Below are 55696 nucleotides of genomic sequence, written 5' to 3' on the forward strand. Positions count from 1 at the left end.
TCCCACCACCCCGCGAACCGCCACCGCTTTGTAGCGGTTCACCGCCTGCATGAACTTCGTGAGGATCGTCAGCACACCGGTCACGAAACCCACGGCTGACTGAAGCACCCGCGCACCGTACTTGACCAGGCGCATACTCAAATACGCCACGCCCGCCGCCGGCAGCGCGATGGTCAACACCACGCCTATCACCAGGTCAATCAGCAGCGACACCATAAAACCGGCGGCTGCTTGCGCGACTTCACTGGGCGGTAAGGCCTCCAGCCAGATCATGGCAGTGCGCAGTAACAGGTACAGCGCGGCCTCATCACTGGCCAGCAACATCGCCTGTTCCATGACCTTGGGCGCATCGGTGGCGATTTGCGCCAACTTCGCCGCCTCGCTACCCAGTTGCTCGACGTACTTGAGCGGGTCTTCAAGAATCGCCTGCACCTGCTTGATGCTGTCCCACACCTCCGTGATCGCTGCCCAACTGCCGGCGAGCACGCCGTTGCCTATTGCGCTGGCCGGGGATTGCTGCCAATGCGGCTTGAAGCCTTGCCACTGCTCGCGCAGCCATTGCTCCAGATCCGCAGTCAGCCCGGCATAGGAAGCAAACAAGGCATCGACTTGCTGCGCTGAAACGCCGCCCTGAACCCTTACCTGATAGCGCCCGCCGGCGGCGCATTCGTGGAAACCGTCGCCGTGCTCGTCGAGCAGGATGACCCTGGAACTGCCGTCATCCAGCCCGATCACCTCAACCGGGATATTGCCGATCGGCACGTCGTACGCTGACTCGAACCTGCTCTGGATCTTCAGCACACCACCCGCAGGACAGCGGGTCACGGTGGAAAAATCCGTATCGCCAAGACTCACCGACTGCTGTGCATCCCCAGCCCGCAACACCCGATCCATACCCAGCAACGACGGCATGTCCGCTGCATGACCGACCGTATCCAGCGCGCGCGAATACCAGGCGCCCATCTGCTGGCGGTACTCCGCCAGGATCTGATGGAAACCATTTAGCTCGTGTTCGATAAAGTTGATGTGGGCAGGTTGGGTCATCCATGACGTCTCGTCGCAAGGCAAGGCGTCGGAGTCTGCCGCAGTAAAAAACGGCTGGATGAACGGTTGGAAAAATCAGATTGCGGCTACAACGGACGGGTAAAAGTCGGCGTTAACCCATACATAAAGGCCACTTCAAATCGCGAAGCTACTGATTGACGAGCAGTCCCCTTGAGCGCCTTTGAGTTGGGTTTCGAACGCAATCAGCCCAGCCTGCATCCGTCGCAATACGGCGATTTGCGCGGCCAGCGTGCGCTTCTTGTCGGCGATGGCTTGCTCAGCCCGGTCCCAAGGAAGCGCATCACCCTCGTACCCCAGCAAAATCTCCTGCAATTCCTTGAGCTTGAACCCCAGCTGTTGCGCGCACTTTATAAACATCAGCCGCTCGACATTCTGCTCGGTATAAACGCGATAACCGCCCTGACGCGCAGGCGCGGGCATCAGCCCGATCGCCTCATAGTGACGAATCGCCTTGATGGTTGTGCCGGACAACTGCGCGGCTTTGCCGATGTACATGAAAACTCCCTTTTTCGAATAGTGCGCTGGCCTGTTTCAGCCACTTGGCCCGCTGCGTCAGCGTTGAGCCCAGTACCGGCCCCAACAGCAGTGTCTTGCTCGTCGTGATGCCACAGAGCGCCAGTGTGGTACGACGCATCTGGTAGATGGCCGGCATGCGATAAACCCAGCGGTAATACCACGACGGCGTGTCCAGGGTCACTAACAAGTGCGCGGTTCTGCCCTTTAATAACTTGTCTGGGAATGCCTTGCCTGCGCGGTATTTGAAGGCAAAGCCGGGTAGGAAAACGCGGTCGATAAAGCCCTTCATCAGTGCCGGGACACCGCCCCACCAGACAGGGAACACCCACGCCAGGTGCTCGGCCCAAAGGATGTCGGACTGGGCGCTGAGCAAGTCGGGCTCCAGCGTCTGTGCCTGGGTATAGCCATGATTAAGGATGGGGTCGAACCTGAGATCACCCAGGCGCAGGACGCGGACTTCGTGGCCGGCCGTTTTCGCAGCGTGGATATAGGTGCGCGCGAGGGCGGAACAAAAGCTATCGGAGGACGGGTGGCCGAGAATGACCAGAATGCGCTGACTCATGGTGATAAGTTCTGAGAAAAGGGCATTCAGGGTAGGGGGTGCCGTATAGGGGAGAGTCAAGTGCCAGCAGGACCTTTCTGTGAGGTACGCGGGACCCTTCCTGAACTGTTCTCGAATGCTTGTGACGGTACTGTGGGCTGGCTAGCCTGCCTTCCCTGACATCAGGGTTCTTCGCCGCGCGATTTCAAGTACAGGCGTGCTTTTGCTAAGGCGTGGTCGGATTCGGAAAATTGTGCAACAGGCTGCTGCACAATTGTCTTGGTGCCATCAAGTCGCGCTTTTGGACAAACTTCCCGGCAGACGAGCAAATCGAGCGAGAGTTGGCGGGGTAGCCAGGGGCTTTTCGGTGGTTGAAAAATGTAAGGAAAAATCTCACGCGTGAGCTATTGAGTACCTTGCGGATTGCCTGTAGATTTTCTCACGCGTGAGTTTTTCGCAGCGAGGTCAGTACCATGAACAGCAGCTCTCCATCGAGCCCATCAACTGGGCCCGATACCGATTCAACAAGCCTCAAGGGAGAGCGCTTGAAGCCGTCCGCAAAAAAGCCGTCGAGCTTTTACATGAAGCAGATGCGTGCGGGGCTGGCGGCGGCCGGTTATGTGAAACACGAGACTTGGGTGCTTCCCGAAAACCGAAGCCTGCTCAAGCAAATGGAGAAACAGCTACGCCAACCGATCCTGGCTGGCTCATTCATGTCGGAGAATTTCATGAGCGCAGGTACCAACTGGAATATCGATCGCCTCTTCAGTGCTCTTCAGGCGCTGGATGACGTGACGTCCAATGACATTACGCTTTCTCTCGTCCAAGGCTCCGAGTCCAGCATCAAGCTGGAGATGAACGACTTTGGTGGCTTGCCGATTTACATCGCGGTGGTGGGCGAGCAAATCATCGTGGATACCGTCCTGGTTGACGCTGAGTCCATCAACGACGTGCCGGCCTTCAACGACGCCGTGCTGCGCAGCCGGGAGATGTTTCCGTTGTCGTCCATCGGTATCGAGTCCATGCCGAATGGGCAGGTGGTTTACAACATGTTCGGTGCGCTCAGCTCCGACTCCAGCCTGACCAACATCGTGACCGAGGTGAAAACCCTGGTTGATAACGTGCAGCGCGCCAGCGAAGCCTTCGAACGTTTCTTCATTTAATTATTCGGGAAAACCCAATGACTCAGTCCATCTGGAGCAAATTGTTCACCGCGTTGCGTGGCGGTGCCAGCGAAGTCGGCGAATCGATCGTCGACCAACAGGCCCTGCGCATCCTCGACCAGGAAATTCGCGATGCCGACAGCGCCTTGGCCAACGCCAAGCGTGAATTGGTAAGCATCATGGCCAAGCACAAACTGGCGGCTGATCGCGTTGGCGAGTACGACGCCAAGATCAAAGACCTGGAATCCAAGGCGATGGCCGCTATCCAGGCCAACCGTGAAGACCTCGCCCTGGAAGTGGCCGAAGCCATTTCGACCCTGACCAACGAGCGGGACGTGGAGCAAAAGCAGACCACTGAGTTCGGTGGGTACGCTGAAAGCATGCGCAAAGACATCACCAAAGCCGAGAGCCGCATCAAAAGCCTGCGCCAGCAAGTGGACATGGCCAAGGCTCGCGACAGCGTGCAAAAGGCCCAGGTCAGTGCCTCCATTGCCAGCGGTGGTGCCAACGGCAAGCTGGAAACCGCGGTCGGTACGCTCAACCGCTTGCAGGCCAAGCAGCAGCAACGTGCCGCTGAGCTGCAAGCCCAGGATGAGCTGGCTGATGCGTCAACGGGCACGGACCTGGAGCGCAAACTGCGCGATGCCGGCATCACGCCGAACGAAGGCAGTGCCAATGCGATTCTGGAGCGTCTGAAGCAAAAGTCGGCGGAGTAATCAACGCAGGTCAGTTAAGCCTGCAACTCTGTGGGGAGGGAGCTTGTTCCCGCTGGGCTGCGCAGCAGTCCTGTTTTTGGGGCCGCTTTGCGCCCCAGCGGGAGCAAGCTCCCTCGCCACAGTCGCAGTGCCTTTCTTTTGTATGTTGAGGTCAGGATGAACGCCTTGAAGGGTTTCAAGACAATCGCAGGCCTGGCCCTCTTCATGGTCGCGCTGCAACTGCTCAATGTGGCGACCGGTTACAGCCTCATGGCATTCGGGCTAATCCCAAGAACGGTGCAGGGTCTGTTCGGCATCCTCTCCTCGCCGTTTTTGCACGCCTCCTTCGCCCACCTGAGCGCCAACCTGATTGCCTTTGTGATCCTGGGTTCTCTGGTCATCATCGAAGGGGTCAACCGGTTCATCGCCGTCAGCGCCATCATCATTCTGCTGGGCGGCTTGTTGGTCTGGCTGTTTGGTTTTTCAGGCGTACACGTCGGCGCCAGCGGCTGGGTGTTCGGGCTATGGGCTTATCTGCTGTCTCGCGCCTGGTTCCATAGAAGCTGGGGCAACCTGCTAACAGCCGCTGTCGTGGCTTTGCTGTATGGCGGACTGGTCGTGGGCTTCCTTCCGCGGCAGGGCGTTTCCTTCGAAGGGCATCTGTTTGGTGCGCTCGCCGGATTTATTGCAGCCAAGGTACTTCTATCCACGTCGCGCAGCGGGTTTAATGCCGGGTGACCGCACTTGAGCATCCAGACGCCGAGGCGATGCTGTCGTCAGGATTCAAGTACCCAGGGAGCCAGGGGCCAAATGTCGATTTTCCTACTGTTACGCATGTACGCCTCGTCCCTCTTTCACCGCTTCGGTTGGGCAGGGCTGATCGTTGCCTTGGGTGTCCACCTGAGCACGGCTTATCTGGGCCTGGTGTTGCTGGGCGAACAACACCTCACCGCTCCCGCCACGTTTATCTACTTCTACCTCACCACCACACTCACCGTCGGCTATGGCGACCTCGCGCCGCAGACCTCGGCGGGACGAATTTTCGTGGCGACCTGGGTCATGCTCGGGGGCATTGCGCTGCTCACGGCCGCCATCGGCAAAACCACCAGCAGTGTTATCGATGCATGGAGAAAAGGCATGAAGGGCAAAGGTGATTTCACCGGCAAGGTCGGCCATACCGTGCTGATCGGCTGGGAGGGCGCGTCCAGCGAGCGGGTGATTGAGTTGTTGCTGCAAGACGAAACCTCGAACGACAACTTGATCGTGATCTGCGATTGCAGCCTTGAAGAAAACCCGATGCCGGGCAAAGCGGCGTTCATCCGCGGCGAAAGCCTGTCTTCCACCGCACTGTTGCTGCGTGCCGGTGTGCCTGGTGCCGAGCGTGTGCTGGTGCGAACCCCGTCGGATGACCTGACGCTGGCCACCGTGCTGGCGGTGAATCAACTGAGTCCCGTCGGGCATGTGGTCGCCCACTTCAACGAAAGTGAAATCGCTGCACTGGCCAGTTCCTACGCCCCGCGCCTGGAATGCACGTCCAGCATGGCGATCGAGATGCTGGTGCGCGCCTCTCAGGATCCGGGCTCGTCGGTGGTCATCAATGAGTTGCTGTGTGTGGGGCAGGGCGCCACCCAGTACCTGATGAAATTGCCCGAAGCCTTTGAGGCAACATTCGGCGAGCTGTACACGCAGATGAAGGAGCGCCACAACGCCACCCTCATTGGCTATCGCGCCAAAGGTGTTCAGCAGCCGTCGATCAATCCGCCCAGCGCCACAGAGGTCAAAGGCGGCGAACTCTTCTACATCGCTTCCACTCGCCTTAAGGAAATCTCCCATGGGATGGCTTAAACAGTTGATGGGGCTTGAGGCCCCAAAAGCCACTACCGACTCGAGCCGAACCGCCAGCCCAAGCCTGCCTGCTACCGGTCCTTTGGACCTGGCGCCGGGCAAGGGCGTGATGTTCGACACCACCCTGAAATTGCTGCTCGATGAAAAAACCAACGTGGTGATCCCCGGCTCCCAGGAAATCTGGAGCAATGGCACCATCGATCTTGGCCAGTCCACCTGGCTGTCGCGCTATTACATGAACGACGAAGATTATTGGTTGCAGGTGCACACCACCGGCCAGATAGCGGGCCAGGTCGAGTCAGTGATTCTGTTCAACTACCTCAGCTACGTCACCATCAGCAGTGAAGCGGAACTGCGCAGGCTCGCGGGCCCACAGAGCCTGATCGGGCTGCCGACCTACACCCACGACGGCGTTGAGTACTTCCGGGAGTGGGGCAGCGAGGACGGCCAGACCGAATTGGTGGCGATGAGCGAACAGGTCACCAGCCCAGAAGCCACCTACAGCGTCGAGCACCGTTCGATGCTATACGCCCGCGACACCGGCCTGACCGACCGTCGAGAATTCCTGCTGTTCTCCGTCGAAGAAGATGCCGAAGGCACCATCAGCCTGAGCATATCCCTGGGCATTTCGCTGTACACCACCGACCTGACTACGCTCTAAAAAAGGAAGCCGTCCATGCTAGAAGCACTCTCCATCTCCCTCAACAAAGCTGCGGTGCTCGGCTTTGTCCTCTACATCCTGGGGGCTGCGGTACTGTTCGCGCTGTTCCAGTTCATCTACACCCGCATCACCCCGCACAAGGAGTTCGAACTGATCCGTGCGGGCAACACCTCCGCAGCGGTCGCCCTGGGCGGTGCCATCGTCGGTTTCGCCATTCCAGCCAGCAACGTGATCGCCTACTCGATCAACGTTCTCGACTTCATCGTCTGGGCCGTGATCGCCGCCGTCGTCCAGCTGCTGGCGTTCCTGCTGACCAGCCTGGTGCTCAAAGGCACGTCCGAGCGCATCAAGAAGGGCGAACTGGCGGCCGGTATCTACGTGGCCGCGGTGGCCATCAGCGTCGGCATGCTGAATGCCGCGTGCATGACGCCCACCTCGAACTGATTGCGCACGGAGCTCCCGATGAAACGAAGCAAGTACGTCCAGCTGTCGCTGGCAGCGTCGGTCGCCATGGCGATATCCGGCTGCGGCCCAACGGAAAAAACCTACGATCTGCAAAAGAAGTACAACTTCCAGTCGGTACAGCAATGCGCCGATGAAAAGCTTCCGGTGGACGTCTGCTCGGACGCCTACATGACGGCCATGGCCGAGCATCGCCGCATTGCGCCGGTGTATGACAGCCAGGCCGATTGCGACGCCGACTTTGTCGCTGATTGGTGCCAGCAAGACTCCACCGGCAAATTCATCCCGCGCTTGGGCGGTTTCGAACTGACCGCCGAAGGCCAGGTGACCCAATCCCAGGTCGACGCTGCCAATGCGCAAGCGGCCAACGCTCAGGCCAGCGGCGGCGGCTCGGGCTTCTCCACCAGCAGCCTGCTGACCGGCTTGCTGATCGGCAACATGCTGAGCAACAACCGCAACAGCTACCGTTCGGAACCGGTGTACCGCTATCGCGATGATCGCGGCAACTACGGTAATTCGACGCTCAACCAGCGCGTGTCCAATGGCGCGACCTTTGGCCGTTCCAACCAGGCCCGCTACGGCAGCAGCAATTACACCAGCACGCTGCGCTCTTCACCTAAGTCGAGCTCGGTTTCATCGGCCACCTCTCGCGGCGGCTTCGGCAGCAAAGCCAGCGCACGCAGCGGCTGGGGCGGCGGGTCGAGCAGCTAAGGAAACCGGCCATGAAGAAGATCCAATGCGCAGAGCGTCATGACTGGAAACATACAGCCGAGAGTCTTGGCTTCCTGTTCCATACCATTGACGGCGAACCTTACTGGGACGAAAGCGCGTACTACCAGTTCACGCTCAAGCAAATCGAGCGCGACCTCGAAGACCCGACCGCCGAGCTCCATGACATGTGCATGGACCTCGTCGCCCGCGTGGTCCACAGCGAAGAACTGCTTGAACGCCTGAGCATCCCCGCGCCTTTCTACGACATGATCCGAACCTCATGGCTCGAAGGTCACCCGCACCTGTACGGGCGCATGGACTTCTCCTACAACGGCAGCGGGCCCGCCAAGTTGCTGGAGCTCAACTACGACACCCCCACCAGCCTCTACGAAGCAGCCGCGTTTCAGTGGGGCTGGCTGGAACAATGCATCGAGCGTGGCCTGCTGCCCAAGCACGCCGACCAGTTCAATAGCATCGACACCAAACTGCACCAGGCCTTCGCCCAACTGCAGGTCAACCAGCCGTTCTACTTCGCCTCGATGAAAGACTCCATCGAAGACAAAGGCACCACCGACTACCTGCGTCTGGTTGCCGAAAAGGTCGGCATCGAATCGCGCCACATCGACGTCGAAGACATCGGCCTGACCAGCGAAGGCCGCTTCGTCGACCTTGAAGATCGCTGGATCCCCCACCTGTTCAAACTGCACGCCTGGGAGTTCATCTTCCACGAGCCCTTTGGTGCCGCGATTGCCCAGAGCGACACGCAGTTCTTCGAACCCGCGTGGAAATCCGTCCTCTCCAACAAAGGCATCCTGCCGCTGCTGTGGGAATTCAACAAAGGCCACCCCAACCTGCTCGCGTGCCACCTGGACACCGACCCAGGCAAGGCCGTACCAAAAGGTTGGGTGCGCAAACCGTTCTTCTCCCGGGAAGGCGCCAACATCGAACTACAAACCGCCGACGGCCTGATCGTAAAAGAAGACGGTCCCTACACGGATGCGCCCTTCATCCTTCAAGAGTTCGCACCGCTGCCGAAATTTGGTGACAGCTACACGCTGATCGGCTCCTGGGTCATTGGCGACCAGGCGGCGGGGATTGGGGTGCGAGAGGACAATAGCTTGATCACCAAGGACTCAAGCCGGTTTCTGCCGCACTTGATCCTGGATTAAGGAAGTTGATCGTTCCCACGCTCCGCGTGGTAATGCATCCAGTGACGCTCCGCGTCACCCACACGCATCTCAATCTACGCCCATAAAAAAGCCTGCCTTTTCAGGCAGGCTCAATACGGAGCATGGCAGTCTTAGCTCTGGCGAGCAGACAGGGCCGAGTAGCTGTTCATCAAATTGCGATAGTTAGGAATCCGCTGGGACAACAAATTCCCCAGCCCTTCGATATCGTTGCGCCAGTCGCGGTGCAACTCACACGCCACCGAGAACCAGTTCATCAACTGTGCACCGGCCTGTGTCATCCGGCTCCACGCCGCCTGCTGCACCGTGGTGTTGAACGTGCCCGACGCATCCGTCACCACAAACACCTCAAACCCTTCCGCCAGCGCCGACAACGTCGGGAACGCCACACACACATCCGTCACCACACCGGCAATGATGATTTGCTTACGCCCCGTGGCCTTGATCGCCTTGACGAAATCCTCGTTGTCCCAGGCATTGATCTGACCAGGGCGAGCGATATACGGCGCGTCCGGGAACATCTCCTTCAACTCCGGCACCAGCGGGCCGTTAGGGCCTTGCTCGAAACTGGTGGTGAGGATGGTCGGCAAGTTGAAGAACTTGGCCAGGTCAGCCAGGGCCAGCACGTTGTTCTTGAACTCGTTGGGGGTGAAGTCCTGCACTAGGGAGATCAGGCCGGTCTGGTGGTCGACCAGCAGAACAATGGCGTCGTCTTTGTTCAAGCGGTTGTAGGTTGCAGTGCTCATGGTTGAATCCTTTTTTTGTTTAGGTTGGTTGGGCGTTGCGTTCAACATGGGCACAGATTAATGGGTGGGTGACGGGGGATAAATCGGGTGGGAGGAGTCTTACTGTCAACTCAAGGTGGACAATGGTTAAGGCGCGATTTCAGGCCTCAGGTCGCTGCGCAGAACAGGAATGAATTGTCTGCCTCAATGACATTGATTGAAGGGTGGGCCAGCAGCTGTTGGGTAATTGAACTGTGTTTTACGGGCATTAAAAAGCCGGCTTGTGGCCGGCTTCTCGGGGACTGCCTCAGCTTGTTTTTGACAAACCTCACCAGCCTTCAAATCGCTCAGCCCACATTGCGTCAGGCTGAATAGTAGGGGCATCCGCGGGAACTCCTCCGCTTCGCCGGCAGGAAATCAGCTAAAAGCGACCCCTGCCAAATGTGCGGCGCATGATACCCACATTCACCTCAGTTGCCCACCTCCGGTTCCGATTTAGAGCCTTCCCAGCCCAGCAGGTGTTCATCCAGTGGCACCGGTGGGCGGCGGTTGTTGAGGGTGGACCACCAGAATACCCAGCCGACGATCTTGAAGCTTTGTTCGAAGCGCTCCTCATGGTTGAGGTATTCGTCCGGGTGTTCGCTGGCGTTGTGGCTGCGCATGCGCAGGCCGCCGCCAGGACGGTTGTAGAGGTATTTGATGCGCAGCATGCCGTCGTGTTCAACGGCGTAGATTTCACCGTCGATGATTTGGGTGCGGCCTCGGTCGATGGCGAGGGTGGCGCCTTGTTGGATGATGTCGATCATGCTGTTGTCGACCATGTAGGCGCCTATCGCGCGGTCGGGGTTGACGTTGAGGGTTTCCAAATTGTGCAGGGAGACGCGGATGCGTTCGGTTGAGGTGAAGGTGGGGTGGAGAGGGATCTCCACGTCGGTTTTTTCCGGGCGGCAGGCGGGGCCTGTGAGGTATTTGCCTGTGTCTTCGCGGGTGGTTGCAATCCTTGCGATGGGGCCTTCCAACAGGTAGTTGGCAGGCGGGTGCTTGGGGCCTTTACCGTCGCTTAACCAGCGACTTGAGACGCACAGCAATTCTGCGATCTCGTTGAGTCGACCCATGGGGACGCCGCGTTTGAACCAGTTGTTCACGTGCTGAGGCGTGACGCCGCGGTTCTTGGCGAAGTCGGAGGCGGAAAGATGAACTTCCCGTAGTAGTGCTTTTAAACGATCACCTGATGTATTCATAAACGCAGAGTTTACTGGCCGGAAAGTCCCATCAAATAAACCATGCGTTGATTTGCCGTTGTAGGATCTGGCTTAGTTATGGCTTGATCTTTCATGTATGCAACTTGATTAAACGCCGCAACTAAAAATTGAACTTGATGTTTAGTCTGGCCCATAAAAAAGCCCCGAATTAACGGGGCTTTTTATTTGCCGTGGCAATGAGGTGCGGGTGTCAGCCTTTGTAGGCAGCAACCGACTTCATGATCTCGGCGCGGGCGGCGTCTGCGTTGCCCCAACCGTCGATCTTCACCCATTTGCCTTTTTCGAGGTCTTTGTAGTTCTCGAAGAAGTGCTTGATCTGTTCCAGCAGCAGTGGCGGCAGGTCGGTGTATTCCTTCACGTCCACATACAGCTGGGACAGCTTGTCGTGTGGCACTGCGATGACTTTGGCATCGCCGCCGCCGTCGTCGGTCATGTTCAGGATGCCGACTGGGCGGGCGCGGATAACCGAGCCTGGGGTGACCGGGTAAGGGGTCACGACCAGCACGTCGAGGGGGTCACCGTCGTCAGCCAGGGTGTTGGGGATGAAACCGTAGTTGGCCGGGTAGAACATCGGGGTGGCCATGAAACGGTCAACGAACAGGCAGTCGCTGTCTTTGTCGATTTCGTATTTGATCGGCGCGTGGTTGGCCGGAATTTCGATGGCGACGTAGATGTCGTTCGGCAGGTCTTTGCCAGCCGGAATCTTGCTGTAGCTCATTGGGCGTTGCCCCCGTTAGTTGGCCATATGACATGGCCGGATTGGCCTAAAAGTGGCGGCGATTATAGGCATATTCTGACGCCGATGCCATGCGCCAAGCGTCGTACGGTCATTCGCCCTGTGGCGAGTAGCGCGGGTCGCTGGCTTGCAGTTGGGTCAGGCGGGCCAGGGGATCCTGGCGATAAAAGCGGCTGAGTTGGGCGTACACCTGTGGATAACAATTGACCAGTAAATCCGGGGCGCTGAAGAAATATTCACTGGTGACGGCAAAGAATTCCGCCGGGTTTTCCGCAGCGTAAGGGTCTATCTCGGTCTCGGCGTCCGGGTTGGCGTCCAACTGGCGGTTGAGGTCATCGAAGGCGCCTTGCATGACGCTGGCCCAGTCCTGCACGCGCATGTCATGGTGCAGAGGCGGCAGGCCGTTGGCGTCGCCGTTGAGCATGTCCAGCTTGTGCGCCAGTTCGTGGATGACCAGGTTGTAGCCTTCCCATTGGCCGCTGGCGAGCACACCAGGCCAGGCGAGGATCACCGGGCCTTGTTGCCAGGCTTCGCCGCTGTGTTCGCCGTCCCATTCGTGCTCCACGCCACTGGCATCGCGATGGCGTTGTGGGCTGAGGAAGTCGTCGGGGTACAGCACGATCTCATGGAAACCCAGGTACCAGTCGAGGTCGCCCAGGTTCATCAGCGGCAATTGCGCCTGGGCGGCGAGCAGCAGGCGTTGTTCCTGGTGCAGTTCGACGCCGGGCAGGGCGGTGAGGTGTTTTTCGCTGAGAAACACCACGCAGGCTTCGCGCAGCCACTGGTCTTGCTCCGGCGTGATGCCGTCGAGGAAGGTCAGGTGGTGGCGCACCCGTTGCCAGGTGTCATCGGCAATCGGGTGCTTGGCCAGCAGGCGCCGGCGACGCCAGGCGCTGAGGGACCACACGGGCGGTCAGTGCGGATTGGCTTCGGAGGACGTGCGGCCAAAGCGGCTGCGCACTACGCCAATAATCATCGGCACCAGTGACAGCAGGATGATGAACACCACCAGCAGCGACAGGTTCTTCTTGATAAAAGGCACGTTGCCGAAGAAGTAACCCAAGGTCACCAAGCCACCGACCCACAGGATGGTGCCCAGTACGCTGAAGCCGAAGAAGCGCGGATACGGCATCTTGGCCACGCCCGCGACGAACGGCGCGAAGGTGCGCAGGATCGGCAGGAAGCGCGCCAGGGTCACGGTCTTGCCGCCGTGCTTGTCGTAGAAGTCGTGGGTTTTTTGCAGGTAGTCGCGGCGGAAGATCTTGGAGTTCGGGTTGCTGAACAAGCGCTCGCCCGCCGTTCGTCCGATCACGTAGTTGGTGCTATCGCCGAGGATGGCCGCCAGCATCAGCAGGCCGGCCAGCAGGACTGGGTCCATACCGCCGCCAGCCGCTACAGCACCGGCGATGAACAGCAAGGAGTCGCCCGGCAGGAAGGGCATGACCACCAGGCCGGTTTCGCAAAAAATCACCAGGAACAGAATGGCGTAGATCCACGGACCGTAATTGGTTACCAGCATGTCGAGGTAGACGTCGAGATGCAGGATAAGGTCGAGCGGGTTGAAATCCATGGATGGCACCTGTGTGAATAGCCCGACTCAGCGGGCTTGTGCGGAAGCTCAGGCAATAAGGCTACAAGTAATTGTCGCGGTTCTTACAACCCTGAAAGGTCGGCATTATACGGATTGAGAGGTGAAAAGCGTGTGGCTTTTGTAGCGGGGAGTGTCGCGAAATTGTGAAGGGGTGAGGCTTCAAGCCCGTCGCCGGATCCAATGTGGGAGCTGGCTTGCCTGCGATAGCGGTGGGTCATTATGAGAAATGCTCGCTGACACTCCACTATCGCAGGCAAGCCAGCTCCCACAAGGATATTGCGGTGTCTGGCTGACTGGTTTTCAGTCTTCGTTGATCGGCAACACGTAGTTTTTGAATTCGGTGTCTTCGCGAAACCCAATCGATTCATAGGTCTTCTGCGCCACGTCGTTATCGCTGCTGGTCGATACCCGCAGGCGCACCGCGTGGGTGTCCTTGGCCATTTTCTTGGCCGTGCGCATCAGGTTGTCAGCCACCAGTTGCCGGCGTGCGTCCTCGGCCACATAGATGTCGTTGAGGATCCACACCCGCTTGAGCGACAGCGAAGAAAAACTCGGATACAGCTGGCAAAACCCCAGCAGCCGCTTGTCGTCATCGTCGGCCAGGGCCAGGTAGATCACCGACTCCTTGCGCCGCAGGCGCTTTTCCAGGAAGGCCCGTGACGAGTCCGGGAACGGCAAGGCCCCGTAGAACTCGCGGTATTTGACGAACAACGGGGTCAACAGGTCCAGGTGTTCCAGGGTCGCTTGAGTAATCCGCATGCCAGGCCTCAACTTCCAAATGGGGTATGACCACACGAGCGGCCGTGACTCGATGCTGCCTAATGACGCCAAAAAGCGCAATCGTGCCGCTAGCGGTCATCCGGCGGGCTGAGCAGGAAATTGCCTTTCATCAGGTCCGGGTTGTCGGATTCGAGGGTCTGAACCTGCGCCTCATCCTTGAGATTGACCCCCGACAACTGTCGGCGACACGCCTCTCGCATCAAGTACAGCAGGCGATGGGCCGCCATGCCGTAGCTCAAGCCTTCGAGCCGCACATTGGAGATGCAGTTGCGATAGGCATCGGTGAGGCCGACCTTGGGGTTGTAGGTGAAATACAGGCCCAGGCTGTCCGGCGAGCTGAGCCCCGGCCGTTCGCCGATCAGGATCACCACCATCTTGGCGCCCAGTAGCTGCCCGATTTCATCGGCCACCGCCACGCGGCCTTGCTCCACCAGGATCACCGGTGACAAGGACCAGCCTTCGACGTGGGTCTGTTCTTCCAGGCGCGCCAGAAACGGCGCTGTATGTTTATGCACGGCCAGTGCCGACAGGCCATCGGCCACCACGATGGCCAAGTCCACGCCACCGGGCTGGGCCAGGGCGTAGTCGCGCAGCGTTTGCGCCGACTCATCGCTCAGGCGTCGCCCAAGGTCCGGGCGTTGCAGGTAGATGTGCCGGTCCGTGGCGGCGCTGTGCAACAACAGGCTGTCTCGGCCACGTTCGGCCAGTTGGTGGCTGAGCCCGGCGTGATCGAAGGGCAGGTGCACCGCGTCCCGCGCCTGGGCGTGGGCAAACTGGAAGTCCAGTTGGGCGCTGGTGGGAAGGCTGGTGCCGGTGCGGCCCAGGGCAATACGCGCCGGGGTCAGGCGGCGCAGTTCCAGCCACGGGTTGTCAGGCAATTCTGGTTCCACAGTCGGCTCCTTCATCCCAATTGCGCCAAGGCGTGACGAAAGGCCGGTGGCAGGCTGTTGCCAAAGTGCACCTTGCCATCGGCCTGCGTGAAGATGCCCATTTTCGCCAGCCACTGCTCGAACTCCGGCGCCGGTTTTAAACCCAATGTTTGCCGGGCGTACAGAGCGTCGTGGAACGAGGTGGTCTGGTAGTTGAGCATGATGTCGTCGGAGCCGGGGATGCCCATGATGAAGTTGATGCCGGCCACACCGAGCAGGGTCAGCAGGGTGTCCATGTCGTCCTGGTCGGCTTCGGCGTGGTTGGTGTAGCAGATATCGCAACCCATGGGCACGCCGAGCAGTTTGCCGCAGAAGTGGTCTTCCAGGCCGGCGCGGATAATCTGCTTGCCGTTGTACAGGTACTCCGGGCCGATAAAACCGACCACGGTGTTCACCAGAAACGGCTTGAAGTGCCGCGCCACGGCGTAGGCACGGGTTTCACAGGTTTGCTGGTCGACGCCAAAGTGCGCATTGGCCGACAAGGCGCTGCCCTGGCCGGTTTCGAAGTACATCAGGTTCTGGCCCAGGGTGCCGCGCTTGAGGCTCAAGCCGGCGTCGTAACCTTCCTGCAGCACGTTCAGGTTGATCCCGAAACTGGCATTGGCCGCTTCGGTACCGGCAATTGACTGAAACACCAGGTCCAGCGGTACGCCGCGGTTGATCGCTTCGATGGAGGTGGTGACGTGGGTGAGCACGCAGGCCTGGGTGGGGATTTCGTAGCGCTGGATGATCGCGTCCAGCATCTCGAGCATGGCGCAGATCGAGGCGATGCTGTCGGTGGCCGGGTTGATGCCGATCATGGCGTCGCCGTTGCCGTACAGCAGGCCGTCGAGAATGCTCGCGGCGATGCCGGCCGGTTCGTCGGTGGGGTGGTTGGGCTGCAAGCGCGTGGACAAGCGCCCGCGCAGGCCCAGGGTGCCGCGAAACTGGGTGACCACGCGGATCTTCTGCGCCACCAGCACTAGGTCTTGCACGCGCATGATCTTGGACACGGCCGCGGCCATTTCCGGTGTCAGCCCTGGCGCCAATGCGCGTAGGGTATGTTCATCAGCCGCATCGCTGAGCAGCCAGTCGCGCAGGCCGCCGACGGTGAGGTGGCTGACCGCTGCAAACGCCTGTTTATCGTGGGTGTCGATGATCAGCCGGGTGACTTCATCGCTTTCATAAGGAATTAGTGCTTCTTGCAGGAAGTGCTTGAGCGGGATATTCGCCAGCGCCATCTGCGCCGCCACACGCTCACCGTCATTCTGGGCGGCGACACCGGCGAGGAAGTCCCCGGAGCGTGCGGGGCTGGCCTTGGCCATCACGTCCTTGAGGCTGTCGAAGCGGTAGGTTTGAGCACCCACCGCGTGGGAAAAACTTGCCATACAGTGTCTCCTTGATGACGCGGGCCTGCTGTGGGCAAGGCACCGCGTCGAGGTTTTCGGCAGTTAGTGCAGAGCGGCCTCTGCGGCCTGGATCGCCGCGAATTCCTCTTCCGGCGTGCCTGCTACCAAGTGATGCCGGCTGTAGAAAGCAAAGTAAGCAATTAATACTCCATAGATGATCGCCGCGCCAATCACCACACGCGGGTCCACCAGAAAGCCAGCCACCACGGCCACGCAAGCCAGCACCAGCGCCACGCCCGAAGTGAAGATGCCACCCGGCGTGCGGTATGGCCGCTCCATTTTAGGGCGACGGATGCGCAGGGTGATGTGGGCGGCCATCATCAATACGTAGGAAATGGTGGCGCCAAACACCGCCACCAGGATCAGCAAGTCACCCTGGCCGGTCAGCGACAGGCCAAAGCCGATAATCCCGGGGATCACCAGTGCCAATACTGGCGCCTTGCTCTTGTTGGTCTCGGACAATTTGCGCGGCAGGTAACCGGCACGGGACAAGGCAAAGATCTGCCGCGAATAGGCGTAGATAATCGAGAAAAAGCTCGCGATCAAACCGGCCAGGCCGACCAGGTTGACGAAGCTCCCCATCCAGGTGGAACCGCCGTATGACAACGCCAAGGCTTCAACCAGCGGGTTGCCGGATTTGATCAGCGCGTACGTCCCCGCACCGCCCGGCGCGATCACCAGGATCAACAGGGCAAAACTGGTCAGCACCACAATCGCGCCGATCAGCCCGCGCGGCAGGTCGCGCTTGGGGTTCTTGGTTTCTTCAGCGGCCAGCGGCACGCCTTCTACCGCCAGGAAAAACCAGATGGCATAAGGGATCGCGGCCCACACGCCGACGTAGCCGAACGGCAGGAAGCTGCTGGCGCCCTTGGCCTCGGTCACGGGTATATCCAGCAGGTTGGCGACGTTGAAGTGCGGCACCATCGACACCAGGAACACGCCCAGGGCAATCGCGGCGATAGCGGTGATCACGAACATCAGCTTCAAGGCTTCGCCCACACCAAAGATGTGGATGCCGATAAAGATGATGTAGAACGCCAGGTAGATCATCCAGCCGCCAATGCCGAACAACGACTCGCAATAGGCGCCGATAAACACTGCGATGGCGGCGGGGGCGATGGCGTATTCGATAAGGATGGCAGTACCCGTGAGGAACCCGCCCCAAGGGCCGAATGCGCTGCGGGCAAAACCGTAGCCACCGCCGGCAGTGGGGATCATGGAGGACAGCTCGGCCAGGGAAAAGCACATGCACAGGTACATGGTGGCCATCAGCAAAGTGGCGAGGAACATGCCGCCCCAGCCGCCTTGGGCCAGGCCGAAGTTCCAGCCGGCGTAATCGCCGGAAATAACATAGGCGACGCCAAGGCCAACCAGTAGTACCCAGCCGGCGGCGCCTTTTTTCAGTTCGCGTTGTTGAAAATAATCGGTGCCGACTTTTTCGAAGTCGACAGAAGAACCAGTGGGTTCGCTAGGCATGGGAAGTACCTTCCATTCTTATTGTTTTTGACTCGGCGTCTGTGTGCCGAACGAGGTAGCAATTGCGTGTGATATCAAATGTGGGAGCTGGCTTGCCTGCGATAGCGGCCTGTCAGCTACCCCTTATTTGGCTGATACACGCCGCTAATGTAGGAGCGAGCTTGCTCGCGAAAAACTTGCGAGCGCCTCGGGGAGTCAGGCTGCTCGCGTTATCGTTAACGTTCTTCGCGAGCAAGCTCGCTCCTACAGTGACGGTTGTTGCTTCAGTGGGGTTAGAAAAAGCCCAACGGATTAATGTCGTAGCTCACCAGCAAGTTCTTGGTCTGCTGGTAGTGATCCAACATCATCTTGTGGGTTTCACGGCCCACGCCAGACTTCTTGTAACCACCAAACGCGGCATGCGCCGGGTACAGGTGGTAGCAGTTGGTCCACACGCGGCCGGCCTTGATCGCCCGGCCCATGCGGTAGGCGCGGTTGATGTCGCGGGTCCACAGGCCAGCGCCCAGGCCGAACTCGGTGTCGTTGGCAATCGCCAGGGCTTCGGCTTCATCCTTGAAAGTGGTGATGCTCACCACCGGGCCGAAGATTTCTTCCTGGAACACGCGCATGTCGTTGGTGCCCTTGAGCAGGGTCGGCTGGATGTAATAGCCGGTGGCCAGGTCGCCCGTGAGCTTCTCGACCTTGCCGCCGGTGAGCAATTGCGCGCCTTCGCCCTTGGCGATTTCCAGGTAGGACAGGATCTTGTCGAACTGCTGCTCGGACGCTTGGGCGCCGACCATGGTGTCGGTGTCCAGCGGGTCACCACGCTTGATCGACTCGACCTTCTTCATCACCACTTTCATGAAGTCGTCGTAGATCGACTCTTCCACCAGAGCGCGGGAAGGGCAGGTGCACACTTCGCCCTGGTTGAAGAACGCCAGCACCAGGCCTTCGGCGGCTTTTTCGATAAATGCAGGTTCCGCTTTCATGATGTCGGCGAAGAAGATGTTCGGCGACTTGCCGCCCAGCTCGACCGTGGACGGAATGATGTTCTCGGCCGCGGCATGCATGATGTGCGAGCCCACAGGCGTTGAACCGGTAAAGGCGATCTTGGCGATGCGCTTGCTGGTGGCAAGGGCTTCGCCAGCTTCCTTGCCGAAACCGTGCACCACGTTCAGCACGCCCGGTGGCAGCAGGTCGCCGATCAGCTCCATCAGCACGCTGATGCCCAACGGTGTTTGCTCGGCTGGCTTGAGCACCACGCAGTTACCGGCGGCCAGAGCCGGTGCGAGTTTCCACGCGGCCATCAGCAGTGGGAAGTTCCACGGGATGATCTGGCCAACCACACCCAGCGGTTCGTGGAAGTGGTAGGCGGCGGTGAGTTCGTTGATTTCCGCGCTGCTGCCTTCCTGGGCGCGGATGCAGCCAGCGAAGTAGCGGAAGTGGTCGGCGGCCAGGGGGATGTCGGCGTTGAGGGTTTCGCGCACGGCCTTGCCGTTGTCCCAGGTTTCGGTGATGGCCAGCAGTTCGAGGTTTTGCTCGATGCGGTCGGCGATTTTCAGCAGTACCAGCGAGCGGTCCTGGGCGCTGGTTTTGCCCCAGGCGTCTGCGGCTGCGTGGGCGGCGTCCAGTGCTTTGTCGATGTCTTTGGCAGTGGAGCGCGGGAAGTCGGCGATGGGCTTGCCGTTGACCGGCGAGGTGTTGGAGAAGTAGTTGCCATCGACCGGCGCCACGAATTCGCCGCCGATGTAGTTGCCGTATTTGGCCTTGAACGAAACGATGGCGCCTTCGGTACCGGGGTGTGCATAACGCATGGTGGGCATCTCCTGCTTTTATGTTTATCGGAGTACAGCGCTGCGAGCGCGTTATAAAGCGTAGAGCAAAGGTCGGGCCATCGCCGTGCGGGCCAGCAGAATCAAGAGGTTGGGCTTTGTTGCAAGGCTTTGCCGTGACGGGAGTGATACAGGCAAGGTGACAGTTTGTGCCATAAACGATACAGCCTGTGACCGGTGGGTCGGGCCGGGATTGCAATGGCCGGATGGCTGGGGGATGCTGGGCGTTCTCACGCAGGGAGAATAATAAGAACATGCATAACGATCATTTCAGTCGCCATGCCCAGCAAGTCTTGACCGTCACCCGTGGCCAAGAGCTTTCCCAAGGGCCTGGCAGCGACCCGTCCATCGCCCGTTCCTGGCTGCGCTGCGTGGAGGATTACCACCTCGACCCGACGCTGACCATCGCGCCCACCGTGCTCGAGCACGGGCGCCTGCTGGAAAGTCGCGAACGCCTGCGCCAAGTGCTGCACATCGCCGGCAGCGAAATGAACAGCCTGCACCAGCAACTCTCCGGCGCCGGTCATGCGGTGCTGCTCACCGATGCGCGTGGGGTGATCCTCAACTGTGTCACCGCGCCGTCCGAGCGCAAGATCTTCGAGCGCGCCGGCTTATGGCTGGGCGCTGACTGGAGCGAAGCCTGCGAAGGCACCAACGGTATCGGCACCTGCCTGGTGGAACGGCAGTCGTTGACGATCCACCGTGACGAGCATTTTCGCGGCCGTCATACCGGGCTGACCTGTTCGGCCAGCCCGGTGTTCGACCCTCATGGTGAATTGCTGGCGGTGCTGGATGTGTCCTCGGCCCGCGAAGCCGTGTCGCGCCAGAGCCAGTTCCACACCATGGCGCTGGTGAACCTGTCGGGCAAGATGATCGAAAGTTGCTATTTCCTGCGCCACTTCGAACACCACTGGCTGTTGCGTTTCCACCTGCAGGCCGAGTCGGTCGGGTTGTTCAGCGAAGGCTTGCTGGCGTTTGATGGCGAAGGGCGCATTTGTGCGGTCAACCAGAGCGCTCTGAACCTGTTGGGGCAGCTACGCGGCGGCTTGGTAGGCCAGCCGGTGGAGGCATTTTTCGACTGCTCCCTGGATCAGTTGCTGGGGCGGGCCAGCGCGAATGCCACGGCCAGTTGGCCGCTGCGCACCCGCGATGGCCGGCTTTTGTTTGCAGCGCTGCGAGGCCAGCCGCGCAGTGTGCCGGTACCCATCATCAAGCCGCAGGCGCCACGGCCTTTGGGTATCTGCGTGGGCGACCCGGCGTTGCAAAATGAGCTACGCAAGGCCTCGCGAGTGTTCGAGCGCGACGTGCCCTTGCTGATCAACGGCGAAACCGGCTGCGGTAAAGAAGCCTTCGCCAAGGCTGTGCACCAGGGCAGCCAGCGGGGCGATAAGGCCTTTGTTGCGCTGAACTGTGCGGCGATTCCAGAAAACCTGATCGAGAGCGAATTGTTTGGCTATCGCGCCGGCAGTTTCACCGGCGCCCTTAAAGAAGGCATGCGCGGCAAACTGCAACAGGCCGACGGCGGCACGCTGTTTCTCGACGAAATCGGCGACATGCCCCTGGCGTTGCAAACCCGCCTGTTACGGGTGCTGGAGGATCGCCTGGTGGTGCCTATCGGCGGCGAACCTCAAGCGGTGAACGTGCGCATCATCAGCGCCACGCACCGAAATTTGCTGGAGCGCGTGGCCGATGGCAGCTTTCGCGAAGACCTGTATTACCGCTTGAACGGCTTGGAAGTGGCCCTGCCGCCGTTGCGCGAACGCAGTGACAAGTCGCAACTGTTGGACTTCCTCCTGGCCCAGGAAGCGGGCCCCGAGCAAGTGATGCTGGACGAACCTGCGCGCCAGGCCTTGTTAGCATTCCAATGGCCCGGCAACCTGCGGCAGTTGCGTACGGTGTTGCGCACGGTAGTGGCGCTCTGTGAGGGCGGGCGAGTCGGTCTTGAAGACTTGCCGGCACTGATTCGCCAAGCGCAGCCGCAAGGGGCGAGGGTGGATGCGCCGTGCGTCTCGCCGCTGGAGAACGCCGAGCGCCAGGCATTGCTCAACGCGCTGGCGCAGCAGCGCTGGCATATGAGCCATGTGGCTGAACAGTTGGGGGTCAGTCGCAATACGCTGTACCGCAAGTTACGCAAGCATGGCATTTCACGGGGCGCCATGCAGTAAGTGGCGCTGTCGGAGTAACCTGGTTATTGCGAACTGCTCGTTTTTTGCCTCACGCGCTACCTTGAAAGGCGCTGAGCTTAAAAACGCCGGCAGCACGGTTTAAGAGCTCCCTTGTGCCGGATCCTACCGGCGAGCGTTTCGTGCTCAGCTAAAGCGTGCGAACTTTCCCACCCTACGCTAACCTGCCTCGATGTTTACGAGGTCGACTATGCACATTCATATTCTGGGTATCTGCGGTACGTTCATGGGTTCGATGGCGGTTCTGGCCAAAGAGCTGGGCCATCACGTAACAGGCTCCGATGCCAATGTTTATCCACCCATGAGCACGCAGCTACAGGCGCAAGGGATTGAGCTGATCCAAGGTTACGACCCTTCGCAATTCGACCCGGTGCCGGACCTGGTCGTCATCGGCAACGCCATGTCTCGCGGCAACCCGGCGGTGGAATACGTACTGAACAAAGGCTTGCCTTACGTCTCCGGCCCCCAGTGGCTGGCGGACCATGTGCTGCAGGGCCGTTGGGTCCTGGCAGTGGCGGGCACTCACGGCAAGACCACCACCAGCAGCATGCTGGCCTGGGTGCTGGAGCATGCAGGCATGAGTCCGGGTTTCCTGATTGGCGGTGTGCCGCAGAACTTCTCGGTATCGGCGCGCCTGGGCCAGACCCCGTTTTTTGTGATCGAGGCCGATGAATACGACAGCGCCTTTTTCGACAAGCGCTCCAAGTTCGTCCATTACCGCCCACGCACAGCGATCCTGAATAACCTTGAGTTCGATCACGCGGATATCTTCCCCGATCTGCCGGCGATTGAGCGCCAGTTCCACCACTTGGTGCGCACTATCCCAAGTGAGGGCCTTGTCATTCATCCCACCACCGAGCCTGCGTTGCAGCGTGTGATCGACATGGGCTGCTGGACCCCGGTGCAAACTACCGGCGCGGACGGGCAGTGGCAGGCGAGGTTGCTCAGCGAAGACGGTTCGCGGTTTGAAGTGCTGTTCGAAGGCCAGCCCCAAGGCATCGTCGATTGGGGCATGACCGGCCAACACAACGTGGCCAACGCTTTGGTGAGCCTGGCTGCCGCTCGGCATGTTGGCGTGGTGCCAGCCATGGGCATTGCCGCCTTGAGCGCGTTCAAGAGTGTGAAGCGGCGCATGGAGAAAGTCGCTGAAGTAAATGGAATTACCATCTACGACGACTTTGCCCACCACCCGACCGCAATTGCCACAACCCTGGATGGCCTGCGCAAGCGCGTCGGCGATGCGCAGATCATTGCCATCGTCGAGCCGCGCTCCAACTCCATGAAGCTGGGCGCGCACCGTGATGGCCTGCCCGAGAGCGTCAACGATGCCGACCAGGTGGTGTGGTATGCGCCGGCCAACCTCGGCTGGGATTTGCCCGCGATTGCTGCGCTATGCACCGTGCCCTCCACAGTCTGCGATTCGTTGGAAGGCATCATTGAGCATGTGAAATCCTTGGCCCAGCCCGGCACCCACGTGGTGGTCATGAGCAACGGCGGCTTTGGCGGCCTGCACGGCAAGCTGGCCGAGGCACTGAAATGAGCGGGCCGGAACGCATCACCCTGGCGATGACCGGCGCATCCGGTGCGCCCTATGGCCTGCGCCTGCTCGATTGCCTGGTGCGTGAAGACCGTGAGGTGCATTTTCTGATCTCCAAGGCGGCGCAATTGGTGCTGGCGACTGAGACCGATGTCGCGCTGCCTTCCAAGGTGCAGATGATGCAGGCATTCCTCACCGAGTACACCGGCGCAGCGGCGGGGCAGATCAAGGTTTACGGCAAAGAGGACTGGATGTCGCCGGTAGCCTCAGGCTCCGGTGCGCCAGCGGCGATGGTGGTGGTGCCGTGTTCCACCGGCACCTTGTCGGCGATTGCCACAGGCGCCTGCAACAACCTGATCGAAAGGGCGGCGGATGTGACCTTGAAGGAGCGCCGCCAGTTGATCCTGGTGCCGCGCGAAGCGCCGTATTCGAGCATTCACCTGGAGCACATGCTCAAGTTGTCGAACATGGGCGTGACCATCCTGCCCGCGTCGCCTGGTTTCTATCACCATCCACAGACCATCGATGACCTGGTGGACTTTGTGGTGGCGCGCATTCTCAACCTGTTGAACATTCCCCAGGACATGCTGCCGCGTTGGGGCGAGCACCATCTGGGCGGCGATGAATAAAGCACTGCTGCTGTTGATGGCGCTGCAACTCACCGGCTGTGCCACAGCGCGTACTCTGGATGCCGCGCAACCGGGCGCCCCGGTGGTGTATGCCGGCACACGCCTGGATCTGTACGCGATCAATGGCGGCTGCTGCGCCAAGGACCGCTTTGGTGCCGAGGCCCCGAGCTATCCCCATCTCGACCTGCCGGCCAGCGCGTTGCTCGATACCTTATTGTTGCCACTGTCGGTGTTGACGGTGCTGGGGGTTGGCTTCAACGCCACGGGCGGACTGTAAGATAAGGGCTACCTGGGTGGATCGTTCCCACGCTCCGCGTGGGAATGCAGTCGGGGACGCTCCGCGTCCCAAGCATGACGCAGAGCGTCATAACCGGCGTTCCCACGCAGAGCGTGGGAACGATCATCAGTACAAGCGCTGCATCATTACTTACCGAGCTTGCGCAACTCGTCCGATTCCACCACCCGCACGCCATCCTGTTCTTCCAGCGCCAGGCGCCACATGGCGCGGGCCAGTTCGCAGACTTCAATACCGTGGTACTTACCGGGAATCAGCCGTGACAGCGGCCCGGCCAACTGCTCGGCCAGGCGCGGTTCCAACCGCTCCCCCAGCAGCAGCGATGGACGTACGATGGTCAACTGCGGCCAGTCTTGCGCTCTCAGCGCCAGTTCCATTTCCCCCTTGACCCGGTTGTAGAACACCGAGGATTTCGGGTCGGCGCCAATCGCACTGATCACGATCAGATGCCGCGCGCCCAGTTCCCGTGCGCGCTTGGCGAAGGCCACCACCATGTCCAGGTCGACCGCACGGAACGCCGCTTCCGAGCCGGCCTTTTTGATCGTGGTGCCCAGGCAGCAGAAGGCAATATCCACGCGGCCGCTCAGTTGCGGCAGGAACACCGCCGGGTCGCCCACCGGGTTTTCCAGGCGTGGATGTTCAGCCAATGGTTTGCGGCTCGGTGCCAGCACGCGGGTCACGGTGGGTTCGTTGAGCAGGCGGTCGAGCAGGTGTTCGCCAGTGAGGCCGGAAGCCCCGGCCAGCAAGATATGCTGCGGTGTCAGGTACATGGTGTTTCCCCCTTGTTACACGTTACAGCTTAGTTGCCTTTGGCTTCCTTGCTATTCATTGAGACGCTTTCGAGCGCCTTTCGTGCCTGCTGTTTACGTAATAATTGCCAATGGGCGATCACGCCTTTAGGGGCCCAGATCTGCGGTTCGGAGGCTTCGAAGTTGTCCGCCTGTTCGCGTTCGGCCACGTGCAGTTGCGCCAGTTTGAAGGCGTGTTGCAAATCATCCGTCTGGTTGAAAGCTTGTGCGAAAAGGGCATCACCGAAGTAGGTGAAGTCTGCTTCTTCCGAGCAGCCGAATGACACGCGGTCTGCACGGGAGGCGGTCATGATCAGGGTGCGCTCATCTTTGAGCGCCGGTATGAAACCGCCGGAGTAACACGCGGAGATCACGATGACCTTGTCGCGGTTTTTCAGCGGTGCGAGCACGGCGGCCAGCTCGTCGGCGGGCAGGTCGGCCAGTTCCATGCGCGGTTGGTCGAGCACCAGCTCATGCTCATGGGTGCCATGGCTGGTCATGTAAATGAACACCAGGTCTTCCGGTCCGGTCCGTTCGGCCAGGGTTTGCACCGAGCGGCGCAGGCTTTCGCGGGTGGCCAGGGGGCGGTCGGCGATATGGTCGCGGTGGTTGACCAGGCGCACCTGCCCGCGCGCGCCGAAGCGGGTGGCGAGCAGGTTGCTGACGTAATCGGCCTCGCGCAGGAACACGCTTTGCTTGCCGTCGCCCGCCAGCACCAACGTGTATAGCTCGACGGCCGGAGTGGACGCGGGCACTGTCGCCAGGGCGTCATCGAGCAAGCGGCCTTGAGCCAGTATGCCGGTCTCCAGAGGGTCCGGCAGCAGCTTGCCCTCGGCGTCGCGCACGCGCAGGCCGTTGACCCAGGTGCCGGACTGCACGGTGCCGTCGGTGAGTACCAGGGTGCCACGGCCTTGATAGTTGTCGCTGTCGAAGCCACCGATATAGAAACTGCCATCGGTGAGGTTCAGGCGCCCTTCGCCGGTAAAGCGCCAGTCACTGAACTGGCCGACATAGTGGCTGCCATCGACCCCGATCAATTCGCCTTTGCCGGTCAGCGCGCCTTCCTTGAACTGGCCGATCCACACATCACCGTCGGCGTTCTCGTAGCGGCCTTTACCGTTGAGCTGGTTCTGCTTGAATTGGCCGACATAGATATCGCCTTCGGCGCTATTGAAAGTGCCATTGCCTTCCAGTTGTCCATCGACAAAGCGGCCGCTGAACTGGTTGCCGCTGTCGTCATTGCGCTGGCCTTCGCCATTGGGCTTGCCGTGGGCGAACTGGCCCTGGTACTGACTGCCGTCGGCCAGTTCCAGGCGGCCGAGGCCTGAGTACTGGTCGTCCTGGAATTCGCCGCGATAAGTCATCTGCCCTTCTTTGAGGGTGCCTTCGCCGTTGCGTCGGCCGTTCTTGAAACCGCCCACGTAGCTGCTGCCCGAGGTGGTCAGGCTACCCTGGCCGTCAAACAGGCCCTGCTTGAATTCACCTTTATAGACTTCGCCATTGCTGCCATGCCATTCGCCCTGGCCGTGCCACTGGCCTTTGTCGAACTGGCCGGCGTACCAACTGCCATTGGGGTAGTCCACACGGCCTTGGCCTTGCAGCAAACCGTTGACCACATCGCCACGGTAGCGGCCGCCATCGGGCAAGCGCGCATCGGGCGGCAACAGCGATTCGCCGTCTCCGCAAGCGGTGAGCAACAGGGCAAGGGCAAGGGGAGCGAGTGGGCGCATAGCGGGATCCGGATAATTGAGCGCCGAGTATGCCGTAGCCGGGGTGCCGAACCTAGTGGTCTATGCGCAGGATCCATCACCTGTAGAAGCGGGCTTGCCCGCGAAAACTCACAGGCGCCGCATTTGTTCAGCAAGCACGCGTTATCGCTGACGACCTTCGCGAGCAAGCTCGCTCCTACAGTGGGGGTGTGGCGATCATACGAAGCAGAGTGACAGCGACTCGGCAATATAGGCCGGCTTCTCCTGACCTTCGATTTCCAGGGTGGCGGTGGCCTTGAACAGCCATTGGCCCGGTTTTTTCTCGGTGACGTCAGTGAGGGTGACGTTCAGCCGCACCTTGGAGTTTACTTTCACCGGCTGGATAAAGCGCACGCTGTCCAGGCCGTAGTTGACGGCCATCTTCAAGCCTTCGGGCATGATCAGGATGTCTTCCATCAGCTTGGGCATCAGCGACAGTGACAGGAACCCGTGGGCGATGGTGCTGCCGAACGGGGTTTGCGCCGCCTTGACCGGGTCGACGTGGATGAACTGATGATCGCCCGTGGCTTCCGCGAACAGGTTGATACGCGCCTGGTCGATGGTGAGCCATTCGGAACGTCCCAGCTCCTTGCCGACGTAATCTTTGAGCTGCGCTACGGGTACATAGGGCATTGCGTCTCTCCTTGGTTCATCACTTACGTGCCCGTTGATAAGGGGCGTTTTTATGGGTTACAGAGAACCAATGTAGATCATCATGGGCAATCAGCCTGGTCAACCCAACATGCTTTTGGCGAATGCCGGAGCATAGGGCGGGCATGCTTATAATGCGCGCGAGTTTTGAGGGGGGAGAGCGGGATGCTGTTACGTGGCCTGACCTGGCTGGTGCTGTTTCAAATGATCGGCACCGCGATCAATCATTTGCTGGTGCCGGTACTGCCGGGGCCGATCATCGGCTTGTTGCTGATGCTGGGCTTTCTGGTCTGGCGCGGTGAAGTCGGCGAGCCCCTGAGCCTGGCGGCCGGCAGCCTGTTGCGTTACCTGCCGCTGCTGCTGGTGCCGCCGGCCGTGGGAGTGATGGTGTATGCCAAGGACATCGTGGCGGATTTCTGGGCCATCGTCGGGGCGTTGGTGTTGTCGCTGGTGATCGCCATGGGCTTTGTCGGTGTGCTGATGCAGCAGATGGTCAAGCGCAAGGAGAAGGACCAATGATCCTCGACTGGCAGGGCGCCTGGACGGCGGTCATTCATCACCCGCTGTTCGGTATCGGTATCACCCTGGGTGCCTATCAACTGGTGCTGGCGGGGTTCGAGAAAACCCGCTGGATCTTCCTGCAGCCGGTGCTGGTGTCGATGCTGCTGGTGATCGGCGTGCTGCTCACCTGCGGGCTGAGCTACGCCGAATACCGCAAGAGCACCGAGATCATGGGCATCCTGCTGGGGCCTGCGACCGTGGCCCTGGCGGTGCCGCTTTATCTGAACCTGCGACGGATTCGCCAATTGTTCTGGCCGATATTTACTACGCTGGTGGTAGGCGGGGTATTGGCCACCGGCCTTTGTGTGGCGTTGGGATGGTGGTTCGGGGCCGAGCACAGGGTGCTGATGACCATGGCGCCCAAGTCGGTCACCTCGCCGATTGCCATGCTGGTGGCCGAGCAGATCGGCGGCGTAGCGGCCTTGGCGGCGGTGTTTGTGTTGATCACTGGGGTGGTCGGCGCGATGATCGGTCCAGCGCTCTTGTCGCGCCTGGGTGTACGCAGCCCCGAAGCGCGCGGCATGGCCCTGGGCATGACCGCCCACGCCGTCGGCACCTCGGTGGCCCTGCAGGAAAGCGAAGAATGCGGCGCCTTCGCGGCGCTCGCCATGAGTTTGATGGGCGTGGCCACGGCGGTGTTCCTGCCGTTGGCGGTGTCGGTCATTGTTTAACCCAGGTTTTAAGGAAACCGTTATGAGTCTGGCGCTATTCCCCCTCAACACTGTGCTGTTCCCGGGCTGCACCCTCGACTTGCAGATATTTGAGGCGCGCTACCTGGACATGATCGGCCGTTGCATGAAAAAGGGCGAAGGCTTTGGTGTGGTGTGCATCCTGGATGGCTCGGAAGTGGGCACGGCCCCTGACGGTTATGCGCTTGTCGGTTGTGAAGCGCTGATTCGTGACTTCAAACAGCAGGACAACGGCCTGCTGGGCATTCGCGTCGAAGGTGGCCGTCGTTTCCGCGTGCGTGAGGCCGGCGTGCAGAAAGACCAGTTGCTGGTGGCCGATGTGCAATGGCTGCAAGAATTGCCGGACCAGCCGCTGGGCGAAGAGGACGCCGACTTGCTGGCGTTGCTTGAGGCCTTGGCCGAACACCCGATGGTGGCCTCGCTGGACATGGGCGGCCAGGCCGAAGGCCAGCAAGCCCTGAGCAATCAGTTGGCCTATCTGCTTCCATTTAGCGAGGCCGACAAGATTGACTTGCTGCAACTGGACGACCCAGGGCAACGCCTGGATGCGATCCAACTGTTGCTCGATGAATTGCAGGGCGAGCTGTTCACCTGATGTTCGGATTTGCCTGACAGAGCTTTCAGACTTTGCTCGGTCGCCTCCACTGCGCCGCCTGCACTATTTTCCGATCGCACAACAATGATCGGAGATAACCATGATTCGGCTGACCCCCTCGGAACAAGTCGCGTGGGACGCTTATTTTGTCAGCGTGACCACGCAATTACTCCAGCAGGAAGCCACGCGTGGCGCGGAGTACATCACCGAGCGCGCCGCCGAAATGGCCGATGAAATGCTGCTGGAGCGCCGCGAGCGTTACGCTGAACGGCGCAGCGCCTCCGTGGACTGGATCGGCCCGGCCAAGGGTCAATAGGCGTACCTGAGCAGTGCGTGGGGCGTACCGGTAAAGGCGATGAAACCGAGCACGGCCACCACGGCGGGCAGCACCAGCCACCAGGCTTTTTGCGACATGGCTGGCAATGGGCTGCGGTGCTCGATTGCCGTCAGGCTGAACGCACACACGGTCATTGCCAGCAAGGTGCCGGCCAGGATGTCCGTGGGCCAATGGGCGCCCAGGTACACCCGCGACAAGGCAATGAACGCCGCGGGAATGCAGCCCAGCAGCATCCAGGTCAGGCGCAGCCGCGTAGGTTGGCCGCGACCGGCCAATACCGCGAGCGCCAGGAAGAAGGCAAAGGCCCCGGAGGCATGGCCGCTGGGCATGCTGAAGCTGGTCAGCGGGTCCGTTAGGATTTCCGGGCGGCCACGGGCGAAAAACAGCTTGGTGCCGGTGTTGATCACTGCCGCGCCAGCGAGGGTGGCGCCGACAAATACGGCGTGGCGCCACTGCCGTGCCAACAGCAACAGGCCAGTGAACACGGCGCTGGCGAAAAACATCTTCTTGAACTCACCCAGTTGGGTGACCCGCACCATCACCTCGTCCAGCCACGGGCTGCGATGTTCCTGCACCAGTGCGCTCAGGCCCTGGTCGAAGTCATTGAGATGGGGGTAGCCGATAAACAGCGCGATCAACAACACCAGGCTGGCGCAACCAATCCACAAGGTGGTGCGCCGATGCCCGCGCCAACTGCTGTTCAAACTCATCCCCAGCAGTACCGCCAGGCACGCCGCGATAATCGCCGCTTCCGGCCAGAAGCCTTCCGGCAAGGGCAGACGGAACGCGGCGCCGGCAGCCCAGCCCGGCAGCAGATAGGCCACGGTCCAACCCGCTGCGGCAATGATGCTCACAGCGGCAAAGCGCGGGAAGGGCATGTCGCACATGCCGGCGACCATGGGCAGCATGGGACGCAATGGGCCGATGAAGCGCCCGACCAACAAGCTGGCGATTCCGTACTTGTGGAAGTAGGTTTCTGCACCGTTCATCCATTCAGGATGCTGGCGCAGGCCGGGCAGGCGCCGAATGTTCTGATGGAAATGGCGGCCCAGGTAATAGGAAACGCCGTCGCCCAATAAGCCGCCGAGGAAGCCCAGCAGCAGGGTTTCACTCAGCGACAGCGCACCGCTGCCAGCCAACGCGGCGATTGCAAACAGCAATACCGTGCCTGGCACGATCAACCCGGCAATCGCCAGGCATTCCACACACGCGACAATAAACACCGCCGCTGCCAGCCATTGTGGGTTGAGGGTCAACCAGCCGGTGATGCTATCGAGCCATTGGCCCATACAATCCACTCCATGCATACAAAACAGAATTTGAGACGGTGAAATTCAACTGTGGGAGCTGGCTTGCCGGCGATGGCTGCGGCATGGCCAGCATTGAAGTTGCCTGACACACCGCTATCGCAGGCAAGCCAGCTCCCACATGGGATGTGTCGCGCGTTAAATCAAAAAATAATCCCGGCCTTCGACCTGCCCCCGACGCAGCGGGTTCCGCGTGCAATAAGGCGCATAGCCAGCATCGACGAAACGGTACATCAAGTGCTCATCGCGCCCAGTGGGAATGCCCAGGCGCGTGGTCTGGATAATCTGCGTGGGCACCTGGCCCACGTCTTCGACATACAGCAGTTCCTGATCGAAGCGCTTGGCATCCCACATCGGCACTTTCAGGCCCAGTGCCTTGCACAGCAGCGTCTGGCCTGCACACAGCTTCTGCGAGGGGCGTGGGCTGCCGTCGGGGTTGGGGTTGTTCAACAGCATCTGCGCCAGGCTCGCCGCCCCGGAAATTTCGTCGACCCAGGGATAGGCCGATTTGATCAGCACGGCATTGCCCGGGCCGTGGGCGCTGAAGTTCAACGAATCACCGCCACGGGCGTAGTACATGTAGATATGGCCACCACCCAGAAACAAAGCCTTACGCTTTTCTGTGTAGCCGAGTGAGGCGTGGCTGCCTTTTTCGGCCACGTAATAGGCTTCGGTTTCAATAATTCGCGCCGAAAGCCAGAGATCGCCCACACGATGACGAATGACTTTTCCGAGTAATTCACGCGCAAGCAGTTGGGCATCGCGGTCGAAGAAGCTATCGGGCAGCGGGCTGGCGGGGAGCAGCGGGGGAAAGTCGGGCATGGCGGTCAAGGGTTGATACGGCTAAATGTGACCGAATCATAACAACTCTCACCTTAATTACGGCTGAACCTGGGGTTTTTACAGTTCATTTCGACCATCCGCCCCTCACCGCTGTCAGTCGGGCGGCGTCACAGCTATAATCTGCCGCTTTCCTCTTTGCCAAGACTCCCTGACCATGACTGAGTCCGTTCTTGACTACATGACCCGCCTGGGTCGCGCTGCCCGGCAGGCCTCGCGGTTGATCGCCCGTGCGAGCACCGCGCAGAAGAACCGTGCGCTGCTGGCGGCTGCCGATGCTCTGGATGCTTCGCGCTCCGAGTTGACCGCCGCCAACGAGCTGGACCTGGCCAATGGGCGCGCTAACGGCCTGGAGCCAGCCCTGCTGGACCGCCTGGCGCTGACCCCGGCACGTATCGACGACATGATCGAAGGCCTGCGTCAGGTGGCCAAGCTGCCTGACCCCATCGGTGAAATTCGCGACATGCGTTACCTGCCGTCCGGCATCCAGGTGGGCAAGATGCGCGTGCCCCTGGGCGTGATCGGCATCATCTATGAGTCGCGTCCGAACGTGACCATCGACGCCGCGAGCCTGTGCCTCAAGTCTGGCAACGCCACTATCCTGCGTGGCGGTTCCGAAGCGATCAATTCCAACCGCGCCATCGCCGCCTGCATCCAGCAGGGCCTGGCCGTGGCCGAGTTGCCGGCTGAAGTGGTGCAAGTAGTGGAAACCACCGACCGTGCTGCCGTGGGCGCGCTGATCACCATGCCGGAATTCGTCGACGTGATCGTGCCGCGGGGTGGCAAGAGCCTGATCGAGCGCGTCAGCCGTGATGCCAAGGTGCCAGTTATCAAGCACCTGGACGGCGTCTGCCATGTGTTCATCGACATCGCCGCCGACCTCGACAAGGCGATTCGCATTGCCGACAACGCCAAGACCCACCGCTACGCGCCGTGCAACACCATGGAAACCCTGCTGGTGCACGCTGGCATTGCCGAGCGTGTGCTGCCGCCGCTGGCCGCCATCTACCGTGACAAGTCGGTAGAGCTGCGCGGTTGCGAGCGCACCCGTGCGCTGCTGGGTGCGGACGTCATCGAGGCGACCGAGCAGGACTGGTACACCGAGTACACGGCCCCGATCCTGTCGATCCGCATCGTCGACGATCTGGACCAGGCCATCGAACACATCAATACCTATGGCTCCAAGCACACCGACGCCATCGTTTCCGAGCATTTCAGCGATGCTCGGCGTTTCCTCAACGAAGTGGATTCCGCTTCGGTGATGGTCAACGCCTCGACGCGTTTTGCCGACGGCTTCGAGTACGGCCTGGGGGCTGAGATCGGTATTTCCACCGACAAGCTCCACGCACGCGGCCCGGTGGGCCTCGAAGGGCTGACCAGTGAGAAGTACGTGGTGTTTGGCGACGGTCATGTGCGCACTTGATGACTAAACGCATCGGGCTGCTCGGCGGTACTTTCGACCCCGTGCACATCGGCCATTTGCGCAGTGCCCTCGAAGTTGCGGATGCCCTTGCGCTGGATGAGCTGCGCCTGCTGCCCAATTTCCGGCCGCCCCATCGCGACACGCCGCAGGTGGCCGCCGAGCAACGCCTGGAAATGGTGCGTGTTGCCGTGGAAGGTATATCGCCGCTGGTGGTGGACGATCGCGAACTCAAGCGCGATAAACCGTCCTACACTATCGACACCCTGGAGCTGATGCGCGCCGAATTGGCCGCGGATGACCCACTGTTTCTGCTTTTGGGCTGGGACGCATTTTGCGGCCTGCCCTCTTGGCACCGCTGGGAGGAACTCCTCCAGCATTGCCACATCCTGGTTTTGCAACGCCCGGATGCCGACAGCGAACCGCCGGATGCCTTGCGCAACCTGCTGGCCGCGCGGTCGGTAAGTGACCCCTTGGCCCTGACCGGGCCGAACGGGAATATTGCATTCGTCTGGCAGACCCCGCTTGCGGTGTCCGCCACCCAGATCCGTCAACTGCTGGCCAGCGGGAAGTCGGTACGTTTCCTGGTGCCTGACGCGGTCCTGGCCTACATCGATGCGCACGGGCTTTACCGTGCGTCGAACTGAAAAGGCGCGCTTGAACGCACGAACCGTGCAGCAAGCGCCCGAACATACGAGCAAAACGAGTTTTATATGACGAACAAAGACGTAAGCAAAGTTAAGCGCAAAGGCACCTTCAAAAGCGCGCCGCTGCCGGTTGAAGCCCATGTCGGCCCGGAATTGGCTGGCGAAGAGCTGGTGAAAGTCGCCGTGGCTGCCCTGGAAGACGTTAAAGCCCAGGACATCCAGGTGCTGGACGTGCGCGACAAGCAGAGCATCACCGACTTCATGATCATCGCCACCGGTACCTCCAACCGCCAGATCGGCGCGATGCTGGACAAGGTTCGCGAAGCCGTCAAAGCCCAGGGCGTCAAGCCACTGGGTGAAGAAGGCAAGGGCGACAGCGACTGGGTGTTGCTGGACATGGACGATGTGATCGTTCACATGATGACTTCCAACGCTCGCCAGTTCTACGACCTGGAGCGTCTGTGGAAAGGCGCCGAGCAAAGCCGTGCCGCCGATGGCAAGCACCACAGCCCGGAAGTGGGCCACGCGCACTTCGACAAGCTCAACAAAGACCAGGAATAAGGAACGGCTGTGCGCCTGCGTCTGATCGCTGTCGGTTCACGCATGCCCAAGTGGGTGGAAGAAGGCTGGCACGAATATGCCAAGCGTCTGCCCGCTGAGCTGTCGCTTGAGCTGGTGGAAATACCGCTCAATACCCGGGGCAAGAACGCCGACGTGGCGCGCTTTATCCGTCAGGAAGGCGAAGCCATGCTGGCCAAGGTCGGCCCCAATGAGCGCATCGTCACCCTTGAAGTGCACGGCAAGCCCTGGAGCACCGAGCAACTGGCGGTGGAACTGGATCGCTGGCGCCTGGATTCGCGCACGGTCAATTTCATGGTCGGCGGCCCGGAAGGGCTGGCGCCGGAAGTCTGTGCGCGGGCCGATCAGCGCTGGTCGCTGTCGGCGCTGACGTTGCCGCACCCGTTGGTAAGGATTCTGATCGGTGAACAGCTGTATCGCGCCTGGACAGTTCTGTCCGGGCACCCTTACCACAAATAGTCTGCGCCGCCCCCGATGACCCAGCCGATCCGCATCAAGGACCACGAGAAAGACGCACGTCTGGTACGCGCGCGGGTGGTGTTCGGTGCTGTCTTGGTGGTGGTGCTGATGTGCGTGCTGATTGCGCGGCTGTATTTCCTCCAGGTGATCCAGTACGACTATCACTCCACGCTGTCGGAAAACAACCGGGTGCATGTGCAGCCGATTCCCCCGACCCGTGGGCTGATTTTCGACCGCAATGGCGTAGTGGTTGCCGATAACCGGCCCAGCTTCAGCCTGAGCATGACCCGTGAACGCTCCGGCGACTGGAAGCAGGTCCTGGATGTCATCGTCGAGGTGCTGCAACTGACGCCGGAAGACCGGGCCGTCTTCGAGAAGCGCATGCGGCAGGGGCGCCGGCCGTTCGAGCCGGTGCCGATCCTGTTCGAGCTGACCGAAGAGCAGATCGCCCGTATTGCGGTGAACCAGTTCCGCCTGCCGGGTGTGGAAGTGGTGGCGCAGTTGGTGCGGCATTACCCGCAAGGGCCGCACTTTGCCCACTCCGTTGGCTACATGGGGCGGATCAACGAGAAAGAGCTGAAAACCCTCGACCCGATCAACTACAGCGGCACCCATCACATCGGCAAAACCGGTATCGAGCGCTTCTACGAGGCCGAGTTGCATGGCCAGGTAGGTAACGAGGAAGTCGAGACCAATGCGCGTGGTCGCGTATTGCGCGTGCTCAAGCGCACCGATCCGGTGCCTGGCAAGGACATTGTCCTGAGTCTGGACATCAAGTTGCAGGAAGCTGCCGAGATGGCCCTGGGCGGTCGGCGGGGTGCCGTAGTGGCGCTGGACCCGAAGACTGGCGAAGTGCTGGCGATGGTCAGCCAGCCCAGCTTCGACCCCAACCCGTTTGTGACTGGCATCAGCTTCAAGGCCTACGCAGAGCTGCGTGATTCCATCGACCGGCCACTGTTCAACCGTGTGTTGCGCGGCCTGTACCCACCGGGCTCGACCATCAAGCCGGCGGTGGCGATTGCCGGCCTGGATGCTGGCGTGGTCACGGCCTCAAGCCGGGTGTACGACCCTGGCTACTACATGCTGCCCAACTACGATCACAAGTACCGTAACTGGAACCGCTCCGGTGACGGCTATGTCGACCTAGACACCGCGATCATGCGCTCCAACGACACCTATTTTTACGACCTGGCCCATAAACTGGGAATTGATCGGCTGTCTGCCTACATGGGCAAGTTCGGCCTCGGTCAGAAAGTCTCCCTGGACATGTTCGAAGAATCCCCCGGCCTGATGCCGTCGCGGGAGTGGAAGCGTGCGACCCGCCGCCAGGCGTGGTTCCCCGGCGAAACCCTGATCCTGGGTATCGGCCAGGGCTATATGCAGGCCACTCCGCTGCAACTGGCCCAGGCCACGGCGCTGGTGGCGAACAAAGGCGTGTGGAACCGACCGCATCTGGCCAGGACCATCGAAGGCGAAAAGCCGGTGGACGACAATCCGATTCCTGACATTGTGCTGCGTGACCCGTCCGATTGGGCCAAGGTCAACCACGGCATGCAGCAGGTGATGCACGGCGCTCGCGGCACTGCGCGCAAAGCGGCAATTGGCGCTCAATACCGCATTGCCGGCAAAAGTGGTACCGCCCAAGTGGTCGCGATCAAACAAGGCGAAAAGTATGACCGCTCCAAGGTGCAGGAGCGCCACCGCGACCACGCCTTGTTTGTCGGCTTTGCCCCGGCGGAAGACCCGAAGATCGTAGTGGCAGTGATGGTCGAGAACGGCGAGTCCGGCTCCGGCGTCGCGGCCCCAGTGGTACGCCAGGTGATGGACGCCTGGCTGCTGGCCGACGATGGCCGGCTCAAGCCCGAGTATGGCGGCCCCCCTTCAAGCCCCGAGGTTACGGCCCGTGAAGAGTAATTTTGACCGCATCCTCTCCAGCGAAGATGTGATGCGTCGCCGTGCGACGTTGCTGCAACGCATGCACATTGATGGCCCCCTTCTGATCCTGCTGCTGACCCTGGCGGCCGGCAGCCTTTTTGTACTGTATTCGGCCAGCGGCAAGAACTGGGACCTGCTGATCAAGCAGGCGTCCTCGTTTGGCCTGGGCCTGCTGTCGATGGTGGTGATCGCCCAACTGGAGCCGCGTTTCATGGCGCGCTGGGTGCCCTTGGGGTATGTCGCCGGCGTGTTGTTGCTGGTGGTGGTGGACGTCATGGGCCACAACGCCATGGGCGCCACACGCTGGATCAACATCCCCGGTGTGATTCGCTTCCAGCCGTCGGAATTCATGAAGATCCTGATGCCGGCCACTATTGCCTGGTACCTGTCCAAGCGCACCTTGCCGCCGCAGCTCAAGCACGTGGCGATCAGCCTGATCCTGATCGGTGTGCCCTTTGTGTTGATCGTGCGCCAGCCGGACCTTGGCACCTCGTTATTGATCCTCGCCGGTGGCGCGTTCGTATTGTTCATGGGCGGCCTGCGCTGGCGCTGGATCCTCAGCGTGCTGGCAGCCGCCGTGCCCGTGGCCGTGGCCATGTGGTTCTTCTTCATGCACGACTACCAGAAGCAACGGATCCTGACGTTCCTCGACCCGGAGAGCGACCCGCTGGGTACTGGCTGGAACATCATCCAATCCAAGGCGGCCATCGGTTCCGGCGGGGTATTTGGCAAGGGATGGTTGCTGGGCACCCAGTCTCACCTGGACTTCTTGCCCGAGAGCCACACCGACTTCATCATCGCGGTGATGGGCGAAGAGTTCGGCCTGGTGGGCATTTGCGCGTTGTTGCTGATTTATCTGCTGTTGATTGGTCGCGGCCTGGTGATCACTGCCCAGGCGCAGACGCTGTTCGGCAAATTGCTCGCCGGCAGCCTGACCATGACTTTTTTTGTTTATGTTTTCGTCAACATCGGTATGGTCAGTGGCCTGCTGCCGGTGGTTGGGGTGCCGTTGCCATTCATTAGCTACGGCGGAACTTCGCTGGTGACATTGCTGTCAGCGTTTGGGGTTTTGATGTCGATTCATACGCATCGCAAGTGGATCGCACAGGTTTGAATAAGGTGAAGATGTCAATGCAAGTAATGCGCGGCTGGGCGACTCGGCATGCGACCTGGATGGGCCTGATCGGGCTGCTGGGGGCAACGCAAGAGGCGCAGGCCGGTGACTACGATGGCTCTCCCCAGGTTGCCGAATTTGTCGGTGAGCTGACCCGCGACTACGGTTTTGCCGGTGAGCAACTGATGGGCGTGTTCCGCGAAGCCCAGAAAAAGCAGGCGATCCTCGACGCCATCTCCCGGCCCGCCGAACGCGTCAAGCAGTGGAAGGACTATCGCCCGATGTTCCTCACTGATGCGCGCATCGCCCGCGGCGTGGATTTCTGGCGCCAGCACGAGGCGGTACTGGCCCGCGCCGAGCAGGAGTACGGCGTGCCAGCCCAGGTGATCGTCTCGATCATCGGCATCGAAACCTTCTACGGGCGCAACACCGGCAGCTACCGAGTGATCGACGCCTTGTCGACACTGGGCTTCGATTACCCGCCCCGCGCCGAGTTCTTCCGCAAGGAACTGCGCGAATTCCTGTTGCTGGCCCGCGAAGAGCAGGTCGACCCGCTGAGCCTCAAGGGCTCCTACGCCGGGGCGATGGGCTTGCCGCAGTTCATGCCGAGCAGCTTTCGCGCCTATGCGGTGGATTTCGACGGTGACGGGCACATCAATATCTGGAGCAACCCCGACGATGCCATCGGCAGCGTGGCCAGCTACTTCAAGCGCCACGGTTGGGTCGCCGGCGAGCCGGTGGTTATCCGCGCCGATGTCACGGGCGAGCGCGCCGACGAGGGCCTGACCCAAGGTATCGAACCGGTCAAGACCGTCGGGGAGTTGCGAGCGCTGGGCTGGTCGAGTCAGAATGCGCCACGCGACGACATGCCGGTGACGGCATTCCGCCTGGAAGGCGCAAATGGCCCTGAATACTGGATGGGCCTGAAGAATTTCTACGCAATCACGCGTTATAACCGCAGTGTGATGTACGCCATGGCCGTGCATCAGCTGTCAGATGAGCTGGTTCAAGCACGGGGCAACAAGTAATGCGGGTATCGCCGTTCAAAAAACCGCTCAAGCTGGTGGCGTTCGCCGCGTTGTCCTTGTTGGTAGCCAGTTGCTCCACCACCCCTAACCGTGCGCCGGCCAAGAAGGCGGGCGGTGCGGTGGTACGTGCCCAGCCGGGCCTGGACATCAACCGCGCGCACAAAGACGGCGCGCCGTGGTGGGATGTGGATGTGTCGAAGATCCCGGACGCCACGCCGACCCTGCACACCGGCCCGTACAAGGCCAACCCCTATACCGTGCTGGGCAAGAATTACTTCCCGCTGCAGGAATCCAAGACTTACGTGCAGTCGGGCACCGCGTCCTGGTACGGCACCAAGTTCCATGGCCAGAACACCGCCAACGGCGAAGTGTATGACCTGTATGGCATGAGCGCGGCCCACAAGACCCTGCCGCTGCCCAGCTATGTGCGCGTGACCAACCTGGACAACAATCGCACCGTGATCCTGCGGGTCAATGATCGTGGGCCGTTCTATTCGGACCGGATCATCGACTTGTCCTACGCGGCCGCCAAGAAACTCGGTTATGCCGAAACCGGCACCGCACGGGTCAAGGTCGAAGGCATCGATCCGGCGCAGTATTGGGCCCAGCGTGGCAAACCCGCGCCGTTGATGCTCAACGAACCGCCAACCCCGCAACCGCAAGTGACGGCCTCCACCGGCAAGATCGAGCAATGGACCCCGCCACCTGCCCAGCATGCGCCTGATACCGTGGTGGTACCTCACGTGGCAGCGGGCGCCTCCATGGCCGGTGGGCAATACCTGCAGGTCGGCGCTTTCGCCAACCCGGATGCGGCAGAACTGTTAAGGTCCAAGCTCAGCGGCATGGTCAGCGCGCCGGTCTTCATCAGTTCCATCGTGCGTAACCAGCAAACCTTGCACCGTGTACGCATGGGCCCTATCGGCTCGCCGAGCGAAGTGGCACAAGTGCAGAACAGCGTGCGTCTGGCCAATCTGGGGCAACCCAGCGTGGTCACCGCAGAATAAGCAGTAACGGATTGATGGCTCAGACGCGCATGCGCGCTTGAACCCTGGTTGTTGGCTCGTTGAACAATAAAAACCCAGGGGCAAGGGGTGAGCGGGCAACCGAACACGTGACAGTCTGGAAGCGGGCTGTCTGAATAGTTTTGCCCGCGAGGGCAAGTTTCCATAAGCAATTTCGAGAGACGGATGAACATCACCACCTTAGCCAAACGTACGTGCCTGCTTATCTCGCTGATCATCACCCCAGCCGCCTGGGCGGTTGAAATGGTGCCGGCCTCCCCGCAACTGGCCGCCAAGTCGTGGGTCCTCATGGACGCCGCCAGTGGCAACGTGCTGGTCGAAAACGGCGGTGATGTACGCCTGCCGCCTGCCAGCCTGACCAAGCTGATGACTGCCTACATCGCGACCCTGGAAATCCGTCGCGGCCAGATCGGCGAAAACGACCCGGTTACCGTCAGCGAAAACGCCTGGCGTACCGGTGGTTCGCGGATGTTCATCAAGGTGGGTTCGCAAGTCACCGTGAGCGACCTGCTGCACGGCATCATCATCCAGTCCGGTAACGACGCCAGCGTCGCCCTGGCCGAGCACATCGCCGGCAGCGAAGACGCCTTCGCCGACATGATGAACAAAACCGCCGGTGAGCTGGGCATGACCAACAGCCACTTCATGAACCCGACCGGCCTGCCGAACCCAGAGCACTATTCGTCGGCTCATGACATGGCGATCCTGGCGCGCGCCATCATCCGCGTTGACCCGGTGCACTATGCGATCTACTCCCAGAAGGAATTCTTCTGGAACAACATCAAGCAGCCTAACCGCAACCTGTTGCTGTGGCGCGACAAGACCGTCGATGGCCTGAAGACCGGCCACACCGACGAAGCCGGCTACTGCATGGTGTCGTCCGCCGTACGTGATGGCCAGCGCCTGATCGCCGTGGTATTCGGCACCAACAGCGAGCAGGCCCGTGCGGCCGAGACGCAAAAACTGCTGACTTACGGCTTCCGCTTCTTCGAAACCCAGACCTTCTACCAGAAGGGTGCTGAGCTGGCGACCGCGCCGGTGTGGAAGGGCGCGACGTCGCAAGTCAAGGCCGGCCTGGCCGACGACCTGACCCTGACCATGCCTAAAGGCCAGCTGAAAAAGCTCGCCGCCAGCATGACCCTGAACCCGCAATTGGTTGCGCCAATCGCCAAGGGTGATGTGATCGGCAAGGTCGAAGTCAAGCTGGACGACAAGGTGGTGCACAGCGCCGACCTGATCGCGCTGGATGCTGTCGAGGAAGGTGGTATCTTCCGCCGCGTATGGGATAGCATCCGTCTATTCTTCTACGGCTTGTTCAACTGATTGTGTGCACCTGCAAAGCCCCGCGTTGATCCAACGCGGGGCTTTGCCCGTCGCCACGGCTTAGCGCTTACGAGGCTGTTCTGCCATGACCGATAAAGACGTAGAAGTAAAGGCGCCAAAGATCGAATTTCCTGTGACGGATTATCCCGTCAAGGTGATCAGCGATACCGGTGTCGGCCGCAAGGACAAGATTCTCGAGATCGTCAGGAAGCACGCGACGATCAACGACAACCGCGTGGACGAGCGCCAAAGCTCCACCGGCAAGTACACCACGATCCAGTTGCACATCGTTGCGACCGATCAAGACCAGCTCTACAACATCAACAGCGAACTGCGAGCCACCGGCTTCGTGCATATGGTGCTGTGATGTCGCAAGTCCTGGGCTTTCGCGAGCTCGGCCGGATGGCATACGAGCCGGTCTGGCATGCCATGCAGCGCTTTACCAATGAGCGCGGCACTTCGGCCCCGGATGAAATCTGGCTGGTAGAACACCCGCCGGTATTCACCCAGGGCCAGGCCGGCAAGGCCGAACACTTGCTGCTGCCGGGTGATATTCCGGTGGTGCAGGTCGACCGAGGGGGGCAAGTGACTTACCATGGGCCCGGTCAACTGGTGGCTTACCTGCTGCTGGACGTGCGCAAGCTGGGGTTTGGCGTGCGCGACCTGGTCAGCCGCATGGAGACGTGCCTGATCGAGCTGTTGGCCAGTTACGGCGTGACCGCCGTGGCCAAGCCCGATGCACCGGGTGTATACGTGGATGGCGCGAAAATCGCCTCCCTGGGGCTGCGCATTCGCCACGGTTGTTCCTTTCATGGCCTGGCCTTGAATGTGGACATGGACCTGGCGCCGTTCCGACGGATCAACCCGTGCGGTTACGCCGGGCTTGCGATGACCCAGTTGAGTGACCATGCAACATCCATAGAATTTGCCGAGGTAAGTGCCCGGCTGCGCGCGCAGCTCGTCAAACACCTCGACTATGCAGAGCAGACGACCCTGACGGGCGGAATCGATTGATATGACTACTGATGTTGTGCAAACCATGATCCCGACGCTGGACATCACTGAGCGTCCAGCCCCGGCCCCGCGTGCCAAGGTGGAAGCCGGCGTCAAGCTGCGCGGCGCCGAGAAGGTTGCACGCATCCCGGTCAAGATCATCCCGACCACCGAACTGCCGAAGAAACCTGACTGGATTCGCGTGCGCATCCCGGTTTCGCCGGAAGTCGACCGTATCAAGTCGCTGCTGCGCAAACACAAGTTGCACAGCGTATGCGAAGAAGCCTCCTGCCCGAACCTGGGCGAGTGCTTCTCTGGCGGCACCGCCACGTTCATGATCATGGGTGACATCTGCACCCGTCGCTGCCCGTTCTGCGACGTCGGCCACGGCCGTCCGAAGCCGTTGGACGTCAATGAGCCAGAAAGCCTGGCCATCGCCATCGCCGACCTGAAGCTCAAGTATGTGGTGATCACCTCGGTAGACCGCGACGACCTGCGTGACGGTGGTGCCCAGCACTTTGCCGACTGCATCCGCGAGATCCGCAAGCTGTCGCCGAACGTGATGCTCGAAACCCTGGTGCCGGACTACCGTGGCCGGATGGACGTCGCCCTGGACATCACCGCTGCCGAGCCGCCGGATGTGTTCAACCACAACCTGGAAACCGTGCCGCGCCTGTACAAGGCTGCGCGGCCGGGTTCGGATTACCAGTGGTCGCTGACCCTGCTGCAGAAATTCAAGCAGATGATGCCGCACATCCCGACCAAGTCCGGCTTGATGCTGGGCCTGGGTGAAACCGACGAAGAAGTCATCGAAGTCATGAAGCGCATGCGCGAACACGACATCGACATGCTGACCCTGGGCCAGTACCTGCAACCGTCCCGCAGCCACTTGCCGGTGCAGCGCTTCGTGCACCCGGACACCTTCGCCTGGTTCGCCGAGGAAGGCTACAAGATGGGCTTCAAGAACGTAGCCTCGGGCCCGTTGGTGCGGTCTTCGTATCACGCCGATGAGCAGGCCAAGCTGGTCAAGGCGAGCCTGGTTTCGTAAGCCGCTCCAGAATCAATGTGAAATGCGGGCTTGTGTGGGAGCTGGCTTGCCTGCGATAGCATCACCTCGGTGTCACTGATACACCGAGGCGCTTGCATCGCAGGCGAGCCAGTTCCCACATTTCGTTCTGCGTCATATAGGGAGAACCATGGATGACCGCCGCCGTACCTGCACTGCGCCCCGAAGGCACCCTCGGCCTGATCGCCCCCGCCGGCCCCGCCGCGCTGGATGTTGAAAAAGCCCGGCAATGGATGCGTGCCCGCGGCTACGACCTGCACATTTTCCCTGGTGTACACGAGCGCGACGGCTACCTGGCCGGTAGCGATGAAGTGCGCCTGCGCGATTTGCATGCCGCCTTCGCCAACCCCGACATCGATGCCATCCTCTGCCTGCGTGGCGGCTATGGCACGCCCCGTTTGCTGGATGCCGTGGACTTCGACCTGCTACGCGCCAATCCCAAGCCGTTCGTGGGCTACAGCGATATCACCGCCTTGCACCTGGCCATCAACCGCTATGCCGGCTTCGTGACGTTCCACGGGCCCATGCTCAATGCCGACCTGCTCGGTGGCAAACAGCCGCCCACCGAATCCTCCTTGTTCAGCCTGCTGCGTGGCCAACGGGGCGCCGGCAGTGTGCTGCCGCACCCGATGGCCTTCCCGCTGACCACAATCGAGCCGGGTGTGGCTTGTGGGCGCTTGCTGGGCGGTAACTTGTCGATGATCGCCGCAGTCATGGGCACGCCGTACGAAATAGACGCTGACGGCATCATCCTGTTTATCGAAGACGTCAACGAACCGCTTTATCGCATCGACCGCCTGCTGACCCACCTGCGCCTGGCTGGCAAGCTGGCTCAAGTCGCTGGCGTGTTGGTAGGGGATGTGGCCGGTGTGGATAGCGCGGCATTGGCGCGTCTGCTGAAGCAGACCTTTGAGCCGCTGTGCATTCCAGTGCTGGCAGGCTGGCGCAGTGGGCATTGCGATCCGAACCTGACATTGCCGATGGGCGCCTTGGTGCGCCTGGATGCGGGGGAGCAGCGGGTGGTGTTGGAGCAGGATGTGGTGTTCAAGGCCTGATCGTTCCCACGCTCTGCGTGGGAATGCCTCCAGTGACGCTCTGCGTCACCCTCTTCAGCCGCGGACGCGGAGCGTCCAAGGCAGCGCTCCCACGCAGAGCGTGGGAGCGATCACTTCAGCGGTTCTGCAGCGATTCCAGCAATTTCACCGTCGGATACCCATCCGCCGGCCAGCCCAGTGCCTGCTGTGCAGCCCGAATCGCCTTGCGCGTGTTGGCGCCAATAATCCCGTCGGCATTACCCGCGTCATACCCTTTGGCGCTGAGCGCCGTCTGCAGGTCAATGCGTTGCGAACGGCTCAGTGGCAGCTCATCTTTTGGCCAACTGCCCCGAATCACACCGCCGCCGCCAAATCGCTCCGACAGCAAGCCAACCGCCAGTGCATAGGACGACGAATTGTTGTACTTGAGGATCGCGCGGAAGTTATCCAATACCAGGAATGCCGGGCCACGGTAGCCGGCCGGTAACAGCAGGGCGGCGGACAACTGGTCGACATTGGCCGGCAGGCTCACGCCAGGGGGAAGTTGGATGCCCAGTTGCAGCCATTGCGCCACGGTCTTGCGCACGCCGCCATCGGCCAGGCTGTAGTCGAAGCCAGACGGCAGCGGCTGCACTTCAACGCCCCATGGCTGGCCTTTCTGCCAGCCGGAGCTTTGCAGGTAATGCGCCGTGGAGGCGAGGGCGTCGGACGGGCTGTTCCAGATATCGCGGCGACCGTCACCGTCGAAGTCCACGGCATGGGTGTTGTAGGTGGTCGGGATGAACTGGGTCTGGCCCATCGCCCCGGCCCAGGAACCTTTCATCTGGTCGGCCTGAATATCGCCATGCTGGATGATCTGCAGCGCTGCCAGCAACTGCGCTTGCGCAAAGGCCGGACGACGTCCTTCATAGGCCAGGGTGGCCAGGGAGCGGATCACCGAGTTATTGCCCTGGAAAGCGCCGAAGTTGCTCTCCATGCCCCACACCGAGACCAGCGCCTGGCGGTCGACGCCATAGCGTTGCTCGATGCTTTGCAGAATATCGGCGTACTTGACCAGCAGTGCCTGGCCATTGCGCACGCGCACCGGCGACAGTGCACCGTCGAGGTATTCCCAAACCGGGCGGGAAAATTCCGGTTGGCTACGGTCGGCGCGAATCACCGCCATATCAGGAGTGACGCCGGCAAAAGCGTTATCGAACACGGCCGCAGTGATCCCGGCCTGCAGCGCTTGAGCACGGAAGCCAGCCTGCCATTCGGCAAAGGTCTGGGTCGGTTGGATATCGAGATTGTCCACCGCCAACGGGGCAACCACGGCAGGCGCGATAGCCGGGGCCGTCTGGAGCTTGGGCAGGGGTTGAGCGTCCGCAGCGGTAGGTTTTTCGGCGCAGGCGACGAGCAGAATGAGGCTGGAGGCAGCGATCAATTGGCGTAGGTGCCAATGACGAGAAAGACGAGAGGGCATGCACAGGTCCAGGGGGTTACAAATCAGGTACAGACCTTATCATGCCAGAGGGGCGCTTGCCTTCAGGCAGCCAGAAAGTAAGAAGCCTCCCAGCTATTAGACTGGAAGGCTTCGCGGCGGTAGCTGCCTTTGCCCTTGCCGGCGCGTTCCTGACGGCTGCGGAACAGTGGCTGGGCGATGATGGATTTGGCTTTGTTGGGGCCATGCTTGGATGGCTTTTTGCTCATGATGGATTCTCTCGCTTGGGGGTGGAATGCAGCGGTGCAAATCATCTGCCGAAGTGGGCCGGCTGTAAAGCCCGTCGATAGGTGGGAAATGTCGCAAATAAGCAGTGGGCAGAGTCAATGTGGGAGCTGGCTTGCCTGCGATGGCGGTGGGTCAGTTGGCACAAAGGGCACTGATACACCGCCATCGCAGGCAAGCCAGCTCCCACAGGGTTTTGTGCTGTTGTACAGAAGGGTTTATTCGGCAGGCAACGCCAGGCGCTGGCCGGCCATCAACAGCGACAGACGGCTCAGGCTCATCCACGGCGAGCCGGCCGCCTGGCCTTTGATCTGTGCATCGATGCGCTGCGCTTCCAGCAACAGTTGCGCCCAGCGTTGCGCCGAGTGCCGTTGCAGGGCTTTGCTCATCAGGGGTTTGCGCTTGTCCCACACCGGTGGCCGGGCCTGGCTGAAGCATTTGTCCAGCGGTGTGCCCTGGCTGTATTGCAGCGCAATGTTCGCCAACACGCGCAGCTCACGGGCCAGGGCCCAGAGAATCACCGGGGGTTCCACCCCTTCGCCGCGCAGGCCTTCAAGCATGCGCAGGGCGTGGGCGGGCTCGCCGTTGAGGATGGCGTCCACCAGGCCGAACACATCAAAGCGCGCGCTATCGGCCACTGCGCCTTGCACGGTTTCGACGGTGATCTGCCCGTCTTCGGCCATCAGCTTGAGCTTTTCGATCTCCTGGGCGGCGGCAAGCAGGTTGCCCTCGACCCGAGCGGCGATCAGCTCCACGGCATCCTGTGTCGCAGCGAGACCTGATTGAGACAGGCGCTGACGAATCCACTGCGGCAACTGGTTGCTGTCCACCGGCCAGATCTGGATGAACTGAGTCTGTGGACCTTCAACCAGGGCCTTGCCCCACTTGGTTTTCTGCGCGGTGCCGTCGAGCTTGGGCAGGCTGACCAGCAACACGGTGTCTTCGGCGGGGCGCGAGCAGTATTCCATCAGGGCCGCCGCGCCTTTATCGCCCGGCTTGCCCGAGGGCAGGCGCAGTTCCAGCAGGCGTTTCTCGGCAAACAGCGACATGCTCGCGCCAGCTTGCAGCAGCGTGCCCCAGTCGAAACTGGCGTCGGCACTGAAGACCTGGCGTTCATCGAAGCCTTGTTGGCGTGCGGCGGTGCGAATAGCGTCGGCCGCTTCCTGGCACAGCAGCGGGTCATCACCGCTGACGATATAGACAGGCGCAAGGCCACCTTGCAGGTGCTTGGCGAGTTGGGCGGGGGCAAGTTTCATAGGCGGGGCGAACGGGGCGCCAGGGGCGCCCCGTCTGGCTTACTCGACAGGGACTTCAACAGGCGACTGTTTCGGTGTGTTGTCTTCATATTCCTGCGCGGCTTTCAGGGCGTCGGCGTCAGCCTTGGCCTTGTTGTCGGCCACTTGCTGCAGCTCAGCCAGTTTTTCCGGGGTGAGCATTTGCAGGCGAGTCATCATGCGCTGGATCAGCTCACGACGCATTTCCTTGCGCACCTGGATGGTCTCGGAGTCCGAACCCACCAGGTTGTTGCCATCGTGGCTCACCACTTTCTGCACCTGGATCTTGTCACCCATCAACGGCAACTGATCACGGCCTTGTATTTCGAACATCAGCGCTGTGTTCAACTCGACGTCGGACGCACGGCCAGCACTGGCGTAGCTGATATTGCGCTGGGTTTCTCGCTCATCCGTCAGGATCAGTTTGTAGGTTGCGCCGTTGTACACGTGCACACCGCTGTTTTCCAGGGTCTGGCGCAGCTGGGTGACGGTTTCGCCGTAGGCGTTGCGGGCGCTGACGTCGAGTTCCTTGAGCGACAGCTCATTGGTGCCGGTGCCGCGCAGCTGGAAGCCGCAAGCGCTCAACAGCACGGCAAGGCCCATAACCAGCAGATTGCGTTTGATCATTTTGTTGCTCCCCTTGAAACCAGGTGGGCCTTATCGGGCCCTAAAGGTTTAGTTCGGCGCGGGGCCAAGCCCCGCGCCCGATCCGATTTAGCTGGCGACGATATTGACCAGTTTGCCGGGTACCACGATCACCTTGCGGATGGTCAGGCCTTCGGTAAAGCGCAGCACGTTCTCATTGATACGTGCAGCTGCTTCAACCTCTTCACGGCTGGCGCTGGCCGGCATGTCGATCTGGCCACGCAGTTTACCGTTAACCTGGATGACCAGTTGCAGCGTGTCCTGTACCAGGGCGCTGTCATCCTGCACCGGCCAGGCGGCATCGATGACGGCACCGCTGTGGCCCAGACGGCTCCACAGTTCATGGCTGATGTGCGGCGTGATCGGCGCGAGCAACAGGGTAACTGTTTCCAGGCCTTCCTGGATCAGCGCACGGTCTTGTTCGGTCGCCTGCGAGGCTTTTTCCAGCACGTTCATCAGCGTCATCACCTGGGCGATGGCGGTGTTGAATTTGTGGTTCTGCCCAACGTCCTGGCTGGCCTGGCGGATAGCCAGGTGGATGCTGCGGCGAACGGCTTTCTGCTCGTCGTTCAACGCGCCGATATCCAGCTTGCCCGGCAGGCCCTGGCTGACATGAGCGTGGGCCAGGCGCCAGACACGCTTGAGGAAACGGTGCGAGCCTTCGACGCCCGAGTCGGACCATTCGGCGCTCATGTCAGGCGGCGAGGCGAACATCATGAACAGGCGGCAGGTGTCGGCGCCGAACTGATCGATCATCGACTGTGGGTCGACGCCGTTGTTCTTGGACTTGGCCATCTTCTCGGTGCCACCGATTTCCACCGGCAGGCCGTCGGCTTTCAGCTTCGCGCTGATGACCTTGGCCTTGCTGTCACGCTCAAGCTCGACATCCGCCGGGTTGAACCAGGTGTAGGCGCCATTGGCTTCGCGGCGATAGTAAGTGTCGGCGATCACCATGCCCTGGGTCAGCAGGTTCTTGAATGGCTCATCGGAGCTCACCAGGCCTTCGTCACGCATCAGCTTGTGGAAGAAGCGCGCGTACAGCAGGTGGAGGATGGCGTGTTCGATGCCACCGATGTACTGATCCACTGGCAACCAATGGTCGGCTGCGGATTTCTCCACCAGGCCGCCTTCATAGTGCGGCGAGGCATAACGAGCGTAATACCACGAGGACTCGACGAAGGTGTCCATGGTGTCGGTTTCACGCTTGGCCGGCGCGCCGCATTTAGGGCAGCTGCACTCGTAGAACTCGGGCATGCGCGCCAACGGCGAGCCAGCACCATCCGGCACCACGTCTTCTGGCAGCACGACCGGCAGTTGGTCTTCCGGTACCGGCACGTCACCGCAGGTTTGGCAGTGGATGATCGGGATCGGGCAACCCCAGTAGCGCTGGCGGCTGATGCCCCAGTCACGCAGACGGAACTGGGTGCGCGAGGCACCGAGGTTTTTCTTGATCAGGGCCACTTCCATGGCGTCGAACGCGCCCTGGAAGTCCAGGCCGTCGAATTCGCCGGAGTTGATCAGCGTGCCGTGCTCGCCGTAGGCGTCTTGCCACGGAGCGGGGTTGGTATCACCCGAGCTGGTACGCACGACCGACTTGATAGGCAGGCTGTACTTGGTGGCGAATTCGAAATCGCGCTCGTCGTGGGCCGGCACGGCCATGACGGCGCCATCGCCGTAGTGCATCAATACGTAGTTGGCGACCCAAACCGGCAGTTTCTCGCCGGTCAACGGGTGCTCGACGAACAGGCCGGTCGGCAGGCCTTTTTTCTCCTGGGTGGCGACATCGGCTTCGGCTACGCTGCCGCCTTTGCATTCAGCGATGAACGCCTGCAGCTCAGGGTTGTTCTGTGCGGCCTGGGTGGCCAGCGGGTGTTCGGCGGCCACGGCGACGTAGGTCGCGCCCATCAGGGTGTCGGGGCGGGTGGTGAACACCTTGAGTGCGCCGGCTTCGCCGATGGAGTCGACGTTGTACGGGAACTGCACTTCCATGCCCTTGGATTTGCCGATCCAGTTGCGCTGCATGGTCTTGACCTGTTCAGGCCAGCCCGGCAGATCGTCAAGGCTCGACAACAGTTCATCCGCGTAGGCGGTGATCTTGAAGTAGTACATCGGGATTTCGCGCTTTTCGATCAGCGCGCCGGAACGCCAGCCGCGACCGTCGATGACCTGTTCGTTGGCCAGTACGGTCTGGTCGATCGGGTCCCAGTTCACGGTGCCGCTTTTTTTGTAGATCACACCTTTTTCGAACAGGCGCGTGAACAGCCATTGTTCCCAGCGGTAGTAATCCGGCTTGCAGGTGGTGACCTCGCGGGACCAGTCCACCGCCAGGCCCAGGCTGCGCAACTGGGTCTTCATGTAGGCGATGTTTTCGTAGGTCCACTTGGCGGGCGCCACGTTGTTTTTCATCGCGGCGTTTTCTGCCGGCATGCCGAAGGCGTCCCAACCCATGGGTTGCAGCACGTTCTTGCCGAGCATGCGCTGGTAGCGCGAAATCACGTCGCCGATGGTGTAGTTGCGCACGTGCCCCATGTGTAGCTTGCCGCTGGGGTAAGGGAACATCGATAGGCAGTAGTAAGTCTCCTTGCCTGGCTGTTCACTGACTTCAAAGGACTTTTGCTCGTCCCAGAAGGTTTGGGCGGCATTTTCTATTTCACGGGGCTGATATTGTTCGTGCATGGCTACTTTTGAACTGGATAGGGGGGGCCTAATCCTCTTCGGTGCACTGTCCGGGTTGTTCGACACCAAGAAGCGGCGCGTCCGTGCCCAAACCCTGCGGGAAGTGGAGTTACAGGAAGCGCCGTAGCATACATGACCCCACTCTATCGAGGGAAACCCTGATTGCGCGCCAAGGGCCGTCTGTCGCGGCACCGGGCAGGCGCAGCAACGGGGGCTACGCTGTTTAGTGGGGAGCAAGTATTTCTTCAATGAGGTGAGGGGATGGTTGAATCGCAGCGAACTTTAACGAAACCGCAGTTGTATGAAGGATTGATCGACCGTTTGGGTCGGGCATTGGACGCCGCAAGAACCGCAGGCCGATTGCGTGATGAACGGCCTCTGGAGCTGGAGTTGCGAGGCTTGAGTCAGGCGGAGCTTGAATTGATCAAGAACTATCTGGCGTTGAATCACGACCGCGCCTCCCATGGGCAGGCTTCCCCGCCTGCTCATTCGGCCAAGGTCATCTGGCTCAAAGACCTGGCGACCGGCCGCGGGCCAGAGAACTTCCGCTCCGTGCGGTGCAAGTGAGCCCCGCGTTATCCGTTAGCGTTATCAAAATGTTGTCGGTAAGGATTGTTGCAAAACCCCGATGCATCTAGGCTTCGGGCATCTTTGGAGATGCCCGATGCCTTTTCGTTATTTCATTAAACAACTGTTGTTGCCGCCCGGTATTTTTCTGCTGTTGTTGGCGTGTGCCTGGTGGTTTCGCCGCAGTCGTCCGCGCCTGGCGGGCTTGTGCTTTGCCCTGGGGCTGGGCGGAATGTGGTTGATAAGCCTGCCAGTGATGGTGCAATGGGGCGCCCGTGCCCTGGAGACAGAGCCGCCTTTGGCCCGGGAAGACTGGGCTACCCTGGCCCAGCGTGCCGATGCGATTGTGGTGCTGGGCTCGGGGCGCGAGCGTGGAGACATTGCGTGGGGCAGCGACCAGCCCACCGGTATTGGCCTGGAACGTGAGCGTTTTGCCGCGCGGCTGGCCAAGGCATCCGGTTTGCCAGTGCTGACCAGCGGCGGCTTGCACTACGGCACGCCGCCCAGTGAGGCCGAGCTGATGGCCGTGTCGATGCAGGATGACTTCGGTGTCACCGTGCGCTGGAAAGAAGAGCGCAGCCGCACTACCTGGGAAAACGCCCAGATGAGCGCCGAGATTTTGTTGCCGCAAGGCATCAAGCGTGTAGTGGTAGTGACCCAGGCCTGGCACATGCCGCGTTCGGTATGGAGTTTTGAAAAGGCCGGCTTCACCGTGGTGCCGGGGCCGGTGGGCTTTTTGGGTGTCGACCATGGCCGACCGCTGGGTGGCTGGATGCCGGAGGTCAAGGCGGTGTGGCAAAGCGGGCAGTTGATAAATGAAGCGGTGGGGCAGGTGGGGTATCGGTTGTTCTACCGATAGGTGCAACACAGGAGATCAAATGTAGGAGCTGGCTTGCCTGCGATGGCGGTGGGTCAGTGAGCACTCAGGGCACTGATACACCGCCATCGCAGCCAGCTCCCACAGGTCAGACCGTTTTGGCCATCCGAGCCGCCAACAGCGCCCAGCCAAAGAGCAGCACACACACAATGATCAACGGCCACGAACGCCATTGCAGGTACGGCGTGAGGTTATGCATCGGCACCACCTCCCCATAGAGAATGCCACGCTCGAACTGCGGGATCTGCGCGGTGATCTGCCCAAACGGGTTGATCAGCCCGGTCACGCCGTTGTTGGTGGCGCGGATCATCCAGCGGCCAGCCTCCAACGCACGCATTTGCGCCATTTGCAGGTGCTGCAGCGGGCCGATGGAGCGGCCGAACCAGGTGTCGTTGCTGATGGTCAGCAGCAGGTCGCTCTGGGCCGACAGGCCGGCGGCGAATTCGGGGTACACCACTTCATAGCAAATGAACGGCGCAATCTGATAACCCTTGGCCTGCAGCATGGCCTGGTCAGAAGGGCCGCGGGCGAAGTCCGACATGGGCAGGTCGAAGAAGGCAATCAGCCCGCGCAGCATGTCCTGCAGCGGAACGTACTCGCCAAACGGCACCAGTTTTTGCTTGAGGTAGGTGCCGTCGCCTTCGCCGACCACGGTGATGCCGTTGAAGTAGCGCTTCTGGTGGTGCACTTCCTGGCGAATCGGTACCCCAGTGATCAACGCGCTGTCCCGGTCGGCGGCAAACTTGCCCATCATGCCCAGGTAGCCCTCCACGGACTCCTTGAGCACCGGCACGGCAGTTTCCGGCCAGACCAGCAGGTCGACGCGCTTGGAACTCAGGCTCATGTCGCGGTACAGCGCCAACTGTGCATTGAGCTGGTCCGGGTCCCACTTCATGCTTTGCTCGACGTTGCCCTGAATCGCAGCCACGCTCAGGGGCGCACCAGACGGCGATGTCCAGGCGTGATGCTTGAGTGCCAGGCCAATCGCCCAGGGCGCAACCAGCAATAACAGGCCCGCGCCGATGAAGGCATTGCGCTTGCTGGCCAGCAGGCGCGGCAGGTTGCACAGCAATGCGGCAGTGAGCGCGAGGGCGAAGGAAATCAGCCACATCCCACCCAATGGCGCGAGGCCGGTCAACGGCCCATCGAGTTGACTGTAACCGGAGTACAACCACGGGAAACCGGTAAGGAACCAGCCACGAAAGGCTTCCTGGCCGACCCACAACGCGGCGAACGTCAATGCATCCGCCAGTGGTGCTTCGTTACGGCGCAACCAGCGCGCCCATAGCCAGGCGGGCAGGGCAAAGAACCAGGCGATGGCGGCGGTGAACAGCAGCATCAGGAACCCCGCCAGCAGCACCGAAGCGCCGCCGAAGTGGTGGATGCTGTAGTAGATCCAACTGGTGCCGGCACCAAACAGGCCGAAGCCGAAACACCAGCCACGGCCCAGGGCCTGGCGGGGTGTCAGCTCCCGCAGGCCGATATAGAACAGGCCGACCGCTACCAGCGCCAACGGCCAGATATCGAACGGCGCCAGCGCCAGGGTTGTGATGGCGCCGGCCACCACGGCCAGCAAGTTACCGGGCCAGCCGGGTGAGGTGAGACGGCGCATGTCAGTCCTTAGCGGGCGATGGGTGTCAAACGGATCAGATGGATACGACGGCTATCAGCATTGAGGATGCGGAAGCGATAGGCACCGATCTCGGTGGTTTCATTACGCTTGGGCAGGTGCCCGAACGCACTCATCACCAGGCCGCCGACGGTGTCGAACTCATCGTCCGAAAACTCGCTGTCGAAGAACTCGTTGAAGTTTTCGATGGGCGTCAGTGCCTTGATCAGGAAGTCACCGCTGGGCAGCGGCTTGATGTAGCTGTCTTCTTCGACGTCGTGCTCGTCTTCGATGTCGCCGACGATCTGCTCCAGCACGTCCTCGATGGTGACCAGGCCGGCCACGCCGCCGTATTCGTCAATCACAATGGCCATGTGATTGTGGTTGGCGCGGAACTCGCGCAGCAGCACATTCAGGCGCTTGGACTCGGGCACGAAGGTGGCCGGGCGCAGCAGGTCCTTGATGTTGAAGCTGTCGCCATTCTCCTTGAGGATCAACGGCAGCAGGTCCTTGGCGAGCAGGACACCCATGACGTCGTCATGGCTTTCACCGATCACCGGGTAGCGCGAATGCGCCGAGTCGATCACGGCCGGGAGGAATTCCCGTGGGGTCTGGGTCGCCTTGATGCTGATCATCTGCGAGCGCGGGACCATGATGTCACGTACTTGCAGGTCAGCCACCTGGATGGCGCCCTCGACGATGGCCAGCGCTTCGCTGTCCAGCAACTTGTTCTGGTGTGCATCGCGCAGCAGCTCCAAGAGCTCCTGGCGGTTTTTCGGCTCGTGGGCAAAAGCCTGGGTCAGTTTACCCAGCCATGACTTCTGCCCGTTGCTCGATCGGTCTTCGCTCATAGCGATTACTCTAAATCCTTTGATATGACAGTTGAGTGTTGATCAGCTTTCGTCGTCTGCATATGGGTCGCGGTGACCCAGTTCTGCAAGCAACGTTCGTTCCAGTGCTTCCATTTCCTCGGCTTCGTCATCGTCTATATGGTCGTAACCCAAGAGATGCAAGCAGCCGTGGATGACTAGATGGGCCCAATGGGCCTCAAGTTCCTTGCCTTGTTCCGCCGCTTCTCGCTCGACCACCGCGACGCAGATCACCAGGTCGCCCAACAGCGGGATATCCAGCAATTCGTCGGGCACGTCGGCGGGGAAGGACAGCACGTTGGTCGCGTAGTCTTTCTGGCGCCAGGTGTGGTTCAGCTCACGGCCTTCGGCCTCGTCCACCAGACGAATGGTCAGCTCCGAGTCAGCGGTGCGCTGGCGCAAAGCCAGTTCACACCATTGGCGGAACTGGGCTTCGCTGGGGGCGGGCGCGTCGGTGGCCAGTTGCAGGTCTAGCTCAAGCATCGTGGCGAGCGTCCTTGGCGGGCGCGTCGTCGCGGTGTTCGAAACGCTCATAGGCTTCGACAATGCGCTGCACCAGCGGGTGGCGCACCACGTCCTTGGGCATGAAGTGCGTGAAGCTGATACCCGGCACGTCCTTGAGCACCTCGATCACCTGGCCCAGGCCCGACTTGGTGCCCTTGGGCAGGTCGACCTGGGTGATGTCGCCCGTGATCACGGCAGTGGAGCCGAAACCGATACGGGTGAGGAACATCTTCATTTGCTCGACGGTGGTGTTCTGGCTTTCGTCGAGAATGATGAAGCTGTTGTTGAGCGTACGGCCACGCATGTAGGCCAGCGGGGCGATCTCGATCACCTGGCGCTCGATCAGCTTGGCCACGTATTCAAAACCGAGCATCTCGTACAGCGCATCGTAGAGCGGGCGCAGGTACGGGTCGATCTTCTGGGCCAGATCGCCGGGCAGGAAACCGAGCTTTTCGCCGGCCTCGACCGCTGGGCGCACCAGCAGGATGCGCCGCACTTGCTCGCGCTCCAGGGCGTCGACGGCGCAGGCCACTGCGAGGTAGGTCTTGCCGGTACCGGCCGGGCCGATGCCGAAGTTGATGTCGTTGCCCAGGATTTCCTTGACGTACTTCTGCTGATTCAAGCCGCGTGGGCGAATCATGCCTTT

The 55696-nt window shown here is 60.9% G+C and carries 57 protein-coding genes and 1 pseudogene (1 of these 58 cut by a window edge); 31 read left to right on the forward strand and 27 right to left on the reverse strand.

Annotation, left to right across the window (positions count from 1 at the left end; all coding sequences use genetic code 11):
- The 3 genes and pseudogenes from GIV26_RS19615 to GIV26_RS19625 all read right to left on the reverse strand — a co-directional run.
- Positions 1-1044 (reverse strand): annotated as a pseudogene (locus GIV26_RS19615) (type IV secretion protein Rhs); the annotation flags it as partial.
- A 135-nt stretch (positions 1045-1179) separates the two neighbouring features.
- Positions 1180-1560, reverse strand: a complete 381-nt coding sequence (locus GIV26_RS19620; RefSeq protein ID WP_082239667.1) for a MerR family transcriptional regulator — start codon at positions 1558-1560, stop codon at positions 1180-1182.
- On the reverse strand, positions 1499-2143 hold the full coding sequence (locus tag GIV26_RS19625; protein WP_236281917.1) for an NAD(P)H-dependent oxidoreductase: 645 nt from the start codon (positions 2141-2143) through the stop codon (positions 1499-1501). Before GIV26_RS19625 ends, GIV26_RS19620 begins: the two co-directional genes overlap by 62 nt.
- Positions 2144-2703: 560 nt before the next feature.
- On the opposite strand from GIV26_RS19625, the gene GIV26_RS19635 reads away from it, so the two are divergent.
- From GIV26_RS19635 to GIV26_RS19670, 8 genes are all read left to right on the forward strand, one after another.
- A complete protein-coding gene (locus GIV26_RS19635; RefSeq protein WP_032895109.1) occupies positions 2704-3285 on the forward strand; it encodes a YjfI family protein in 582 nt (193 codons plus the stop codon).
- Between the two features lie 17 nt (positions 3286-3302).
- Complete coding sequence (locus GIV26_RS19640; RefSeq protein WP_057975573.1) at positions 3303-4001, forward strand: PspA/IM30 family protein; 699 nt, start codon at positions 3303-3305, stop codon at positions 3999-4001.
- Between the two features lie 156 nt (positions 4002-4157).
- A complete protein-coding gene (locus GIV26_RS19645) occupies positions 4158-4718 on the forward strand; it encodes a rhomboid family intramembrane serine protease (RefSeq protein WP_236281919.1) in 561 nt (186 codons plus the stop codon).
- A gap of 72 nt (positions 4719-4790) precedes the next feature.
- On the forward strand, positions 4791-5825 hold the full coding sequence (locus tag GIV26_RS19650) for an ion channel (RefSeq protein WP_054896927.1): 1035 nt from the start codon (positions 4791-4793) through the stop codon (positions 5823-5825).
- Positions 5812-6486 (forward strand): DUF2491 family protein, encoded by a 675-nt coding sequence (locus GIV26_RS19655; RefSeq protein WP_236281921.1) that lies wholly within the window; start codon positions 5812-5814, stop codon positions 6484-6486. Before GIV26_RS19650 ends, GIV26_RS19655 begins: the two co-directional genes overlap by 14 nt.
- A 15-nt stretch (positions 6487-6501) precedes the next feature.
- Complete coding sequence (locus GIV26_RS19660) at positions 6502-6930, forward strand: DUF350 domain-containing protein (RefSeq protein WP_003194539.1); 429 nt, start codon at positions 6502-6504, stop codon at positions 6928-6930.
- A gap of 18 nt (positions 6931-6948) precedes the next feature.
- Positions 6949-7659: a DUF1190 domain-containing protein gene (locus GIV26_RS19665; protein WP_032895116.1), complete on the forward strand. Its 711-nt coding sequence runs from the start codon at positions 6949-6951 to the stop codon at positions 7657-7659.
- Between the two features lie 11 nt (positions 7660-7670).
- Complete coding sequence (locus GIV26_RS19670) at positions 7671-8828, forward strand: glutathionylspermidine synthase family protein (protein WP_205547523.1); 1158 nt, start codon at positions 7671-7673, stop codon at positions 8826-8828.
- 131 nt (positions 8829-8959) lie between these two features.
- On the opposite strand, the gene ycaC is transcribed toward GIV26_RS19670, so the two are convergent.
- The 10 genes from ycaC to exaC form a co-directional block, all read right to left on the reverse strand.
- Positions 8960-9592, reverse strand: coding sequence for an isochorismate family cysteine hydrolase YcaC (gene ycaC, locus GIV26_RS19675; protein WP_236281923.1), 633 nt, complete (start codon positions 9590-9592; stop codon positions 8960-8962).
- Between the two features lie 449 nt (positions 9593-10041).
- Positions 10042-10812, reverse strand: coding sequence for a LexA family transcriptional regulator (locus tag GIV26_RS19680; protein WP_034126892.1), 771 nt, complete (start codon positions 10810-10812; stop codon positions 10042-10044).
- 211 nt (positions 10813-11023) lie between these two features.
- Positions 11024-11551, reverse strand: a complete 528-nt coding sequence (gene ppa / locus GIV26_RS19685; RefSeq protein ID WP_003176323.1) for an inorganic diphosphatase — start codon at positions 11549-11551, stop codon at positions 11024-11026.
- A 109-nt stretch (positions 11552-11660) separates the two neighbouring features.
- Positions 11661-12476, reverse strand: a complete 816-nt coding sequence (locus tag GIV26_RS19690) for a zinc-dependent peptidase (protein ID WP_236281925.1) — start codon at positions 12474-12476, stop codon at positions 11661-11663.
- Positions 12477-12482: 6 nt separating this feature from the next.
- On the reverse strand, positions 12483-13139 hold the full coding sequence (locus GIV26_RS19695; RefSeq protein WP_003194521.1) for a DedA family protein: 657 nt from the start codon (positions 13137-13139) through the stop codon (positions 12483-12485).
- A 321-nt stretch (positions 13140-13460) separates the two neighbouring features.
- Complete coding sequence (locus GIV26_RS19700; RefSeq protein ID WP_014720105.1) at positions 13461-13919, reverse strand: GNAT family N-acetyltransferase; 459 nt, start codon at positions 13917-13919, stop codon at positions 13461-13463.
- Positions 13920-14008: 89 nt separating this feature from the next.
- Entirely contained in the window at positions 14009-14845 is an 837-nt protein-coding gene (gene eutC, locus GIV26_RS19705; protein ID WP_236281927.1) for an ethanolamine ammonia-lyase subunit EutC, read from the reverse strand.
- Complete coding sequence (locus GIV26_RS19710) at positions 14842-16236, reverse strand: ethanolamine ammonia-lyase subunit EutB (RefSeq protein ID WP_054896914.1); 1395 nt, start codon at positions 16234-16236, stop codon at positions 14842-14844. The genes eutC and GIV26_RS19710 overlap by 4 nt, the downstream gene beginning before the upstream one ends.
- Before the next feature lie 63 nt (positions 16237-16299).
- A complete protein-coding gene (gene eat / locus GIV26_RS19715) occupies positions 16300-17733 on the reverse strand; it encodes an ethanolamine permease (protein ID WP_054896913.1) in 1434 nt (477 codons plus the stop codon).
- 272 nt (positions 17734-18005) lie between these two features.
- Positions 18006-19526: an acetaldehyde dehydrogenase ExaC gene (gene exaC / locus GIV26_RS19725; protein ID WP_005791797.1), complete on the reverse strand. Its 1521-nt coding sequence runs from the start codon at positions 19524-19526 to the stop codon at positions 18006-18008.
- Between the two features lie 272 nt (positions 19527-19798).
- Here exaC and GIV26_RS19730 point away from each other — a divergent pair, with 272 nt between their 5' ends.
- The 4 genes from GIV26_RS19730 to GIV26_RS19745 all read left to right on the forward strand — a co-directional run bounded on the left by GIV26_RS19730 (position 19799) and on the right by GIV26_RS19745 (position 24170).
- Positions 19799-21709, forward strand: coding sequence for a sigma-54-dependent Fis family transcriptional regulator (locus GIV26_RS19730; protein WP_236281929.1), 1911 nt, complete (start codon positions 19799-19801; stop codon positions 21707-21709).
- Between the two features lie 208 nt (positions 21710-21917).
- Positions 21918-23267, forward strand: coding sequence for a UDP-N-acetylmuramate:L-alanyl-gamma-D-glutamyl-meso-diaminopimelate ligase (gene mpl / locus GIV26_RS19735; protein WP_127881469.1), 1350 nt, complete (start codon positions 21918-21920; stop codon positions 23265-23267).
- The gene (gene ubiX / locus GIV26_RS19740) at positions 23264-23893 is read left to right on the forward strand and encodes a flavin prenyltransferase UbiX (protein ID WP_236281931.1); all 630 of its coding nucleotides are present in this window, start codon (positions 23264-23266) and stop codon (positions 23891-23893) included. Before mpl ends, ubiX begins: the two co-directional genes overlap by 4 nt.
- Positions 23886-24170 (forward strand): YceK/YidQ family lipoprotein, encoded by a 285-nt coding sequence (locus GIV26_RS19745; RefSeq protein ID WP_003194502.1) that lies wholly within the window; start codon positions 23886-23888, stop codon positions 24168-24170. Before ubiX ends, GIV26_RS19745 begins: the two co-directional genes overlap by 8 nt.
- Before the next feature lie 146 nt (positions 24171-24316).
- On the opposite strand, the gene GIV26_RS19750 is transcribed toward GIV26_RS19745, so the two are convergent.
- From GIV26_RS19750 to GIV26_RS19760, 3 genes are all read right to left on the reverse strand, one after another.
- Complete coding sequence (locus GIV26_RS19750; protein ID WP_014720096.1) at positions 24317-24958, reverse strand: oxidoreductase; 642 nt, start codon at positions 24956-24958, stop codon at positions 24317-24319.
- A gap of 29 nt (positions 24959-24987) precedes the next feature.
- Positions 24988-26706: a C13 family peptidase gene (locus GIV26_RS19755; protein ID WP_054896193.1), complete on the reverse strand. Its 1719-nt coding sequence runs from the start codon at positions 26704-26706 to the stop codon at positions 24988-24990.
- Positions 26707-26901: 195 nt separating this feature from the next.
- Positions 26902-27357: a MaoC family dehydratase gene (locus GIV26_RS19760; protein ID WP_003194496.1), complete on the reverse strand. Its 456-nt coding sequence runs from the start codon at positions 27355-27357 to the stop codon at positions 26902-26904.
- Positions 27358-27540: 183 nt separating this feature from the next.
- On the opposite strand from GIV26_RS19760, the gene GIV26_RS19765 reads away from it, so the two are divergent.
- The 4 genes from GIV26_RS19765 (at position 27541) to GIV26_RS19780 (ending at position 29536) form a co-directional block, all read left to right on the forward strand.
- Entirely contained in the window at positions 27541-27894 is a 354-nt protein-coding gene (locus GIV26_RS19765) for a CidA/LrgA family protein (protein WP_054896192.1), read from the forward strand.
- Positions 27891-28607 (forward strand): LrgB family protein, encoded by a 717-nt coding sequence (locus GIV26_RS19770; RefSeq protein ID WP_034126899.1) that lies wholly within the window; start codon positions 27891-27893, stop codon positions 28605-28607. The genes GIV26_RS19765 and GIV26_RS19770 overlap by 4 nt, the downstream gene beginning before the upstream one ends.
- A 22-nt stretch (positions 28608-28629) precedes the next feature.
- Positions 28630-29220: an LON peptidase substrate-binding domain-containing protein gene (locus GIV26_RS19775; RefSeq protein ID WP_034126900.1), complete on the forward strand. Its 591-nt coding sequence runs from the start codon at positions 28630-28632 to the stop codon at positions 29218-29220.
- Positions 29221-29320: 100 nt separating this feature from the next.
- Positions 29321-29536, forward strand: a complete 216-nt coding sequence (locus GIV26_RS19780) for a hypothetical protein (RefSeq protein ID WP_034126901.1) — start codon at positions 29321-29323, stop codon at positions 29534-29536.
- Here the strand turns inward: GIV26_RS19780 and GIV26_RS19785 are convergent.
- Both GIV26_RS19785 and GIV26_RS19790 read right to left on the reverse strand, forming a co-directional pair.
- Positions 29530-30846, reverse strand: a complete 1317-nt coding sequence (locus GIV26_RS19785) for a bifunctional DedA family/phosphatase PAP2 family protein (protein WP_054896189.1) — start codon at positions 30844-30846, stop codon at positions 29530-29532. The two genes, GIV26_RS19780 and GIV26_RS19785, sit on opposite strands and share 7 nt — an antisense overlap.
- A 156-nt stretch (positions 30847-31002) precedes the next feature.
- A complete protein-coding gene (locus GIV26_RS19790; RefSeq protein WP_072448252.1) occupies positions 31003-31686 on the reverse strand; it encodes a DNA-3-methyladenine glycosylase in 684 nt (227 codons plus the stop codon).
- Between the two features lie 175 nt (positions 31687-31861).
- Here GIV26_RS19790 and GIV26_RS19795 point away from each other — a divergent pair, with 175 nt between their 5' ends.
- The 13 genes from GIV26_RS19795 (at position 31862) to GIV26_RS19855 (ending at position 44345) form a co-directional block, all read left to right on the forward strand.
- Complete coding sequence (locus tag GIV26_RS19795; RefSeq protein ID WP_034126904.1) at positions 31862-33127, forward strand: glutamate-5-semialdehyde dehydrogenase; 1266 nt, start codon at positions 31862-31864, stop codon at positions 33125-33127.
- Positions 33127-33771: a nicotinate-nucleotide adenylyltransferase gene (gene nadD / locus GIV26_RS19800; protein ID WP_003194480.1), complete on the forward strand. Its 645-nt coding sequence runs from the start codon at positions 33127-33129 to the stop codon at positions 33769-33771. Before GIV26_RS19795 ends, nadD begins: the two co-directional genes overlap by 1 nt.
- Before the next feature lie 66 nt (positions 33772-33837).
- Positions 33838-34332: a ribosome silencing factor gene (gene rsfS, locus GIV26_RS19805; RefSeq protein ID WP_003176298.1), complete on the forward strand. Its 495-nt coding sequence runs from the start codon at positions 33838-33840 to the stop codon at positions 34330-34332.
- Positions 34333-34341: 9 nt separating this feature from the next.
- Positions 34342-34809, forward strand: coding sequence for a 23S rRNA (pseudouridine(1915)-N(3))-methyltransferase RlmH (rlmH, locus tag GIV26_RS19810; RefSeq protein ID WP_003176297.1), 468 nt, complete (start codon positions 34342-34344; stop codon positions 34807-34809).
- A 15-nt stretch (positions 34810-34824) separates the two neighbouring features.
- Positions 34825-36723, forward strand: a complete 1899-nt coding sequence (gene mrdA / locus GIV26_RS19815) for a penicillin-binding protein 2 (RefSeq protein WP_034126905.1) — start codon at positions 34825-34827, stop codon at positions 36721-36723.
- A 31-nt stretch (positions 36724-36754) separates the two neighbouring features.
- A complete protein-coding gene (rodA, locus tag GIV26_RS19820) occupies positions 36755-37858 on the forward strand; it encodes a rod shape-determining protein RodA (RefSeq protein ID WP_044268991.1) in 1104 nt (367 codons plus the stop codon).
- Positions 37859-37875: 17 nt separating this feature from the next.
- Entirely contained in the window at positions 37876-38886 is a 1011-nt protein-coding gene (gene mltB, locus GIV26_RS19825) for a lytic murein transglycosylase B (protein ID WP_054896188.1), read from the forward strand.
- Positions 38886-39890, forward strand: coding sequence for a septal ring lytic transglycosylase RlpA family protein (locus GIV26_RS19830; RefSeq protein ID WP_054918115.1), 1005 nt, complete (start codon positions 38886-38888; stop codon positions 39888-39890). Before mltB ends, GIV26_RS19830 begins: the two co-directional genes overlap by 1 nt.
- Before the next feature lie 183 nt (positions 39891-40073).
- Entirely contained in the window at positions 40074-41231 is a 1158-nt protein-coding gene (locus tag GIV26_RS19835) for a D-alanyl-D-alanine carboxypeptidase family protein (protein ID WP_003194468.1), read from the forward strand.
- Positions 41232-41316: 85 nt separating this feature from the next.
- The gene (locus GIV26_RS19840; RefSeq protein WP_005791752.1) at positions 41317-41598 is read left to right on the forward strand and encodes a DUF493 domain-containing protein; all 282 of its coding nucleotides are present in this window, start codon (positions 41317-41319) and stop codon (positions 41596-41598) included.
- Positions 41598-42245 (forward strand): lipoyl(octanoyl) transferase LipB, encoded by a 648-nt coding sequence (gene lipB / locus GIV26_RS19845; RefSeq protein WP_034126907.1) that lies wholly within the window; start codon positions 41598-41600, stop codon positions 42243-42245. The genes GIV26_RS19840 and lipB overlap by 1 nt, the downstream gene beginning before the upstream one ends.
- 25 nt (positions 42246-42270) lie before the next feature.
- Positions 42271-43272, forward strand: coding sequence for a lipoyl synthase (gene lipA, locus GIV26_RS19850; RefSeq protein ID WP_161793230.1), 1002 nt, complete (start codon positions 42271-42273; stop codon positions 43270-43272).
- Positions 43273-43424: 152 nt separating this feature from the next.
- Entirely contained in the window at positions 43425-44345 is a 921-nt protein-coding gene (locus tag GIV26_RS19855) for a S66 peptidase family protein (protein ID WP_236281933.1), read from the forward strand.
- A gap of 115 nt (positions 44346-44460) precedes the next feature.
- Here GIV26_RS19855 and GIV26_RS19860 read toward each other — a convergent pair whose 3' ends face one another.
- From GIV26_RS19860 to leuS, 5 genes are all read right to left on the reverse strand, one after another.
- On the reverse strand, positions 44461-45786 hold the full coding sequence (locus GIV26_RS19860) for a lytic murein transglycosylase (RefSeq protein ID WP_003194458.1): 1326 nt from the start codon (positions 45784-45786) through the stop codon (positions 44461-44463).
- A 62-nt stretch (positions 45787-45848) separates the two neighbouring features.
- Complete coding sequence (gene arfA / locus GIV26_RS19865) at positions 45849-46013, reverse strand: alternative ribosome rescue factor ArfA (protein ID WP_003176285.1); 165 nt, start codon at positions 46011-46013, stop codon at positions 45849-45851.
- Between the two features lie 234 nt (positions 46014-46247).
- Positions 46248-47285, reverse strand: a complete 1038-nt coding sequence (gene holA, locus GIV26_RS19870) for a DNA polymerase III subunit delta (protein ID WP_089042512.1) — start codon at positions 47283-47285, stop codon at positions 46248-46250.
- Between the two features lie 39 nt (positions 47286-47324).
- Positions 47325-47930: an LPS-assembly lipoprotein LptE gene (locus tag GIV26_RS19875; protein WP_014720078.1), complete on the reverse strand. Its 606-nt coding sequence runs from the start codon at positions 47928-47930 to the stop codon at positions 47325-47327.
- Positions 47931-48017: 87 nt separating this feature from the next.
- A complete protein-coding gene (gene leuS, locus GIV26_RS19880; RefSeq protein ID WP_003194453.1) occupies positions 48018-50624 on the reverse strand; it encodes a leucine--tRNA ligase in 2607 nt (868 codons plus the stop codon).
- Positions 50625-50885: 261 nt separating this feature from the next.
- Between leuS and GIV26_RS19885 the strand changes: the two genes are divergently transcribed.
- Positions 50886-51191 (forward strand): hypothetical protein, encoded by a 306-nt coding sequence (locus tag GIV26_RS19885; RefSeq protein ID WP_020301951.1) that lies wholly within the window; start codon positions 50886-50888, stop codon positions 51189-51191.
- 97 nt (positions 51192-51288) lie between these two features.
- Positions 51289-52050, forward strand: coding sequence for a YdcF family protein (locus GIV26_RS19890; RefSeq protein ID WP_034126912.1), 762 nt, complete (start codon positions 51289-51291; stop codon positions 52048-52050).
- Positions 52051-52156: 106 nt separating this feature from the next.
- Here the strand turns inward: GIV26_RS19890 and lnt are convergent, their stop codons facing one another.
- The 4 genes in view from lnt to GIV26_RS19910 are tightly spaced (at most 42 nt apart) and all read right to left on the reverse strand, a layout consistent with a single transcriptional unit that may run on beyond the window.
- The gene (gene lnt, locus GIV26_RS19895; RefSeq protein ID WP_034126913.1) at positions 52157-53680 is read right to left on the reverse strand and encodes an apolipoprotein N-acyltransferase; all 1524 of its coding nucleotides are present in this window, start codon (positions 53678-53680) and stop codon (positions 52157-52159) included.
- 8 nt (positions 53681-53688) lie between these two features.
- The gene (locus GIV26_RS19900; protein WP_003194444.1) at positions 53689-54528 is read right to left on the reverse strand and encodes an HlyC/CorC family transporter; all 840 of its coding nucleotides are present in this window, start codon (positions 54526-54528) and stop codon (positions 53689-53691) included.
- 42 nt (positions 54529-54570) lie between these two features.
- Positions 54571-55029, reverse strand: a complete 459-nt coding sequence (ybeY, locus tag GIV26_RS19905) for an rRNA maturation RNase YbeY (protein WP_003194442.1) — start codon at positions 55027-55029, stop codon at positions 54571-54573.
- Positions 55022-55696 carry the 3' portion of a PhoH family protein gene (locus GIV26_RS19910; RefSeq protein ID WP_019818064.1) on the reverse strand. The gene runs 330 nt beyond the window's last position, so the window shows 675 of its 1005 coding nt (coding positions 331-1005); its start codon lies off the right edge, out of view — the gene reads right to left on this strand; it ends in the stop codon at positions 55022-55024. Before GIV26_RS19910 ends, ybeY begins: the two co-directional genes overlap by 8 nt.

The organism is Pseudomonas sp. PA-1-3F (assembly GCF_021609665.1).
Lineage (GTDB): Bacteria > Pseudomonadota > Gammaproteobacteria > Pseudomonadales > Pseudomonadaceae > Aquipseudomonas > Aquipseudomonas paracarnis.

Excerpts from the sequence above, each read along its gene's own strand:
- GIV26_RS19620 (WP_082239667.1), bottom strand. The coding sequence starts at position 1,560 with ATGTACATCGGCAAAGCCGCGCAGTTGTCCGGCACAACCATCAAGGCG.
- GIV26_RS19625 (WP_236281917.1), bottom strand. The coding sequence starts at position 2,143 with ATGAGTCAGCGCATTCTGGTCATTCTCGGCCACCCGTCCTCCGATAGC.
- GIV26_RS19635 (WP_032895109.1), top strand. The coding sequence starts at position 2,704 with ATGAAGCAGATGCGTGCGGGGCTGGCGGCGGCCGGTTATGTGAAACAC.
- GIV26_RS19640 (WP_057975573.1), top strand. The coding sequence starts at position 3,303 with ATGACTCAGTCCATCTGGAGCAAATTGTTCACCGCGTTGCGTGGCGGT.
- GIV26_RS19645 (WP_236281919.1), top strand. The coding sequence starts at position 4,158 with ATGAACGCCTTGAAGGGTTTCAAGACAATCGCAGGCCTGGCCCTCTTC.
- GIV26_RS19650 (WP_054896927.1), top strand. The coding sequence starts at position 4,791 with ATGTCGATTTTCCTACTGTTACGCATGTACGCCTCGTCCCTCTTTCAC.
- GIV26_RS19655 (WP_236281921.1), top strand. The coding sequence starts at position 5,812 with ATGGGATGGCTTAAACAGTTGATGGGGCTTGAGGCCCCAAAAGCCACT.
- GIV26_RS19660 (WP_003194539.1), top strand. The coding sequence starts at position 6,502 with ATGCTAGAAGCACTCTCCATCTCCCTCAACAAAGCTGCGGTGCTCGGC.
- GIV26_RS19665 (WP_032895116.1), top strand. The coding sequence starts at position 6,949 with ATGAAACGAAGCAAGTACGTCCAGCTGTCGCTGGCAGCGTCGGTCGCC.
- GIV26_RS19670 (WP_205547523.1), top strand. The coding sequence starts at position 7,671 with ATGAAGAAGATCCAATGCGCAGAGCGTCATGACTGGAAACATACAGCC.
- ycaC (WP_236281923.1), bottom strand. The coding sequence starts at position 9,592 with ATGAGCACTGCAACCTACAACCGCTTGAACAAAGACGACGCCATTGTT.
- GIV26_RS19680 (WP_034126892.1), bottom strand. The coding sequence starts at position 10,812 with ATGAATACATCAGGTGATCGTTTAAAAGCACTACTACGGGAAGTTCAT.
- ppa (WP_003176323.1), bottom strand. The coding sequence starts at position 11,551 with ATGAGCTACAGCAAGATTCCGGCTGGCAAAGACCTGCCGAACGACATC.
- GIV26_RS19695 (WP_003194521.1), bottom strand. The coding sequence starts at position 13,139 with ATGGATTTCAACCCGCTCGACCTTATCCTGCATCTCGACGTCTACCTC.
- GIV26_RS19700 (WP_014720105.1), bottom strand. The coding sequence starts at position 13,919 with ATGCGGATTACTCAAGCGACCCTGGAACACCTGGACCTGTTGACCCCG.
- eutC (WP_236281927.1), bottom strand. The coding sequence starts at position 14,845 with ATGAAGGAGCCGACTGTGGAACCAGAATTGCCTGACAACCCGTGGCTG.
- GIV26_RS19710 (WP_054896914.1), bottom strand. The coding sequence starts at position 16,236 with ATGGCAAGTTTTTCCCACGCGGTGGGTGCTCAAACCTACCGCTTCGAC.
- eat (WP_054896913.1), bottom strand. The coding sequence starts at position 17,733 with ATGCCTAGCGAACCCACTGGTTCTTCTGTCGACTTCGAAAAAGTCGGC.
- exaC (WP_005791797.1), bottom strand. The coding sequence starts at position 19,526 with ATGCGTTATGCACACCCCGGTACCGAAGGCGCCATCGTTTCGTTCAAG.
- GIV26_RS19730 (WP_236281929.1), top strand. The coding sequence starts at position 19,799 with ATGCATAACGATCATTTCAGTCGCCATGCCCAGCAAGTCTTGACCGTC.
- mpl (WP_127881469.1), top strand. The coding sequence starts at position 21,918 with ATGCACATTCATATTCTGGGTATCTGCGGTACGTTCATGGGTTCGATG.
- ubiX (WP_236281931.1), top strand. The coding sequence starts at position 23,264 with ATGAGCGGGCCGGAACGCATCACCCTGGCGATGACCGGCGCATCCGGT.
- GIV26_RS19745 (WP_003194502.1), top strand. The coding sequence starts at position 23,886 with ATGAATAAAGCACTGCTGCTGTTGATGGCGCTGCAACTCACCGGCTGT.
- GIV26_RS19750 (WP_014720096.1), bottom strand. The coding sequence starts at position 24,958 with ATGTACCTGACACCGCAGCATATCTTGCTGGCCGGGGCTTCCGGCCTC.
- GIV26_RS19755 (WP_054896193.1), bottom strand. The coding sequence starts at position 26,706 with ATGCGCCCACTCGCTCCCCTTGCCCTTGCCCTGTTGCTCACCGCTTGC.
- GIV26_RS19760 (WP_003194496.1), bottom strand. The coding sequence starts at position 27,357 with ATGCCCTATGTACCCGTAGCGCAGCTCAAAGATTACGTCGGCAAGGAG.
- GIV26_RS19765 (WP_054896192.1), top strand. The coding sequence starts at position 27,541 with ATGCTGTTACGTGGCCTGACCTGGCTGGTGCTGTTTCAAATGATCGGC.
- GIV26_RS19770 (WP_034126899.1), top strand. The coding sequence starts at position 27,891 with ATGATCCTCGACTGGCAGGGCGCCTGGACGGCGGTCATTCATCACCCG.
- GIV26_RS19775 (WP_034126900.1), top strand. The coding sequence starts at position 28,630 with ATGAGTCTGGCGCTATTCCCCCTCAACACTGTGCTGTTCCCGGGCTGC.
- GIV26_RS19780 (WP_034126901.1), top strand. The coding sequence starts at position 29,321 with ATGATTCGGCTGACCCCCTCGGAACAAGTCGCGTGGGACGCTTATTTT.
- GIV26_RS19785 (WP_054896189.1), bottom strand. The coding sequence starts at position 30,846 with ATGGGCCAATGGCTCGATAGCATCACCGGCTGGTTGACCCTCAACCCA.
- GIV26_RS19790 (WP_072448252.1), bottom strand. The coding sequence starts at position 31,686 with ATGCCCGACTTTCCCCCGCTGCTCCCCGCCAGCCCGCTGCCCGATAGC.
- GIV26_RS19795 (WP_034126904.1), top strand. The coding sequence starts at position 31,862 with ATGACTGAGTCCGTTCTTGACTACATGACCCGCCTGGGTCGCGCTGCC.
- nadD (WP_003194480.1), top strand. The coding sequence starts at position 33,127 with ATGACTAAACGCATCGGGCTGCTCGGCGGTACTTTCGACCCCGTGCAC.
- rsfS (WP_003176298.1), top strand. The coding sequence starts at position 33,838 with ATGACGAACAAAGACGTAAGCAAAGTTAAGCGCAAAGGCACCTTCAAA.
- mrdA (WP_034126905.1), top strand. The coding sequence starts at position 34,825 with ATGACCCAGCCGATCCGCATCAAGGACCACGAGAAAGACGCACGTCTG.
- rodA (WP_044268991.1), top strand. The coding sequence starts at position 36,755 with ATGCGTCGCCGTGCGACGTTGCTGCAACGCATGCACATTGATGGCCCC.
- mltB (WP_054896188.1), top strand. The coding sequence starts at position 37,876 with ATGCAAGTAATGCGCGGCTGGGCGACTCGGCATGCGACCTGGATGGGC.
- GIV26_RS19830 (WP_054918115.1), top strand. The coding sequence starts at position 38,886 with ATGCGGGTATCGCCGTTCAAAAAACCGCTCAAGCTGGTGGCGTTCGCC.
- GIV26_RS19835 (WP_003194468.1), top strand. The coding sequence starts at position 40,074 with ATGAACATCACCACCTTAGCCAAACGTACGTGCCTGCTTATCTCGCTG.
- GIV26_RS19840 (WP_005791752.1), top strand. The coding sequence starts at position 41,317 with ATGACCGATAAAGACGTAGAAGTAAAGGCGCCAAAGATCGAATTTCCT.
- lipB (WP_034126907.1), top strand. The coding sequence starts at position 41,598 with ATGTCGCAAGTCCTGGGCTTTCGCGAGCTCGGCCGGATGGCATACGAG.
- lipA (WP_161793230.1), top strand. The coding sequence starts at position 42,271 with ATGATCCCGACGCTGGACATCACTGAGCGTCCAGCCCCGGCCCCGCGT.
- GIV26_RS19855 (WP_236281933.1), top strand. The coding sequence starts at position 43,425 with ATGACCGCCGCCGTACCTGCACTGCGCCCCGAAGGCACCCTCGGCCTG.
- GIV26_RS19860 (WP_003194458.1), bottom strand. The coding sequence starts at position 45,786 with ATGCCCTCTCGTCTTTCTCGTCATTGGCACCTACGCCAATTGATCGCT.
- arfA (WP_003176285.1), bottom strand. The coding sequence starts at position 46,013 with ATGAGCAAAAAGCCATCCAAGCATGGCCCCAACAAAGCCAAATCCATC.
- holA (WP_089042512.1), bottom strand. The coding sequence starts at position 47,285 with ATGAAACTTGCCCCCGCCCAACTCGCCAAGCACCTGCAAGGTGGCCTT.
- GIV26_RS19875 (WP_014720078.1), bottom strand. The coding sequence starts at position 47,930 with ATGATCAAACGCAATCTGCTGGTTATGGGCCTTGCCGTGCTGTTGAGC.
- leuS (WP_003194453.1), bottom strand. The coding sequence starts at position 50,624 with ATGCACGAACAATATCAGCCCCGTGAAATAGAAAATGCCGCCCAAACC.
- GIV26_RS19885 (WP_020301951.1), top strand. The coding sequence starts at position 50,886 with ATGGTTGAATCGCAGCGAACTTTAACGAAACCGCAGTTGTATGAAGGA.
- GIV26_RS19890 (WP_034126912.1), top strand. The coding sequence starts at position 51,289 with ATGCCTTTTCGTTATTTCATTAAACAACTGTTGTTGCCGCCCGGTATT.
- lnt (WP_034126913.1), bottom strand. The coding sequence starts at position 53,680 with ATGCGCCGTCTCACCTCACCCGGCTGGCCCGGTAACTTGCTGGCCGTG.
- GIV26_RS19900 (WP_003194444.1), bottom strand. The coding sequence starts at position 54,528 with ATGAGCGAAGACCGATCGAGCAACGGGCAGAAGTCATGGCTGGGTAAA.
- ybeY (WP_003194442.1), bottom strand. The coding sequence starts at position 55,029 with ATGCTTGAGCTAGACCTGCAACTGGCCACCGACGCGCCCGCCCCCAGC.